General features: G+C 65.9%; 54 protein-coding genes, 1 tRNA gene and 2 pseudogenes (2 of these 57 cut by a window edge). 34 read left to right on the plus strand and 23 right to left on the minus strand.

The window, feature by feature from the left end:
• Together ACQY4T_RS06025 and ACQY4T_RS06030 are read left to right on the plus strand one after the other, a co-directional pair.
• Positions 1–50, plus strand: partial view of a hypothetical protein gene (locus tag ACQY4T_RS06025; RefSeq protein ID WP_428538907.1) — the end only. 142 nt of this gene lie to the left of the window's left edge; the window shows 50 of its 192 coding nt (coding positions 143–192); its start codon lies off the left edge, out of view; it ends in the stop codon at positions 48–50.
• Between the two features lie 485 nt (positions 51–535).
• Positions 536–1261, plus strand: a complete 726-nt coding sequence (locus tag ACQY4T_RS06030; protein WP_428538908.1) for a hypothetical protein — start codon at positions 536–538, stop codon at positions 1259–1261.
• Between the two features lie 107 nt (positions 1262–1368).
• Here ACQY4T_RS06030 and ACQY4T_RS06035 read toward each other — a convergent pair whose 3' ends face one another.
• The 3 genes from ACQY4T_RS06035 to secA all read right to left on the minus strand — a co-directional run bounded on the left by ACQY4T_RS06035 (position 1369) and on the right by secA (position 5844).
• Entirely contained in the window at positions 1369–2094 is a 726-nt protein-coding gene (locus tag ACQY4T_RS06035; protein ID WP_428538910.1) for a transporter substrate-binding domain-containing protein, read from the minus strand.
• A gap of 144 nt (positions 2095–2238) precedes the next feature.
• Entirely contained in the window at positions 2239–2907 is a 669-nt protein-coding gene (locus ACQY4T_RS06040; RefSeq protein ID WP_428538912.1) for a DsbA family oxidoreductase, read from the minus strand.
• Positions 2908–3114: 207 nt separating this feature from the next.
• Positions 3115–5844, minus strand: a complete 2730-nt coding sequence (gene secA, locus ACQY4T_RS06045) for a preprotein translocase subunit SecA (RefSeq protein ID WP_428538914.1) — start codon at positions 5842–5844, stop codon at positions 3115–3117.
• Between the two features lie 459 nt (positions 5845–6303).
• On the opposite strand from secA, the gene ACQY4T_RS06050 reads away from it, so the two are divergent.
• Positions 6304–6957, plus strand: a complete 654-nt coding sequence (locus ACQY4T_RS06050; protein WP_428538916.1) for an epoxyqueuosine reductase QueH — start codon at positions 6304–6306, stop codon at positions 6955–6957.
• Positions 6958–7057: 100 nt separating this feature from the next.
• Here ACQY4T_RS06050 and ACQY4T_RS06055 read toward each other — a convergent pair whose 3' ends face one another.
• Positions 7058–8050: an aldo/keto reductase gene (locus ACQY4T_RS06055; protein WP_428538918.1), complete on the minus strand. Its 993-nt coding sequence runs from the start codon at positions 8048–8050 to the stop codon at positions 7058–7060.
• Positions 8051–8196: 146 nt separating this feature from the next.
• Between ACQY4T_RS06055 and ACQY4T_RS06060 the strand changes: the two are divergent.
• The 3 genes and pseudogenes from ACQY4T_RS06060 to ACQY4T_RS06070 all read left to right on the plus strand — a co-directional run bounded on the left by ACQY4T_RS06060 (position 8197) and on the right by ACQY4T_RS06070 (position 10752).
• Positions 8197–9461: pseudogene (locus ACQY4T_RS06060) on the plus strand (Hsp70 family protein).
• A gap of 134 nt (positions 9462–9595) precedes the next feature.
• A complete protein-coding gene (locus ACQY4T_RS06065) occupies positions 9596–9922 on the plus strand; it encodes a hypothetical protein (protein WP_428538920.1) in 327 nt (108 codons plus the stop codon).
• A gap of 2 nt (positions 9923–9924) precedes the next feature.
• Positions 9925–10752 carry a class III extradiol dioxygenase family protein gene (locus ACQY4T_RS06070; RefSeq protein ID WP_428538922.1) on the plus strand — a complete coding sequence of 276 codons (828 nt, stop codon included), beginning with the start codon at positions 9925–9927 and terminating at the stop codon, positions 10750–10752.
• 150 nt (positions 10753–10902) lie between these two features.
• Here ACQY4T_RS06070 and ACQY4T_RS06075 read toward each other — a convergent pair whose 3' ends face one another.
• On the minus strand, positions 10903–12297 hold the full coding sequence (locus ACQY4T_RS06075; RefSeq protein ID WP_428538924.1) for an amidase: 1395 nt from the start codon (positions 12295–12297) through the stop codon (positions 10903–10905).
• Between the two features lie 67 nt (positions 12298–12364).
• Here ACQY4T_RS06075 and ACQY4T_RS06080 point away from each other — a divergent pair, with 67 nt between their 5' ends.
• Entirely contained in the window at positions 12365–13243 is an 879-nt protein-coding gene (locus ACQY4T_RS06080; RefSeq protein ID WP_428538926.1) for a polysaccharide deacetylase family protein, read from the plus strand.
• Positions 13244–13281: 38 nt separating this feature from the next.
• Here the strand turns inward: ACQY4T_RS06080 and ACQY4T_RS06085 are convergent, their stop codons facing one another.
• Entirely contained in the window at positions 13282–13743 is a 462-nt protein-coding gene (locus ACQY4T_RS06085; RefSeq protein ID WP_428538928.1) for a GNAT family N-acetyltransferase, read from the minus strand.
• 142 nt (positions 13744–13885) lie between these two features.
• A complete protein-coding gene (locus tag ACQY4T_RS06090) occupies positions 13886–14500 on the minus strand; it encodes a CGNR zinc finger domain-containing protein (RefSeq protein ID WP_428538930.1) in 615 nt (204 codons plus the stop codon).
• Positions 14501–14646: 146 nt separating this feature from the next.
• Here ACQY4T_RS06090 and ACQY4T_RS06095 point away from each other — a divergent pair, with 146 nt between their 5' ends.
• The 5 genes from ACQY4T_RS06095 (at position 14647) to ACQY4T_RS06115 (ending at position 18300) form a co-directional block, all read left to right on the plus strand.
• Positions 14647–15357 carry an alpha/beta fold hydrolase gene (locus ACQY4T_RS06095; protein ID WP_428538932.1) on the plus strand — a complete coding sequence of 237 codons (711 nt, stop codon included), beginning with the start codon at positions 14647–14649 and terminating at the stop codon, positions 15355–15357.
• A 47-nt stretch (positions 15358–15404) separates the two neighbouring features.
• A complete protein-coding gene (locus ACQY4T_RS06100; RefSeq protein WP_428538934.1) occupies positions 15405–16247 on the plus strand; it encodes an alpha/beta fold hydrolase in 843 nt (280 codons plus the stop codon).
• Positions 16248–16291: 44 nt separating this feature from the next.
• The gene (locus ACQY4T_RS06105; protein ID WP_428538936.1) at positions 16292–16636 is read left to right on the plus strand and encodes an FAD-dependent oxidoreductase; all 345 of its coding nucleotides are present in this window, start codon (positions 16292–16294) and stop codon (positions 16634–16636) included.
• Positions 16576–17613: a dihydrolipoyl dehydrogenase family protein gene (locus ACQY4T_RS06110; RefSeq protein WP_428538938.1), complete on the plus strand. Its 1038-nt coding sequence runs from the start codon at positions 16576–16578 to the stop codon at positions 17611–17613. Before ACQY4T_RS06105 ends, ACQY4T_RS06110 begins: the two co-directional genes overlap by 61 nt.
• 261 nt (positions 17614–17874) lie before the next feature.
• Complete coding sequence (locus ACQY4T_RS06115; protein WP_428538940.1) at positions 17875–18300, plus strand: organic hydroperoxide resistance protein; 426 nt, start codon at positions 17875–17877, stop codon at positions 18298–18300.
• 37 nt (positions 18301–18337) lie between these two features.
• Here the strand turns inward: ACQY4T_RS06115 and mbfA are convergent, their stop codons facing one another.
• The 3 genes from mbfA to ACQY4T_RS06130 all read right to left on the minus strand — a co-directional run bounded on the left by mbfA (position 18338) and on the right by ACQY4T_RS06130 (position 21801).
• Positions 18338–19294, minus strand: coding sequence for an iron exporter MbfA (mbfA, locus tag ACQY4T_RS06120; protein ID WP_428538942.1), 957 nt, complete (start codon positions 19292–19294; stop codon positions 18338–18340).
• Between the two features lie 78 nt (positions 19295–19372).
• Positions 19373–20701, minus strand: coding sequence for an aspartate aminotransferase family protein (locus tag ACQY4T_RS06125; protein ID WP_428538944.1), 1329 nt, complete (start codon positions 20699–20701; stop codon positions 19373–19375).
• A 14-nt stretch (positions 20702–20715) separates the two neighbouring features.
• Positions 20716–21801, minus strand: coding sequence for an LLM class flavin-dependent oxidoreductase (locus ACQY4T_RS06130; protein WP_428538946.1), 1086 nt, complete (start codon positions 21799–21801; stop codon positions 20716–20718).
• A gap of 210 nt (positions 21802–22011) precedes the next feature.
• On the opposite strand from ACQY4T_RS06130, the gene ACQY4T_RS06135 reads away from it, so the two are divergent.
• From ACQY4T_RS06135 to ACQY4T_RS06155, 5 genes are read left to right on the plus strand one after another with little or no spacing between them, the layout of a single operon-like run.
• Positions 22012–23127, plus strand: coding sequence for an ABC transporter substrate-binding protein (locus ACQY4T_RS06135; protein WP_428538948.1), 1116 nt, complete (start codon positions 22012–22014; stop codon positions 23125–23127).
• A gap of 13 nt (positions 23128–23140) precedes the next feature.
• Entirely contained in the window at positions 23141–24007 is an 867-nt protein-coding gene (locus ACQY4T_RS06140; protein WP_428538950.1) for a branched-chain amino acid ABC transporter permease, read from the plus strand.
• Between the two features lie 3 nt (positions 24008–24010).
• Positions 24011–24874 carry a branched-chain amino acid ABC transporter permease gene (locus ACQY4T_RS06145; protein WP_428538952.1) on the plus strand — a complete coding sequence of 288 codons (864 nt, stop codon included), beginning with the start codon at positions 24011–24013 and terminating at the stop codon, positions 24872–24874.
• On the plus strand, positions 24871–25635 hold the full coding sequence (locus tag ACQY4T_RS06150) for an ABC transporter ATP-binding protein (RefSeq protein WP_428538954.1): 765 nt from the start codon (positions 24871–24873) through the stop codon (positions 25633–25635). Before ACQY4T_RS06145 ends, ACQY4T_RS06150 begins: the two co-directional genes overlap by 4 nt.
• Positions 25635–26330: an ABC transporter ATP-binding protein gene (locus ACQY4T_RS06155; protein WP_428538956.1), complete on the plus strand. Its 696-nt coding sequence runs from the start codon at positions 25635–25637 to the stop codon at positions 26328–26330. The genes ACQY4T_RS06150 and ACQY4T_RS06155 overlap by 1 nt, the downstream gene beginning before the upstream one ends.
• A gap of 220 nt (positions 26331–26550) precedes the next feature.
• On the opposite strand, the gene ACQY4T_RS06160 is transcribed toward ACQY4T_RS06155, so the two are convergent.
• The 4 genes from ACQY4T_RS06160 to ACQY4T_RS06175 all read right to left on the minus strand — a co-directional run bounded on the left by ACQY4T_RS06160 (position 26551) and on the right by ACQY4T_RS06175 (position 29402).
• Positions 26551–27621 (minus strand): tartrate dehydrogenase, encoded by a 1071-nt coding sequence (locus ACQY4T_RS06160; protein WP_428538958.1) that lies wholly within the window; start codon positions 27619–27621, stop codon positions 26551–26553.
• Between the two features lie 282 nt (positions 27622–27903).
• Entirely contained in the window at positions 27904–28269 is a 366-nt protein-coding gene (locus ACQY4T_RS06165) for a type II toxin-antitoxin system RelE/ParE family toxin (RefSeq protein ID WP_428538960.1), read from the minus strand.
• Entirely contained in the window at positions 28269–28556 is a 288-nt protein-coding gene (locus ACQY4T_RS06170; RefSeq protein WP_428538962.1) for a ribbon-helix-helix domain-containing protein, read from the minus strand. Before ACQY4T_RS06170 ends, ACQY4T_RS06165 begins: the two co-directional genes overlap by 1 nt.
• Positions 28557–28682: 126 nt before the next feature.
• Positions 28683–29402, minus strand: coding sequence for a class I SAM-dependent methyltransferase (locus ACQY4T_RS06175; RefSeq protein WP_428538964.1), 720 nt, complete (start codon positions 29400–29402; stop codon positions 28683–28685).
• A 184-nt stretch (positions 29403–29586) separates the two neighbouring features.
• Between ACQY4T_RS06175 and ACQY4T_RS06180 the strand changes: the two genes are divergently transcribed.
• From ACQY4T_RS06180 to ACQY4T_RS06190, 3 genes and pseudogenes are all read left to right on the plus strand, one after another.
• Positions 29587–31017 carry a lactate utilization protein B gene (locus ACQY4T_RS06180; protein ID WP_428538966.1) on the plus strand — a complete coding sequence of 477 codons (1431 nt, stop codon included), beginning with the start codon at positions 29587–29589 and terminating at the stop codon, positions 31015–31017.
• Positions 31017–31691, plus strand: a complete 675-nt coding sequence (locus ACQY4T_RS06185; RefSeq protein ID WP_428538968.1) for a LutC/YkgG family protein — start codon at positions 31017–31019, stop codon at positions 31689–31691. The genes ACQY4T_RS06180 and ACQY4T_RS06185 overlap by 1 nt, the downstream gene beginning before the upstream one ends.
• A gap of 81 nt (positions 31692–31772) precedes the next feature.
• A pseudogene (locus ACQY4T_RS06190) lies at positions 31773–31892 on the plus strand (helix-turn-helix domain-containing protein); the annotation flags it as partial.
• Between the two features lie 72 nt (positions 31893–31964).
• Here the strand turns inward: ACQY4T_RS06190 and ACQY4T_RS06195 are convergent.
• The gene (locus ACQY4T_RS06195) at positions 31965–32348 is read right to left on the minus strand and encodes a DUF3658 domain-containing protein (RefSeq protein ID WP_428538970.1); all 384 of its coding nucleotides are present in this window, start codon (positions 32346–32348) and stop codon (positions 31965–31967) included.
• A 450-nt stretch (positions 32349–32798) separates the two neighbouring features.
• A complete protein-coding gene (locus tag ACQY4T_RS06200; protein WP_428538972.1) occupies positions 32799–33440 on the minus strand; it encodes a TetR/AcrR family transcriptional regulator in 642 nt (213 codons plus the stop codon).
• A gap of 84 nt (positions 33441–33524) precedes the next feature.
• Between ACQY4T_RS06200 and ACQY4T_RS06205 the strand changes: the two genes are divergently transcribed.
• The 3 genes from ACQY4T_RS06205 to ACQY4T_RS06215 are packed head-to-tail and all read left to right on the plus strand — an operon-like array spanning position 33525 to position 39538.
• Positions 33525–35093 (plus strand): efflux transporter outer membrane subunit, encoded by a 1569-nt coding sequence (locus ACQY4T_RS06205; protein ID WP_428538974.1) that lies wholly within the window; start codon positions 33525–33527, stop codon positions 35091–35093.
• Positions 35090–36469, plus strand: coding sequence for an efflux RND transporter periplasmic adaptor subunit (locus ACQY4T_RS06210; protein ID WP_428538976.1), 1380 nt, complete (start codon positions 35090–35092; stop codon positions 36467–36469). Before ACQY4T_RS06205 ends, ACQY4T_RS06210 begins: the two co-directional genes overlap by 4 nt.
• Positions 36470–39538 carry an efflux RND transporter permease subunit gene (locus ACQY4T_RS06215; RefSeq protein WP_428538978.1) on the plus strand — a complete coding sequence of 1023 codons (3069 nt, stop codon included), beginning with the start codon at positions 36470–36472 and terminating at the stop codon, positions 39536–39538. It begins immediately after the preceding gene.
• A gap of 377 nt (positions 39539–39915) precedes the next feature.
• Here the strand turns inward: ACQY4T_RS06215 and ACQY4T_RS06220 are convergent, their stop codons facing one another.
• Positions 39916–40497, minus strand: coding sequence for a TIGR00730 family Rossman fold protein (locus tag ACQY4T_RS06220; protein ID WP_428538980.1), 582 nt, complete (start codon positions 40495–40497; stop codon positions 39916–39918).
• A gap of 126 nt (positions 40498–40623) precedes the next feature.
• Here ACQY4T_RS06220 and ACQY4T_RS06225 point away from each other — a divergent pair, with 126 nt between their 5' ends.
• From ACQY4T_RS06225 to ACQY4T_RS06240, 4 genes are all read left to right on the plus strand, one after another.
• On the plus strand, positions 40624–41082 hold the full coding sequence (locus ACQY4T_RS06225) for a c-type cytochrome (RefSeq protein WP_428538982.1): 459 nt from the start codon (positions 40624–40626) through the stop codon (positions 41080–41082).
• 112 nt (positions 41083–41194) lie between these two features.
• Entirely contained in the window at positions 41195–41410 is a 216-nt protein-coding gene (locus tag ACQY4T_RS06230; protein WP_428538984.1) for a ribbon-helix-helix protein, CopG family, read from the plus strand.
• On the plus strand, positions 41404–41769 hold the full coding sequence (locus ACQY4T_RS06235) for a type II toxin-antitoxin system VapC family toxin (protein WP_428538986.1): 366 nt from the start codon (positions 41404–41406) through the stop codon (positions 41767–41769). The genes ACQY4T_RS06230 and ACQY4T_RS06235 overlap by 7 nt, the downstream gene beginning before the upstream one ends.
• A gap of 213 nt (positions 41770–41982) precedes the next feature.
• Positions 41983–42816 carry a TauD/TfdA dioxygenase family protein gene (locus ACQY4T_RS06240; protein WP_428538988.1) on the plus strand — a complete coding sequence of 278 codons (834 nt, stop codon included), beginning with the start codon at positions 41983–41985 and terminating at the stop codon, positions 42814–42816.
• 358 nt (positions 42817–43174) lie between these two features.
• On the opposite strand, the gene ACQY4T_RS06245 is transcribed toward ACQY4T_RS06240, so the two are convergent.
• Positions 43175–43657 carry a hypothetical protein gene (locus tag ACQY4T_RS06245; RefSeq protein WP_428538990.1) on the minus strand — a complete coding sequence of 161 codons (483 nt, stop codon included), beginning with the start codon at positions 43655–43657 and terminating at the stop codon, positions 43175–43177.
• Between the two features lie 70 nt (positions 43658–43727).
• Here ACQY4T_RS06245 and ACQY4T_RS06250 point away from each other — a divergent pair, with 70 nt between their 5' ends.
• Both ACQY4T_RS06250 and ACQY4T_RS06255 read left to right on the plus strand, forming a co-directional pair.
• Positions 43728–44189 (plus strand): ABC transporter permease, encoded by a 462-nt coding sequence (locus ACQY4T_RS06250; RefSeq protein WP_428538992.1) that lies wholly within the window; start codon positions 43728–43730, stop codon positions 44187–44189.
• A 16-nt stretch (positions 44190–44205) separates the two neighbouring features.
• The gene (locus ACQY4T_RS06255; protein WP_428538994.1) at positions 44206–44337 is read left to right on the plus strand and encodes a hypothetical protein; all 132 of its coding nucleotides are present in this window, start codon (positions 44206–44208) and stop codon (positions 44335–44337) included.
• 334 nt (positions 44338–44671) lie between these two features.
• On the opposite strand, the gene ACQY4T_RS06260 is transcribed toward ACQY4T_RS06255, so the two are convergent.
• On the minus strand, positions 44672–44956 hold the full coding sequence (locus ACQY4T_RS06260; protein WP_428542747.1) for an FAD-dependent monooxygenase: 285 nt from the start codon (positions 44954–44956) through the stop codon (positions 44672–44674).
• A 355-nt stretch (positions 44957–45311) separates the two neighbouring features.
• Positions 45312–45773, minus strand: a complete 462-nt coding sequence (locus ACQY4T_RS06265; protein WP_428538995.1) for an FAD-dependent monooxygenase — start codon at positions 45771–45773, stop codon at positions 45312–45314.
• A gap of 115 nt (positions 45774–45888) precedes the next feature.
• Between ACQY4T_RS06265 and ACQY4T_RS06270 the strand changes: the two genes are divergently transcribed.
• Positions 45889–46536: a TetR/AcrR family transcriptional regulator gene (locus tag ACQY4T_RS06270; protein WP_428538997.1), complete on the plus strand. Its 648-nt coding sequence runs from the start codon at positions 45889–45891 to the stop codon at positions 46534–46536.
• 300 nt (positions 46537–46836) lie between these two features.
• Positions 46837–47193, plus strand: coding sequence for a hypothetical protein (locus ACQY4T_RS06275; RefSeq protein WP_428538999.1), 357 nt, complete (start codon positions 46837–46839; stop codon positions 47191–47193).
• 454 nt (positions 47194–47647) lie between these two features.
• On the opposite strand, the gene ACQY4T_RS06280 is transcribed toward ACQY4T_RS06275, so the two are convergent.
• Together ACQY4T_RS06280 and ACQY4T_RS06285 are read right to left on the minus strand one after the other, a co-directional pair.
• The gene (locus tag ACQY4T_RS06280; protein WP_428539001.1) at positions 47648–48055 is read right to left on the minus strand and encodes a RidA family protein; all 408 of its coding nucleotides are present in this window, start codon (positions 48053–48055) and stop codon (positions 47648–47650) included.
• Positions 48056–48186: 131 nt separating this feature from the next.
• Positions 48187–48276: transfer RNA gene (locus ACQY4T_RS06285), tRNA-Ser, on the minus strand.
• Positions 48277–48414: 138 nt separating this feature from the next.
• Between ACQY4T_RS06285 and ACQY4T_RS06290 the strand changes: the two genes are divergently transcribed.
• Complete coding sequence (locus tag ACQY4T_RS06290) at positions 48415–49392, plus strand: lipid A deacylase LpxR family protein (RefSeq protein ID WP_428539003.1); 978 nt, start codon at positions 48415–48417, stop codon at positions 49390–49392.
• 118 nt (positions 49393–49510) lie between these two features.
• Here the strand turns inward: ACQY4T_RS06290 and ACQY4T_RS06295 are convergent, their stop codons facing one another.
• Positions 49511–50455, minus strand: coding sequence for an aldolase/citrate lyase family protein (locus ACQY4T_RS06295; RefSeq protein WP_428539005.1), 945 nt, complete (start codon positions 50453–50455; stop codon positions 49511–49513).
• 633 nt (positions 50456–51088) lie between these two features.
• On the opposite strand from ACQY4T_RS06295, the gene ACQY4T_RS06300 reads away from it, so the two are divergent.
• Both ACQY4T_RS06300 and ACQY4T_RS06305 read left to right on the plus strand, forming a co-directional pair.
• Entirely contained in the window at positions 51089–52573 is a 1485-nt protein-coding gene (locus ACQY4T_RS06300; RefSeq protein ID WP_428539007.1) for a purine-cytosine permease family protein, read from the plus strand.
• A gap of 148 nt (positions 52574–52721) precedes the next feature.
• Positions 52722–54325: the 5' portion of an ABC transporter ATP-binding protein gene (locus tag ACQY4T_RS06305; RefSeq protein ID WP_428539009.1), read on the plus strand. It continues 148 nt past the right edge of the window; 1604 of the gene's 1752 nt are visible here — the first part of the coding sequence; it begins with the start codon at positions 52722–52724; its stop codon lies beyond the right edge, outside the window.

Here is a 54325-nt window from a genome sequence, read left to right on the forward strand (position 1 = left end):
AACGCCAGGCCGGGGTCGAGCATCCGGTGCTGAAGCTGCCGACGGACTGATTGCGGCACCGGGCCGCACCTGATCGAACCTATCCGGAGCATTGCGTGAGGGATCGAAAGGTGAGCCGGTAAGCCGCAGAATTCTGCCTTCTGGCGAATGGGGTGTCCGAAGAACTAGAGCACTTCCACGGTGACTGGAAATAACCGGCATGGCGGAGGCAGTTGGCGCATTCCTGCGAAGTGAAGCATCCGGTCAGAGTTCCCAGAGCGTTCCACAGCGCCTCGACGGTTCGGATGGCCATGGCTCGCAGCCGGCCTTGAGTTTGGCGAACGTCTTTGCCGAGAACATCCGCAACCTGCCAATGCACTGCCCGGGTCGAGCATTACGCACCCGAAATGGGGCCCCGACCGCCACGCTCGCGACCCCAGATACCCCATCATTCCACCCCACCACGCCAGACCGACAAAGAAATAATTCTTGAATACTAAGGACAATTCGCCTACCTAGACCGACGAACAAACACCGAACCCAGCAGCAGGCCCCCATGTCCGTCACCATCAACTCCGCCACCACCAACTCCGCCACCACCAACTCCGCCACCACCAACTCCGCCACCACCAACCGCCTCCACACCAATCTCCCCCAAGCCGTCCTCGAAACCATCCTCACCCGCCTCGCTGCGCTGTTCCTCGCCGGTGCCGGCGGCGACCCAACCGCCGCCCGCCACGCCGCCGCCCAGATGCTCGCCGCCTACCACCCGGAAACCGAGGACGAACTCTACCTCGCCGCCAGCGTCGTCAGCTTCGGCTTCCAGTCACTCGAAGCGCTCAGCCAAGCCGCCACCCCGGACATGCCGTTGACCCGCATCCTCCGCCTCCGCGGCGGCGCCGTCACTCTCAGCCGCGAATCCGACAAAGCCCGCAAACGCCTCGACCAACTGCGGAACGCCCGGCAGCAAGCCGTCCCCGCCGAACCGCGGCCCGAACCGACCCAGCCTGAGCTAGCCCCGCCCGAACCAGCCCAGCCCGAACCAAAAGTCGCCAAAGCCCTCGACCTGATCCAGGACACCGCCCAGATTGCCGAAGCCGCCAAGACCAGCGGCCTGACCTGGGCCCAGTCGCACGAAAAGCGCCAGCAAGACGAGCGCATCGCCGCGAGCCTGAAGCGAGCCGAGGCGCGCATCGCCGCGCAGGCCAACGCCACCACGCTCGGCCATCACAGCCCAGTCCCGGCGGCGCAGTCATCCAGCCCGGGCAATTGCCTTCGCTGACCCGACCAGACGATGCTCACCGCAGCCAGCATCACCGCGGGGAATGTTCCTCTCCAAACACCCCGCTCACCGCCTCCAGCATAAAAACCTTCGCGCTAAAGTCGCCCTCACCCCGGCGGCGCCACCGACAACCCATTCACCTGGTGCTGTGCAATGAACCGCGCCACCAGCCCCGACGCCTTCGCCTCCTCGACGACCTCGCGCAGCCACGCCGCCGCCGCCGCGTTCGCCTTCGCCGTCCCAACCGCCTGCTGCACCGCGGTGAACTGCCCCGGCAGGATCACCGCGCCCGGCAGCTTCGCCACATCGCTCAGCAGCCGAGGCCGCAGTCCGGCCAGTGCCTCCAGCCGCTCGGACAGGAACTGATCCAGCGCACCGTCCAGGCTGTTCGACCGCACCAATGTCGCCCGGCTGATATTGCGCTCCAACCACAGGTCGTAGGCACTGCGGGCGGTCACCGCGATCCGCACGCCAGGCTGGTCCACGTCGGCGATCGCCTGCAGCGGCGACCCGGCGGGCACCAGATAGGTCGCCTCGATCTCGGCATAGGCAGCGGTGAAGGCGATCTTCTCGGCGCGCGCGGGTTCGGCGCCGATCAGCCCGATATCCCAAACGTCATTGCCGGCAACATCGGCCAGCTCGCCCGGCTTGGCGAACGGCACATGCTGGATCGGCACACCCAGCCGATCGGCGATCGCCCGCGCCATGCTGGGCGACACCCCCTCAGGCTCGCCGGCGGCGCTGCGCCCGGTGACCAGCAGGAAGTTGGACATGTTGATGCCGGCGCGCAGCACGCCATGCGGTGCCAGTTGGGCCTTGATTTCTGGGGTCATCGGTTCCGTTCTCGCATGGGGACGCCGCGGCCGCGCACCAAACCGGGGTTCGCCGGTTGTCGCGAACCGCAGACCCCCGACACTAGGCGGCGAAGCAGGGCTTCGGCAACCCGCGGCGGTCGGCCGGTTCCAGCCGGAGGCCGGTCAGATCCGCACCGTGCCCACGCTGGCGATGTCCAGCAGGCGTTCGATCACCTCGGGTTCCTGCGCGCCGGCGATCGCGTGCATGCCGTCCACGACGAAGCACGGCACGCCGTTGATGCCCAGCCGGTGCGCCCGCAGATTGTCGGCGTGGACCGCCTCGGCTTCCGCCTCCGAGGCCAGGAACCGTCGCACCGCGACCCGCTCCATGCCGCAGGCCGTGGCGATCGCCGCCAGCACGGCATGGTCGCCGATGTCGCAGCCATCGGTGAAGTGCGCCGCAAACAACGCCTCCACCAGCCCATCGGCTCGGCCGTAGCCGGCGGCGTAACGGACCAGGCGATGGGCATCCACCGAGGACGGCGTGCGGCGGATGCGCTCGAAGCGGAAATCCACGCCCTCGTTGCGGCCGGTCTCGCTGATCGTCGCGTAGAGCCGCCGAGCCCGGTCCTCGCCGCCGAATTTGCGCACCACGTAGTCCGGCCGCGCCATGCCGGTGCGCGGCATGTCGGGGTTGAGCAGGAACGGGCGCCAGATCAGTTCGAATGCCAGGTCGGGGCGGCGGCGCATCGTGCGCAATAACCGCCGCACCCCAAGATAGCACCACGGGCAGATCAGATCATGCACGATCTCGATCAGCAGCCGAGCCTTCGGGGGCGCCAGGACGTTCACGTCAGAAGTGTGACGCCTTCACCCGGCGTTGTCACGCCCCGATCGGGTTCGGTGCTTGCATTGTCGCGGTCGGCGTCAGGCAATTACCGAAAAACCGACCGCGGTTCGCCGCGGACCTGGTCGATCACCGCGGATCAGTTTCCGGCCTCGACCTGGCGGCGGGATAGTTCCGACTTAGCATTCATCGCCAGTCGGCGGCGGTTTGGGTCAGGCCAGTCTGCCATGGCAATGCTTGTACTTCTTGCCCGACCCGCACGGGCACGGCGCGTTGCGCGGTGTCGCCGCCCAGGTGCTCTGGTCGGCGGGATCGACGGCCGCCGTGCGGTTCGGTGCCGCCGTCACGACGCGCGGCGCGGCAACCGGTTCGGCCAGCGCGAGGTCCGACAGCATCGCCGATTCCGGTTCGGCGTGACTTTCCACCATCCGCATAATCGGCGGCGGCGCCAGCGGCTGGTCGGGGGCAAGTTCGACGCGGGCCAGCAGGCTGCTGACGCGTTCCTTCAGCTCGCCCAGCATGGCGTTGAACATGGCGAACGCCTCGGACTTGTATTCGTTCAGCGGGTCGCGCTGGCCATAGGCGCGCAGGCCGATGCCCTGGCGCAGGTGGTCGAGCGCATACAGGTGCTCCTTCCATACCGCGTCCAGGGTCTGGATCAGCAGGCTCTTTTCGATGAACCGCATCAGGTCGGGACCCATATTGGCGGCTTTCGCGGCCATCATCTGTTCCACTGCGGCATCGATCCGCTCGCGCAGGCCGGTTTCGTCGATGCCGTCTTCGCGGCCCCAATCCTCGATCGGCAGGGCCAGGTTGAACACCCGTTCCACGTCGGCGGTGAGTTCGGCCAACTGCCATTGTTCGGAGAAGGCTTTTTCCGGCACCCTGGCGGAGACCATCGGGGCGAGCACGTCCTGGCGCATGTCGGCGACGGTTTCGGTGACCTCGGTCAGCGTCATGAACTCCTTGCGCTGGGCGTACAGTTCCTTGCGCTGGGCGTTCATCACATCGTCGTATTTCAGCACGTTCTTGCGCGTGTCGAAGTTGCGCGCCTCGACCTTTTTCTGGGCCTTTTCCAGCGCCTTGTTGATCCACGGGTGGACGATCGCCTCGCCCTCCTTCAGCCCCAGGCGCTGCAGCATGCCGCCCATCCGGTCGGACCCGAAGATGCGCATCAGGTCGTCTTCCAGCGACAGGAAGAAGCGCGACCGGCCGGGGTCGCCCTGGCGGCCCGATCGGCCGCGCAACTGGTTGTCGATGCGCCGGCTTTCGTGGCGTTCGGTGCCGATGACGAACAGCCCGCCGGCGTCCTTCACCGCCTGGTGGGCGGCGGCGTTCTCCTCGCGGATCACCGCCTCGCGCCGAGCGCGGGCATCCGGGTCCTCGATGCCGGCAAGTTCGCGCAGCAGCCGGACATCGAGGTTGCCGCCGAGTTTGATGTCGGTGCCGCGGCCGGCCATGTTGGTGGCGATGGTGACCGCGCCGGGCGCGCCGGCCTGCGACACGATCCCGGCTTCCTGCTCGTGGAAGCGGGCGTTCAGCACCGCGTGCGGAACTTTCTTCTGCTTCAGCAGGTTGCTGATGGTCTCGCTTTTCTCGATCGAGGTGGTGCCGACCAGCACCGGCTGCCCCTTCTCCCGCGCCTCGGCGATCAGCGCGGCCACCGCCTCGTATTTCTCCGCCGCGCTGCGATAGACCTCGTCGTCCTCGTCCTTGCGGGTAACCGCCACATTGGTCGGGATCTCCAGCACGTCGAGCTTGTAGATTTCGGCGAACTCGTCGGCCTCGGTCAGCGCGGTGCCGGTCATGCCGGCGAGCTTCGGATAGAGGCGGAAGTAGTTCTGGAAGGTGATCGAGGCCAGGGTCTGGTTCTCGGCCTGCACGGTGACGTGTTCCTTGGCCTCCAGCGCCTGGTGCAGGCCTTCCGAGTAGCGCCGGCCCTGCATCATGCGGCCGGTGAACTCGTCGATGATGATCACCTGGTCGTCGCGCACGATGTAGTCGACATCACGGGCGAACAGGGTGTGGGCGCGGACCGACTGCTGGACGTGGTGCACCACCGAGACGTTGAAGATGTCGTAGAGGTTGCCCTCGGTCAGCACCTCGGCCTGCTTCAGCATTTCCTCGACCGTTTCGCTGCCGGGTTCGGTCAGCGAGACGGTCTTGAACTTTTCGTCCTTTTCGTAGGTCTCGGGGTCCTTGACCAGTTCCTTCACTACCAGATCGACCTGGCGATACAGGTCGGAACTGTCCTCGGCCGGGCCGGAGATGATCAGCGGGGTGCGCGCCTCGTCGATCAGGATCGAGTCGACCTCATCGACGATCGCGTAGCTGAACTCGCGCTGGACCATGTCTTCCAGGCGATATTTCATGTTGTCGCGCAGGTAGTCGAAGCCGAATTCGTTGTTGGTGCCGTAGGTGATGTCGGCGGCGTATTGGACGCGCTTGGAGTCCTCGTCCTGGCCGTGCACGATGACGCCATAGGTCAGTCCGAGGAAGTTGTAGATCTGGCCCATCCAGTCGGCGTCGCGGCGGGCCAGGTAGTCGTTGACGGTGACGACGTGGACGCCAAGGCCCGCCAGCGCGTTGAGGTAGACCGGCAGGGTGGCCACCAGGGTCTTGCCCTCGCCGGTCTTCATTTCCGAGATCTTGCCGTCATGCAGCACCATGCCGCCGACCAGTTGGACGTCGAAGTGGCGCTGCCCGAGGGTGCGGCGGCTGGCCTCGCGGACCACGGCGAAGGCTTCGGCCAGCAGGTCGTCGAGGGTGGCGCCGTTGGCCAGCCGGGCGCGGAATTCCAAGGTCTTGGCGGCGAGCGCCTCGTCCGACAGCGCCTTCATGCCGTCTTCCAGCGCGTTGATCGCCGGGACCCGCCGCTGGTACCCCTTCAGGAAGCGGTCGTTGGAGGAGCCGAAAATGGCGCGGGCGATGGAGGCGAGCATGCGGACCTTTCAGGCGCGGCCCGAGCGAGGCTCGGGCGTCCGGGGACGGAGATAAGGCCCGGACGGGTCAGGGTCAACGATTTGGGGAAAATCAGCAGGCTCGTGAACCGGTGGTCGCGGCTGGCCGGGGTGACGCGGGTCGGCGCGGCGGCCTTTTTGGCAGCGCGCGGCCGAATCGCTCAGCCGGTCATGATCACGCGTGGTCGCCTGGCGAGGACCCGAGAACCTGATCAGAGCTGTAGCCAAGCCGGTCTAGCGGCTTGCGCGGGGTTTCGCCATGCTCTGTTGGCACGACGGCCACGCTCCCACGTGCCCGTTCGGTCTGCGTTGCCACCACTTCATCCAGTTCGCCGCGAAGGCGGTATAGATCGGACGCAGCGGCGCAGTCCGAGGCATGTTGGGTTCTGGCTGAGGTGGGGAGAATTTTATTTCACGGCATTTCGTGCTATGAACGGCGCGATGAGCGATCGTACCCGCCCTATGCTGACCCCGCCCGGCGGGGAGACCAAGGTCCTGCTGCATTCGTGCTGCGCGCCGTGTTCGGGGGAGGTGATGGAGGCGATGCTGGCATCCGGCATCCGCTATACGATCTTCTTCTATAACCCCAACATTCATCCGAAGCGGGAATATTTGTTGCGCAAGGACGAAAATGTCCGCTTCGCCGAGAAGCACGGCGTGCCGTTCGTCGACGCCGACTACGACAAGGACAACTGGCTGGCGCGGGCCAAGGGCATGGAGTGGGAGCCGGAACGCGGGGCGCGCTGCACCATGTGCTTTGACATGCGGTTCGAGCGCACCGCGCTGTATGCCCACGAGCACGGTTTCCCGGTGATGACCAGCTCGCTGGGAATCTCCCGCTGGAAGAACATGGCGCAGATCAACGACTGTGGGATGCGGGCGGCGGCGCCGTACCAGGATCTGAACTATTGGGAGTACAACTGGCGCAAGGGTGGCGGCGCGGATCGCATGATCGCCATCAGCAAGCGCGAGGAATTCTACCAGCAGGAATACTGCGGCTGCGTCTATTCACTGCGTGACACCAACAAGCACCGCCACGACACCGGCCGGCAGCCGATCGCCTTCGGCACGCAGTTCTATCGCGCGACGAAATGAGGGCTCGATCTCCGGTGACCTGACCGCCCTTTACGGGCCGATCGCCAGCGGTGCCGCATGACGAGCCACGCGGCGAGGCAGGCGCGGGGCCCGGGGTTGGTCAGATGAACACGCCGGCCATACCGCCGGCCGGGTAGCGGGTGCCGGCCGCGGCGCCGACCGGGACGGCCTCGGACATGCGCGCGACCTCCTGCGGCGACAGCTTGACGTTCAAAGCGCCGACGTTCTCGTCCAGCCGCTTGGCGTGGCGGGTTCCGGGAATGGCAACGACGTCCGGCCCCTGGGCCAGCAGCCAGGCCAGGGTGACCTGCGCGGGGGTGCAGGATTTTTCTCCGGCGATGGCCTCGATCTTCGCCACCAGGGCGCGGTTCTGGTCGAAGTTCTGCTGCTGGAACCGCGGATGGGCGGAACGGCGGCCGTCGACATCGGAGAAGCTCTTGATCGCCCCCGTCAGGAAGCCGCGGCCCAGCGGCGCGTAGGCGACGAAGCCGATGCCGAGTTCGGTGGTCAGCTTGCGGGTCGCCTCGGCCTCTTCGCGATACAGCAACGAATACTCGGTCTGCACGGCGGCGATCGGATGCACCTGATGGGCGCGGCGGATGCGGTCGGGGGCGGCCTCGGACATGCCGAGGAAGCGCACCTTGCCCTGCTGGACGAGCTTGGCCATGGCGCCGATGGTGTCCTCGACCGGGACGGCGGGATCGACGCGGTGCTGGTAATACAGGTCGATGACGTCGACGCCGAGGCGCTGCAAGCTGGCCTCGCAGGCCTGGACAACGTATTCGGGACGTCCGTTGACCCCATTGGACTGCCCGGGGCGCTGGATCTGGCCGAACTTGGTGGCGAGCACGACGTTGTCGCGGCGGCCCTTCAGGGCCCGGCCGAGCACTTGTTCGTTATGCCCCCAGCCGTACATGTCGGAGGAGTCGAGGTGGTCGACGCCGCTGTCGATGGCGTGGCGGATCAGGTCTTCCGAGACCGCGTCGTCGGCCTCGCCATAAATGCCTGACAGCGACATGCAGCCGAGGCCGATGGCGGAGACCGATAGGCCCTTGCCGAGCGAGCGATGTTCGAGCTTTGGCGCTGTTGCCATAGGATGTGCCTCCTGGGTTGCGATGGAGTATGGCCGACGCAGGCGTGGCGCGCCAGGGAACCCGAAGACCGGAACCCGACGCTTCGTGCTTGCGCGCCGCCAGCGACTGTGGTCGGAAGCGGCCGTTTTCGCGGTGGGCCACGGACATGACGGTGATCGGCGTTGATTTCGGCACGACCAACAGTGTCGTCACCGCATTGCGCGCCGACGGGTCGGTCGAGACGGTGCGGCACGCATTCTGCACCGCCGAACTGGACGTCATCCGCTCGGTGCTGTGCTTCTGGAACGACGGCGCGCGGGACCGCATCGTGCTGCGCCACGCCATCGGGCCGGCGGCGATCGAGGCGTATCTGGACGATCCGCTGGACAGCCGGCTGATGATGTCGCTGAAGAGCTACCTGGCGCAGCGCAGCTTCAGCGAGACCAGGGTGTTCGGCCGCCCGTTCGCCCTTGACGGGCTGATCGGCCTGTTCCTAACGGCGATCCTGCCCAAGCCGCACGACGCAATGCTGGTCGCCGGGCGCCCGGTGCGGTTCGCCGGTGAGGCGCCGGACGATGCGTTCGGCGAGCAGCGGCTGCGTGCGTGCTATGCCGCCGCCGGCTGGCCGCGGGTGTGCACCGCCTGGAGCCGGAGGCCGCGGGCTATCGTTTCGCTCGTGGCCTGAGCGCGCCGGCCACCGTGCTGGTCGGTGATTTCGGCGGCGGCACCAGCGACTTTTCGGTGCTGCGTTTCGAGCCCGGCAGCAACCGCCGGGTGACCGCGCTGGGCCGTGCCGGCATCGGCATCGCCGGGGATACGTTCGACTACCGGATCATGGATCAGGTGGTGTCGCCGCGGCTCGGCAAGGGCACGACGTATCGGCCCGGGGGCACCGATCTGCCGGTGCCGCCGGAGTATTACTCCAGCTTCGCGCGCTGGCACCGGCTGTCGCTGATGCGGGCGCCGAAGACGTTGCGCGACATCGAGGCGGTGGCCAGGACGGCGCGGCATCCAGACCGGCTGGGCGCACTGCTGCGGCTGATCCGCGATGAGCTGGGCTATGAGCTGTATCGCGCCGTGTCGGGGGTGAAGGCGGAGCTGTCGCGCGCCGAGAAGGCGGTGCTGCGGTTCCGTCACGCCGATTTCGCCATCGAGCAGACGATCGCGAGGGCGGATTTCGAGCACTGGATCGCGCCCGACATCGCCCGCATCGCGGCCACGGTGGATCTTGCGCTGGCCGAGGCCGGGCTGCGCCAGGATGCGATCGACCGGGTGTTCCTGACCGGCGGCACGTCGTTGGTGCCGGCGGTGCGCGGGCTGTTCACCTCGCGGTTCGGGGCCGCGCGGGTGACCGGGGGCGACGAGTTCGTTTCGGTGGCCGAGGGGCTGGCGCTGATCGGGCGCGACCGGGCGGGCGGGGCGGTCGAGTAGGAATCCAGGGGCCCCGTCTGGGCGGCAGCAGGACCGGTGCGGCGGCTGCGACCCGCGGTCCCGCCCCGGTGGGTGGTTTGCCGCGGCGTCGTAGGCACTGTACAACGCAGAGAATAAAAGATCGGGAGGCCGCTTTGGACGACGTCATAGCCGGCTGTCATGTCTTCACCGGCGAGCGATCGGCGAACAGCTACCAGCTCAACAAGATGGCCAACAGTCTGCGTTCGGACGCGGCACGCGCCAGCTTCATTGCCGATGAGGCCGGGTATATGCGGGCGATGGGCTGCGCCGAACGGGAGATCGAGTTGGTCGGCCAGCGCAACTGGAAAGCGCTGATGGAGCATGGCGCGAGCATCTACCTGCTGCTGAAGATCGGCGCCGCGGTGGGTCACTCGTTGCAGCAGATCGGCGCCCATACCGGGGGGATGACGTTGGCGGAATTCCAGGTGAAGGAGCACTGACCATGGCAACGGTGATCGGCGGCATCGGCACCTCGCACGCTCCGACGATCGGGGTGGCCTGGGACAAGGGCCAACAGCGGGAACCGATGTGGGCGCCGCTGTTCGACGGCTACGTTCCGGCGCGACGCTGGCTGGACGAAGTGAAGCCCGACCTGTTCCTGATCGTTTACAACGACCACGTGAACCAGTTCTTCTTCGACGCCTATCCGACCTTCGCGCTGGGAGTCGGGGCGGTGCATGCGCAGGCGGACGAGGGCTGGGGCAAGCGGGCGCTGGCCGACTTGCCGGGCGACCCGGATTTTGCCTGGCATCTGGCTCGATCGCTGGTGGAAGACGAGTTCGATCCGACGATCTGCCAGGAGATGGCACTGGATCACGGCATCCTGTCGTTCCTGCCGTTGCTGACCGATACCGACTGGAAAGTGCCGGTGGTGCCGCTGGCGGTGAACGTGATCCAGCACCCGATCCCGACGGCGCGGCGGCTGTTCCGGCTGGGCGCTGCGTTGCGGCGGGCGATCGAATCGTATCCGGGTGGACGGCGCATCGTGGTGGTCGGCACCGGCGGGCTGACGCATCAGTTGCACGGCGCGGCCTATGGTCGGCACAACGAGGCGTGGGACCATGAATTCATGGACCGGCTGGAGAGCGATCCGGCCGGACTTTCGGCGCTGTCGATCCAGGAGTACATGGAACGCGGCGGCACCGAGGGCGTCGAGATGATCATGTGGCTGGCGATGCGCGGCGCGCTCGGTGATCGGGTGAGGCGGGTGCATCGCAACTATACCGCTCCGCTGACCACCGGCTATGGGTTGCTGGTGTTGGAGAGCTGACCGCTTAGGTGCGCGGTGCGAGATTTCAGTGGCGGCTTGGACGTTTCTCTTAAGTTTCGATCATGGCGATCCCGGGGTGGGGGCGCCAACACGTTGCGGCTAAGTTCCGATGGTGGGCGCCGGAACGTTGCGATTAAGTTACGGCCGTCATCAGTCCAGATCGGCGACCCCGAAGGGCTGCGCCAGTTCGATCAAGCGTGCCGCGCGCAGCACCAGGTCGTCGCGGAACTGCGCCGCCGCGATCTGCACCGAGTTCGGCAGGCCGTCGCCGCGCGGTCCCATCGGCACCGAGATCGCCGGCTGGCGCGTCAGGTTGAAGGCGAAGGTCCACGGCGCCCATTCGGTCCACAGCGCGCGCACCGGATCGGTGGTCGGCGCGTCGGCCAGCGGCGGCCCGGCCGGAACGGTGGGGCACAGCACCAGGTCGTAGCGCTGGTGCAGCCTGGCCATGGCGTGGCCGGCGGCGGCGCGGGTGGCCTCGGCGTCCATGAACTCGATCGCGGTCATGCCGCCGAGCGTTTCGGCGACCTCACGGATACCGGGATCGAGCAGGCCGGCCAACTGCGACGGCAGACCCGCCACCAGGCGCGACAGCGCCGCGCCCCAGACGCGTGCGAACACGGCGCTGGTGTCGGGCAGGCCGGCGTCGGCCGGTTCGACATAGGCGCCGGCGTCGGCCAGCAATTGCGCCGCCCGCTCCACTGCAGCGATGCCATCGGCATCGACCGGAGCGTCGAAGCCGGGATTGTTCAGCACGCCCACGGTGAGGCCGGAGACGCCGGCCTCGATGCCATCCAGCCAGTCGCGCGGATCATCCGGCAGGCAGAACGGATCGCGCAGGTCGGCACGTGCCATCGCCCCGAACATCAGCGCGGCGTCGCGCACGCTGCGGGTGATCGGGCCGGCGACGGCGACGCTGGCGAAGGCGCTGGCCGGCCATTGCGGGATGCGGCCGTAGGTCGGCTTCAGCCCGACCAGGCCGCACCAGGCCGCCGGGATGCGCACCGATCCGCCGGCGTCGGTGCCGATGTGCAGCGGGCCGAACCCGGCGGCCGCGGCCGCGGCGGCGCCCGAGGACGAGCCTCCGGTGGTGTGGGCCGGGTTCCAGGGATTGCGGGTGATGCCGTGCAGCGGACAGTCGCCGGGCGACTTCCAGCCGAACTCGGTGGTGGTGGTCTTGCCCAGGATCACCGCGCCCGCCGCCTTCAGTCCCAGCACCATCGGGGCGTCGTCGGGCACCGGTTCGGGGCTGGTGGTGCGGCTGCCGCGCCGGGTCGGGAAGCCGGCCAGGTCCACCAGGTCCTTCACCGTGCACGGCACGCCGTCCAGGATGCCGAGCGGGCGGCCGGCGCGCCAGCGTGACGCGCTGTCGGCGGCCGCCTGCAGCGCGGCAGGGTTCATCACGGCGAAGGCGTTCAGCCCCGGGTTCAGCCGAGCCACGCGTTCGGTGATGGCCTGCAGCACGTCGACCGGGCTGAGCTGCTGTCGGGCGTAGGCGGCGAGCATGTCCTCGGCGGTCAGCAGGGCGGGATCGAGGTCGGGCATGGGGCTCTTTTCCAAAGCGGCGGTCTGGGTGCAGCATGGCGGTCGCAGCGCATTGAGGGAACCCCGCATGAGCACCGAACCGTGGCAATGGCCGGAACAGACCTGGCGGACGATGGTGGGGCGGGCTCGCGCCGGGCGCAGCTTGAAGCCGGCGGCTTGGCCGCAGGGTGCGCGCTGCGCGGTGGCGATCAGCTTCGACGCCGATCACGAGACCATCCCGCTGCGCGACAACGACCCTAGCCCGATGCGGATCAGCCAGGGCCAGTACGGTGCCAGGCAGGCGACGCCCAGGATCCGCAAGCTGCTGGAGCGGGAGTCGGTGCCGGCGACTTTCTTCTATCCCGCGGTGTCGGCCTTGCTGCACCCGGATGAGGTGCGCGCGGTGGCGGGCGATGGGCACGAGATCGGCATTCATTCGTGGATACACGAGGTCAATACGTCACTGCCTCGGGAGGCGGAGCGCGAACTGACGCTGCGAGCGCGGGAGACGCTGGCCAAGGTCAGCGGTGTCGAGCCGGTGGGCATCCGCACCGCGAGCTGGGACTTCTCGGTCAACACGCTGGATATCATCCGGGAGATGAAGCTGTTGTACGACAGCAGCCTGATGGCGGATGACGATCCTTATGAACTGGAGGACCAGGGCGAGCCGACCGGCATTGTCGAACTGCCTCCGGAATGGATTCGCGACGATGCGGTTTATTTCAACATGCTTCGGTTCTCTGGACTGCGTCCGTATACGCCGCCCTCGGCGGTGGAGGAGATCTTCACCGCGGAGTTTGATGGGGCTTGGGACGAGGGCGGAATGTTCCTGCTGACCATGCATCCGCACATCACCGGCCACCGTTCGCGGCTGCCGCTGCTGGGGCGGTTGATCGGGCACATGAAGGCGAAGGGTGGGTGCTGGTTCGCGACCCATGCGCAGATTGCTGGGTGGTGCCGGGGGTAGGACGCGGTTTCCGCATGACAAAGGCCGAAGCTGTCCGATCATGCTTGAACAGATTTGCTCATGTAGACGGCGATGCCGAGGTTGGACGCCTGCTCACGATCGATGCGATAGCCCAGCTTCAGGTAGAGCGCCACATTCCCGGCGAACAGTTTGTTGGTGTAAAGTCTGAGTTCAGGGCAGCGCAACGACGCGGCCACCTTTTCGGCGTGCGCCAGTAGCCGTCGACCGAGACCCTTGCCCTGAGACGCCGGGGAAACCGCGACATTCTCGATCAGCAGATGGTCGATCCCGGGGATCATCTCGATGAGCGCCGCCAGGTGGCCGTCGAGATACAGCAGGTCGATACGGTGTTTGGCCACTGCTTCCGCGTAGTCGGCCTGCATTGGCTTGGGCTCACGTCCAATGATCGGTATCCATTTGGCGTACGCTTCCCGGGTCAGCGAACGGATCGCGTCGACATCGGCGGGGGTAGCGGGCAGCAACGACAGGGCTTGGCTCATTGGCGTCCTGATGCGTTCGTGTCGGGGGCAGAACCAGGGCCTTGGTCGGAGCCGAGGTGGGGCGTGGTTGCTCTTTCTCGCCGAGCGCGTGACGGTTTGACAGTATTGTCGCCGGTCTGGTGGCGGCGGGCAAGCCAAGCTCTCATTGCGTATGTCGGTGGCGATGAGCCGCCTGTTTGGCGCGATTGCCGCAGATTCCCATGCTGCACCATTTGCGGGCTCGACCGCGGGTGTGGTCGGCGAAGAGCAGCGTGCAGTAATGGCCCTCGCAGGCCTTGATGTTGGCAAAGTCCTCTTCGCAGACCAATCTTGCCAGCGCCTCGCCGATCGGCAGCAGCAGCGATTCGGGTGAGCGCCAGCGCCGCGTCGGCTGCAGCCGCATGGCATCGCCCTGGGCGTGGGCGACGATCTGGCTGAACACCTCGTCGCGTCCGAGCAGCCGATTGAGCGGCGCGAGCGCCCCGAGGTCGGCGGCGACGAGGGATCGTCCCATGCGCTCGCGCACGAAGCTCCTGAACCACTCGCGCAAGGCCCGAGCCTGCGCGGCGACGGTGTCGAATTCTCCCGGCATTGCTCGCGCCCGCAGGCGCTTGATTTCCTGCGGCGGCACGAGGTGGGCTTGGTCCAGCCATGCCAGCAGGCCTTCCCCATCGTCGATCCAGTCGATCGGTGTGCTGGTTGGCGTGGCGATCGAGTTCAGAAAGTCGAGGGCGGGTGCGTCGGCGACGAATACGGCGGGGGCGCGGCTTGTAGCCATCCAGGCTCCTGGCGGGACACGATCATCTCTATACTGCAAGTAATTGGTCGGCGGGCGATTGACAAGCCGCGGGCTGTTTTGTAACCTGTTCAAGCGCTTTAGAGCGGTTATTCTTGGTCGCGGCTAGACGATGGGGGAGGGGGAAGATGGCGGACGGGAACGGGACGGTCGTGCTTGCCCATGGCGCTTGGGCTGATGGGTCGAGCTGGGGCAAGGTCATCGGCTTGTTGCGGGCCAGAGGTGTCCGAGCGGTCGCGGCCGCGTTGCCGCTGAGTTCGCTGGCCGACGACGTGGCGGCGCTCGACCGCTGCCTGGAGCGTGTCGAGGGTCCGGTCGTATTGGCCGGTCATGCCTATGCTGGCGCGGTGATCGCGGAAAGCCGGTGCGAGAAGGTCGGATCACTCGTCTACATCGCGGCGCTGGCGCTTGATCAGGGCGAGACGGTCGCGGATGTGTTCTATCGCGCCGCGCCGCATCCCAAGGCGCCGAAGCTTGCGCCCGATGCGCATGGGATGATCTGGCTTCCGGCGCAGGCGTTTTCCGAAGCCTTCGCACCGCGCGCCTCGGCCGAGGAGCAGGCGGTGTTGGCCGCGGTGCAACGGCCGATCGCTGCCGCCTGCATCGGCGTCAAGGTGGGTTTGCCGCGGTGGCGGGACCTGCCGAGCTGGTTCCTGCTGGCTGGGGAGGATCGCATGATCGCGGGTGAGACGCAGCGGTTCATGGCGAACCGGATGCGGGCGACTTTGGAGACACACCCGGTTGATCACATGCCGCTGGTGACCGCGCCCGACGTTGTGGCCGGTATCATTCTGAGGGCCGCGGCGGAAACCATCAGCCGCCAAGGGCGCACCGGGTAGCGACCGTCTGATGGGTTTCAGTCCGGTTATGGATGGAGGGAAGCTGCATGATCGGTATCAAGTATCATTCCGCTGATGTGGACGGGGTGAAGGTGTTCTACCGGCAGGCCGGGGCGGCGGATGCACCGGTGCTGCTGTTGCTGCATGGTTTTCCCAGTTCGGGACACATGTTTCGTGATCTTATCCCGCTGCTGGCTGAACAGTTTCATCTGGTGGCGCCCGATCTGCCTGGTTTTGGCCAGTCCGGCATGCCCGTCCGCGCTACGTTCGACCATATCGCCGACGTCATCGACCGCTTTACCGAGGTCATCGGCATCCGGTGCTTTGCGCTCTATGTGTTCGATTACGGCGCGCCGACGGGCTTCCGCATCGCGGTCAAGCATCCGGATCGAATTACCGCGATCATCTCGCAGAACGGCAATGCCTACGCTGACGGCCTGAGCGATGCCTGGACGCCAATTCGGGCCTACTGGCAGGACCCATCACCAGCCAACCGCGCCGCGTTGCGTGCGTTGCTCGAGCCTGAAGCGACCCGTTGGCAGTATAGCCACGGGGTGAGCGATGCGGCGGCGATTTCACCGGACGGTTGGTCGCTGGACAATTTCTACCTCGGCCGGCCGGGCGCCGACGAGGTGCAACTGGATTTACTCGGCGACTACAAGAGCAACGTGGCGCTCTACCCGAGTTTCCAGAATTACTTTCGGGCGCATCAACCGAAGCTGCTGGCGGTGTGGGGCAAAAACGATCCGTTCTTCCTGCCGGCCGGCGCGGAGGCTTTCAAACGCGATATTCCGGCCGCGGTCGTCCGCTTGCTCGACACCGGTCACTTCGCGCTGGAGACGCATGCGCCCGAGATCGCCACGGCGATACGCGCGTTCCTTGGCGGTTGACGCGCCGCGGCAGATTGGAAACCAGAAACGTGGAGGGATGACGAATGGCCGAGCCGGAGCACTTTGACATTCTGATCCTGGGCAGCGGACAGGGCGGCAAGCTGCTCGCCTGGCACATGGGCCGCGCGGGAAAACGGGTTGCCGTGGTCGAGCGCCGGTGGGTGGGTGGGTCTTGTCCCGCGGTCGCCTGCTTGCCTTCGAAGAACGAACTATGGAGCGCGAGGGTTGCTCATCTGGTGGCGAGTGCGGATCAGTTTGGTATAGTAACGGATAGGCCGCGGACCGACATGAGCAAGGTGCGTCGGCGCAAGCAGGGCGCAAGCAGGACATGGTCGACCGCGAGAACGCATTTCACCTCAATGCCTACAAGGAAAGCGGCGCGGAGCTGATCATGGGCAGCGGGCACTTCGTCGCCCCGAGGACGATCGAGGTCGCGCTGAACGACGCCGGCGTTCGCCTGCTGAGCGGCGAACAGGTGGTGGTCAATGTCGGCTCCCATGCGGCGATGCCCGATATAGCCGGTCTCGCGGCGGCGCGGCCGATCAGCCACATTGAAGCGCTGGAGCTCGACAACCTGCCGCCGCACCTGATCGTGTTCGGCGGGGGCTATACCGGAATTGAAATGGCGCAGGCCTATCGCCGCTTCGGCAGCCGGGTGACGATCATCGAACCGGGGCGCCAGCTCATGGGCCGTGAAGACGCGGACGTGGCGGGCGAAACGCAGTCCATCCTGGCGGACGAGGGCGTCGATGTCGTGTTGAATGCGGAACCGCTTTCCGTGCGCGGTGTTTCGGGCGATGCGGTGGCGGTGACCATTCGCACGGGCGGGTCCGAAGGCATGGTCGAAGGCAGCGATCTTCTGGTGGCGACCGGGCGGCTTGCCAACACCGCCGATATCGGTGCCCGCGAAGCCGGCATTGCGCTGGATGCGCGGGGCTTCATCCGTGTCAACACACGGCTGGAGACCAGCGCCGCCGGCGTGTGGGCGATCGGCGAATGCGCCGGCAGTCCGCAGTTCACGCATGTCTCGGTCGATGATTTCAGGATCGTCAGGGACAACATGGCGGGCGGCAACCGAAGCACCGACGACCGGATCATTCCGCATGTGATGTTCACCGATCCGCCGCTGGCGCGGGTCGGCCTGTCGGAACAAGAGGCGCGGCGGCGGGGCATCGCGGCGCGGGTAGCGACGCTGCCGACGCGGAATGTGCTGCGCACCGAGGCGACCGACGAGACCCGGGGCTTCGTGAAGGTTCTGGTAAGTGCCGATGACGACAGCATCCTTGGCTTCACGATGATCGGTTCGGAAGCCGGCGAGGTGATGGCCCGGTGCAGACCGCGATGCTGGCCGGGCTGTCTTACATGAGGCTGCGCGATGCGGTGATCGCGCATCTGACGATGGCCGAGGGCCTTGGCCCGCTGCTTGGCGGCGTTCCGGCCAGGACGGCGTCGCGCAGTTAGTATCCGATCGCAGAGAGGCGCGAGACGCGAGCGTCCGCGATTCGACGCGTGTAGGGCGGCGGCGAACGCCTCGCAGCCAACGGGCGCCACGAGTGCGATCGGACGATTTGCCTCGGTTGGAGAATGCCGCTTAGCTGGCTGCCTGGTCAGTTCGGAGGACATCATCATGCCGGTCGACGTCAAGTATCGCACGACTGCCACTGCCATCGGGGGCCGTGATGGCGAGGCCAGCTCGGCCGACGGCAGCTTCGCTGTTAAATTATCGACACCGCGAGAGCTGGGCGGCGGCGGTGGGACTGGCGCCAACCCGGAGCAGTTGTTCGCGGCGGGTTACTCGGCGTGCTTTATCGGCGCGCTGAAAGCGGCCGGCCAGCAGCTCAAGCTTGCGGTTCCCGCCGAGGCGAAGGTGACCGCGACGGTTGGCATAGGCCCTCGGTCGGAGGGAGGCTTCGGCATCACCGCCGACCTGCGGGTGGAGCTGCCCGGGGTCGACCGCGCCGCCGCGCAGAAGCTGGTCGAGACCGCTCATCAGATTTGCCCCTATTCGAATGCGACGCGCGGCAACGTCGATGTCGGGCTGAGCGTCGTGTAGCCGAACCGCGCTGGTGTTCGTTGCGTATCCGGATTTTTCAACCGCTGCCGATCAGGATGCCGACGCCAAACACCAGCGCGCCGCCGAAGGCGATCTGCAGCGTTGCCGACAATGGCGGGGTGTCCATGTATTTCCAGCGCACCCAGGAGATCACCGCCAGCTCGACGATAACCACCGCGATCGCGACCGCCATCGCGGTCCAGAAATACGGGATCAGGAACGGCAGGGTGTGACCGATGCCGCCCGCCGTCGTCATCAGGCCGCAGATGCCGCCGCGGATCAGCGGGGCGCCGCGCCCGGTCAGGCTGCCGTTGTCCGACAGCGCCTCGGCGAAGCCCATCGAGATCCCGGCCCCGACCGAGGCGGCCAGGCCGACCAGGAAGGTCTCCCAGGTCTTGCCCGAGGCGAAGGCAGCGGCGAACACCGGCGCCAGGGTTGAAACCGATCCGTCCATCAGGCCGGCGAGGCCGGGCTGGATCACCCGCAGCACGAACGACTGGCGGGCGCGCAGGTCCTCGGCGCGGCGCACGTTGGCGGGCAGGTTTTCCTCCACCAACTGGTCGGCGCGGTGCTCGTGCTCGACCTCGGCGTCGGCCAGGTCGCCCAGCAGCTTGCGGATGGTGACGTCCTCGCTGCGCGCCGAGGCGCGGCGGTAGAAGCCCTGGGTCTCGGTCTCCATGCTTTCGGCCAGGTTGCGCACCGCCTTGAGGTTCATCGGATACATCTGCCAGACCGGCTTGTGGTGGACGAAGCCGCGCACGTCGTGGCGGCGGATCAGCGGGATGTGTTCGCCGAATTTCGCTCGGTAGACTTCCAGCAGGCGGTGGCGGTGATCACCTTCCTCGGCCGCCATCTCGGTGAACACGTTGGCGCTGCCGGGATAGTCGGCGCGCAGGCCCTCGGCGATGTCGAGATAGATGCGGCCATCCTCTTCCTCGTTGGCGATGGCGAGGGCGAGGATTTCGCGTTCGGTCAACTCTGAGAAGTTGCGCATGACGCCGGCAATGTGGCCGAGATCGCAGTATCGTCAAGTGGCGAGCGTAATGATGCGAATGCTTCTCAGAGGCGTCGATCAGAGGCGATCCAGCGCCGCGTCCACCGCATCGCCCAGGCGCTGCACAATGGTGTCGATATCGCCGGCGTTGGCGATGTAGGGGGGCGCCAGGATGACGTGGTCGCCCTGCCTGCCGTCGATCGTGCCGCCCATCGGATAGGTGGCGAGGTGGCGGGCCATCGCCTCGGCCTTGACCCGTTCGTGCAGCTTCAGTGTCGGGTCGAACGGCGCCTTGGTGGCGCGGTCGGTGACGAACTCCAGCGCCCGGAACAGGCCACGGCCGCGGATGTCGCCGACATGGCGGTGGTTGCCGAAGCGGTCGTGCAGCGCGGCTTCCAGGCGTTGCCCCATGGCCTGGACGTTGGCGATGAGATCGTCTTCGTGGATGATGCGCTGCACCTCCAGCGCGGCGGCGCAGGCGACGGGATGGGCCTGGTAGGTCTGGCCGTGCAGGAAGCCGCCGGAGCCGTCGGCCAGGGCGCGCACGATGCGATCGGCGATCAGGATGCCGCCGATCGGCTGGTAGCCGCCGCCGAGGCCCTTGGCGATGACCTCAATGTCGGGGGTGACCGATTCCTGTTCCCAGGCGTGCATCGAGCCGGTGCGGCCCATGCCGCACATCACCTCATCCAGGATCAGCAGCGCGCCGTGGCGGTCGCAGATGCTTCGTATGCGCTGGAAGTAGCCGGGCAACGCGGTGACGCAGCCGGTGGTGGCGCCGACCACCGGTTCGGCGAGGAATGCCATCACGGTGTCCGGGCCGACGCGCTGGAATTCGGCCTCCAGTTCGTGGGCCAGCCTGTCGAGGTATTGCGCGTCGGTCTCGTCGTCGTTTTTGAACCGATATGAGAAACAGGGCGAGACCAGGCTGTGGGTCTGGCCGAGCATCGGTTCGTAGTGGCTGCGGCGCATCATGTTGCCGCCGGCGGCGAGCGCGCCCAGCGTGGTGCCGTGGTAGGACTGGCGGCGGGCGATGGTGCGCACGCGGCTTGGCTGGCCGATTTCCAGGAAGTATTGCCGCGCCAGTTTGATTGCCGCCTCGTTGGCCTCGGAGCCGGAGGAGCAGAACCAGGCGCGGGTCAGGCCGCCCGGTTCGTCGTGGAGGATGATGTCGGCGAGGTCCTCGGCTGGCTGGTTGGTGAAGCTGCCGGTGTGGGCGTAGGCCATGGTGGCGGCTTGGCGCCCGATGGCGTCGGCGACGCGGCGGTTGCCGTGCCCCAGGCAGGCGACGGCTGCGCCGCCGGACGCATCGAGCACGCGGCGGCCGTCGGCGGTGTGGATGAACAGGCCGTCGCCGCCGACGGCGAGCGGCGGGATGGCGCCGGAGCGGTGCAGCACATGGGTCATGCGGCGAAGCCGGTTTAGCGCGGGGTCAGGTGTTCCACCCGCGGCGCCACCTCTTGCGCCAGCAGCCGCAGCGAATTGTGCCAGGCCTCGGGCTGGTCGGCGTAGTCGAAGCCGAACACCAGCAGGCTGCCGAAGCCGCCGACGTCGCGATAGACGCGTTCCAGCCTTTCCGCGACCGTGGCGGGCGAACCGACCAACCAGTTATACCGGGCACAATATTCCGGAGTGACATCGGAATCGGGGACCGATGGATCGTGCTTGAGGTATTCGAGGAAACCGAACTGGGCCAGCAGGGGCAGGAAATACTCCCGCATCATGCGGCCCATCATGCCGCCGACCGCCAGGCGCATCGCCTCGGCGTCGGTGTCGGCGACGAACACCTCGCGCACCATGCGCCAGTCGCGCCGGTGCGGGGTGCGACCGGTGCGTTTCGCGCCTTCCTCGACCGCCGCCCAATGGGTGGCGACGTAGGACGGGTTGAGGTTCAGGCTGAGCGGCAGGAAGCCGTGTTCGCCGGCCATCTTCAGCGTGTCGGAGTTCTTCGACAGGCCGGCTACGCCGATCGGCGGATGCGGCCGCTGCAGCGGCTTCAGGTGGGGCTTGAGGGTGCCGAACATCGGTTCGGGTTTGTCAACGTTCCAAAATTTGCCGCGGTACTGGAACGACGGCTCGTCGCTCCACATCCGCAGGATGATATCGAGCGCCTCGCGCGTCATCTCGCGGTTGGTGCCGGACATGCCATCGACATTGAACATCGCCCAGTCGCTGGGCAGGCCGGAGGCGGCGACGCCGAACATCAGCCGGCCGTCCGACATGTGATCCAGCATCGCCACCCGGTTGGCCAGTTCGGCCGGGTGGTGATAGGGCAGCAGGAAACCGCCCGGGCCGATGCGCAGCCGCTTGGTCTGCAGCAGCGCCTGGGCGATCAGCAGGTCGGGGGACGGGTTCGGCTCCCACGGCGCGGTGTGGTGCTCGCCGATCCAGGCTTCGCTGTAGCCCAGTTCATCGAGCCAGCGCAGGGTTTGCAGGTCCCAGTCCAGGCCGGCCTTCAGGGCGCGTTCCGGCGGATGTGACGGCATCGAGAAATACCCGAATTCCACGGCGATCCTCCTGTGCTGGCTAGGTTCTTGACGTCCTGCCGGCACAGCAGATCAGAACCCGGCGAACGTCAAGGCCGGACGGAGCTCTCCGGCGCGGCGAACTTGACCGCGCGGGGTGGCGCGCATAAGCCTGCCGCGACAAGCATCCCCGGGTCGGAGGGTCGCCCTCGCGACCGAGGTTGGGGCAGCACACCAGCGGGGAAAACGTCCATGCGCTCCATCACCAGAAGCGGGGTTGTGATCCTCGCCGCCTTTTTGCTTGCGACCGGCCTGGTCGCAACCGGCGCGCGCGCCGAGACCATCCGGTTCGGCGCCATCCTGCCGCTGACCGGGCCGGGGGCGATGATCGGCACCCAGCAGATGCGCGGCATCCAGTTCGCCATCGATAAGGCCAATGCTGCCGGCGGCGTGCACGGCAACAAGATCGAGGTGCTGTTCGAGGACAACCAGGCGAAGCCCGATCAGTCCATCCTGAGCTTCAACAAGCTGGTCGATCTGCAGAAGGTGCCGCTGATCTTTACCGCCTATTCCGGCCCGTCGCTGGCAATGGCGCCGTTGGCGACGCGCAAGAAGATCCTGCTGATCAACGCCGGTGCACAGGCCGACAAGCTGGCCACTGCGTCGCCCTATCTGGTCAATACGCTTCCCACCATCGGCGACGAGATCAAGGTGCTGTCGCGCTATCTGGTCGGCGAAGGCAAGAAACAGGGCGCGATCCTGTATGAGAACGACGCCGCCGGGATTTCCGGGCGCGATGACTTCGAAAAATACTTCCCCCAGGCCGGCGGCACCATCCTGTCGCAGGAACCGGCGCAGTTCGGCCAGACCGACTACCGCCCGGCGCTGTTGAAACTGGCCGACGCCAAGCCGCAGGTGATGCTGGTCTCGATCACCGCCGGCCTGCTGCAGATGGCGCAGCAATACAGGCAGCTCGGGCTGAAGTTCACCGTCGCCGGGACCACCTTCTTCGCCGATCCCGTCACCATCGCCGACCCGACTTCGGAAGGTTTCGTGCACACTCAGGTGCGGATCGACGCACCGCCCGACCTGGCGGCGGCGTTCCGAGCCAAGTTCGGCGTCGATATGGAGTTCTTCGTCCGCCAATACTACAACGCGACGCAGATCGTGCTGGCGGTGACCGACAAGCTGCTGTCCGAGGGCAAACCGCTGACCGGGCAGAACATGCACGACGCGCTGTTTGCCATCCGCAAGTTCCAGGGCCTGATCCCGCTGCAGTTCAACAGCAACACCGCGACGGTGCCGCTGGACATCGACATGATGCAGGGCGGCAAGGACGTCACCATCAAGCAGACCAGCACCGACTGACCGGATCGCCGCGATGCTGGCGCTGCAACTGCTGTGCAATGGGATCGTGACCGGCTGCGCGCTGGGCATTGTCGCGGTGAGTTTCTCGCTGGTCTACGCCACCACCAAGATCTTCCATGTCGCCCATGCCGGCGTCTATACGATGGCCGGCTACATCGCCTGGTCGATGCTGCGGTTCGGCTTGCCGGCACCGCTGGCGTTCCTGGTCGCGCTGGTCGCGTGCACCGTGGTGGGCGCCCTGATCCAGGCGTTGCTGTATGCCAGGCTGGAGCGCAGCAGGGCGACCCATCTGGTGGTGCTGATCGCATCGCTGGGGCTGCTGGCGGTGATCCAGAACATCCTGGCGGCCGTCTATACAGCCAACATCCTGCAGTTCGACCTGCCGTGGGGATCGCGCGTGTTTACCGTGGCCGGCAACGTCCGGTTGACGGTGACGCAACTGCTGACCGTGGCGCTGAGCCTGGTGGCCTATGTCGGAGTGATGCTGTTTGCCCATCGCAGCATCCAGGGCAAGCAGATCAGGGCGGTGGCGTCCAATCCGTTGCTGGCCGAGATCACTCGGCTGCGGCCGCATCGGGTGCATGTCTATGTGATGGCGATCGCCTCGGCGCTGGTCTGCCTTCCGGGCGTGCTGGTGCCGCTGGATTTCGGGCTGCAACCCTATGGCGGGGTGACGCCGCTGCTGACCGCCACCATCGCGATGATCGCCGGCGGCGTCGGCAGCATCACCGGCGCCTTCGTGCTGTCGATCGTCATCGCCGGGCTGCAGAACATGTCGTTGCTGTTCATCCCCGGCGAGTGGAGCATCGGCATCACCTTCTTCATCTTCGTCATCTTCATGCTGTTCCGCCCCACCGGGCTGTTCGCGGCGGCGCGCTGAGCGATGGATTTCTGGCTTAGCTACCTCACTTTGGCCTCGATCTACGTGCTGCTTGGGCTGTCCACCAACCTGCTGGTCGGCATCGCCGGCATCTTTTCGGTTTCGCAGGCGGCGGTGTTCGGGGTGGGCGCCTATATCGTCGCCTATTTGTTGATGAACGACCTGGCCTCGTTCCTGCCGGCGCTGGCGATCGCGGCGCTGGGCTGCATCGTGCTGAACATACTGGTGACGCTGCCGGCGTTGCGGGTAGCCGGCGATTACTTCGTTGTAACGTCTTTCGGCATCCAGTTGCTGGCGACCGCGGTGTTCACCAACTGGACCGCCGGCACCGGGGGCGCCAACGGGCTGCCCGGCATCCCAGCCCCCGACCTTGCCGGCAAGGCGCTGGACTCCACGTCCTCGGTCGCCGCACTTTGCCTCGGCGCCATGCTGGTCGGCTGCCTGGTTTTCTGGCTGGTGATGCGCGCCCCGTTCGGGCGGCTGCTGCGGGCGATCCGCGAGGACGAGCTTGCGGTCGCCGCGTCGGGCAAGAGCGTGCTGCGGGCGAAGGTATCGGCCGCCGCACTGGCCGGCGCGTTCGCCGGGACAGCCGGTGGCCTGTATGCGACGTTCCTGAGCTTCATCGATCCATCGTCGTTCGACCTCGACGCCTCGATCCTGCTGCTGACCATGGTGGTGGTGGGCGGTGCGCGCACCCTGGCGGGCTCGATCCTGGGCCCGTTCCTGCTGCTGGCGCTGCCGCAGGTGCTGACCTTGGTGGCGATCCCGACAACCGTCGCCGCCGCCGCCAGGCAGTTGCTCTATGGCGTGCTGCTGATCGCCTTCATGCTGTTCCGTCCGCAGGGGCTGGCGGGGGAAAAGCTATGACCGCGTATCTACAGGCGAGCGGTCTTGAGGTCAGCTTCGGCGGCCTGAAGGCGCTGAACGATTGCAGCCTGAGCGTCGAGCAGGGTCGCGTCACCTGCCTGGTGGGCCCGAACGGCGCCGGCAAGACCACGATCTTCAACGTCATCACCGGCTTTCTGCGCCCCGATGCCGGGTCGGTGCGGTTCAAGGGCCAGGCGCTGGACGGTTGGAAGCCACAGGCCATCGTCGCCGCCGGCATCGCGCGGACGTTTCAGAACCTGCGCCTGTTCACCGACCTGACGGTGCTCGACAACGTGCTGGCCGGGCTTCCGGCCCAGGTCGGCGAGGAGCCGATCGCGGCGATCTTCCGCCCGTTCCACGTCGCCGTCGCGCAACGCGGGCGGCGCGACCAGGCGCGCGCCATGCTGGATCGTGTCGGCCTGTCGGAGCGGGCCGATAGTATTGTTCGCAACCTTTCCTATGGTGAGCAGAAGCTGCTGATCATCGCCCGCGTGCTGGCGACGGGCGCCGAGTTGCTGCTGCTGGACGAGCCTGCGTCCGGCCTGTCCGCCGGCGCGCTGGAGCGGGTGATGACGCTGCTGCACCGGCTGCGTGACGACGGCAAGACCCTGCTGGTGGTGGAGCACAACACGCGCGTGGTGCAGCAGATCGCCGACGACGTGCTGTTCCTGCATCAGGGCCATCTGATGGCCCAAGGGTCGCCCGACAGCATCGTCAACGATCCGGCGCTGGCGGAGATCTATTTCGGCGGTGCGATCTGATGGTGTTGTCGTTGCGCCGGCTTAGCGCCGGTTATGGCGCGAAGACGGTGATTTCGGAGGTGTCGTTGGCGTTGGATCCGGGACAGATCCTGGCCTTGCTGGGTCATAACGGAGCCGGCAAGACCACCACGCTGAAGGCGATCATGGGTCTGCTGCGGCCAAGCGCCGGGGAGACGCTGTTCGACGGCAAGCGGATCGATCGGCTTGGCGTTGCCGAACGGGTGGCGCTGGGGCTGCGGCTGCTGCCGGAGGGGCGGGGGATCTTTCCCGATCTGAGTGTGGCCGAGAACCTCGACGTGGTGGGTGCGCGCAATGTCGGTCCGGGTGCGATGTTCGACACGGCGGCGGTCTATCAATTGTTCCCGGTGCTGCGCGAACGCCAGGGCACTCGGGCGGGCAGCATGAGCGGAGGACAGCAGCAGATGCTGGCGCTGTCGCTGGCGATCCTGGGGACACCGCGCTGCCTGATGCTGGACGAACCCTCGATCGGGCTGGCCCCGAACCTTGTTTCGCGGATGTTCCAGCAGGTGCGCGAGGTGTGCAAGTCGCACGCCATGACGGCGGTGCTGGTGGAGCAGAACGTCGCCGCGGCGATGCAGATTGCCGATCGGGTGGTGATCATGAACAACGGACAGATCGTGTTCGACGGCGATCCGGAGCGGGCGCGGGCGTCGAATTTCTGGCATTATTTTTGATCGGGCGGTGCGGGATGGAGGTCGATCGGGGCCGGCGGGGGGTTGAAGCGGTGCTGTAGAAGTATTGAGCCGCAGATGCACGCCGATAAACGCAGATCATTACATCGTAGTAAGATTAACGCGGGCGACGCAAAGCGCGCCCGGCACTGGGCAGCCGACAGGTGGCACGGTTATTGGTCGTGACGTCAGACCGGTCCGGGCATCGACCGCGACGCGCGAACTACCGTTCAGCCACCAGTTCGGCGATCGCCGTCCCGACATCGCCGGTGCCGGCCTGGCCGCCCATGTCGCGGGTCTTCGGGCCGCTCTCGCGCAGCAAGGTCTCGATCGCATCGACGATGGCGCGGCCGGCGTCGGCCTCGCCCAGGTGCTGCAGCATCAGCGCGGCCGACCAGATCTGACCGATCGGGTTGCAGATGAACTTGCCGGCGATGTCGGGCGCCGACCCATGCACCGGCTCGAACATCGAGGGGAACTTGTGTTCGGGATTGATGTTGGCGCTGGCGGCAATGCCGATCGAGCCGGCGACCGCCGGGCCTAGATCGGACAGGATGTCGCCGAACAGGTTGGACCCCACCACGACGTCGAACCAGTCCGGATGCTGCACGAAATGCGCGCACAGGATGTCGATGTGATACTGGTCGGTGCGGATGTCAGGATACTGCTTGCCCATCGCGGCGAAGCGCTCGTCCCAGTATGGCATGGTGTGGATGATGCCGTTCGATTTTGTCGCCGACGTCACGTGCCGCTTCGGTCGGGTCATCGCCAGCTCGAAGGCATATTTCAGGATCCGGTCCACCCCTTGGCGGCTGAAGATGCTCTGCTGCGAGACGAACTCGCGGTCGCTGTCGGGGAACATGCGGCCGCCGACGGAAGAGTATTCGCCTTCGGTGTTCTCGCGCACCACGTAGAAGTCGATGTCGGCCTCGGTGCGTCCGGCCAATGGCGTGCGCACGCCGGGAAGCAGCTTGCAGGGGCGCACATTGGCATACTGGTCGAAGCCGCGCCGGATCGGGATCAGCAGGCCCCACAGCGACACGTGATCGGGCACGCCCGGCCAGCCCACCGCTCCCAGCAGGATCGAGTCCGACTTCGCCAACTGGTCCAGCCCGTGGCTGGGCATCATCAGTCCGGTGTCCTTGTAGGTCTCGCACGACCAGTCGTAATGCGTGAGGTTCAGGTCGAAGCCAAACCGCCGAGCCGCGGCGTCCAGCACCTTCAGCGATTCGGGCACGGTTTCCTTGCCGATGCCGTCGCCGGGCAGCACCGCGATGTTGTGCGTGCGCGTCATGATCCGCTGTCCTCCGCTTGTCGCCGGACAACGGATAACGGAGCCAGCCTCCGAGGCCAAGACCCAGCCCCGGCCATGCGGCCCGCATGGGCGCGCCGGCGGCACGACCTCAATGCCGCGCCGGACGCGCCGGCGCGGCATCAACCGCTGGTGATGCGCACCGCGACCTGCTGGTGGACGCTGACAAAGGAGATCTATCGTGGCTCGTTCAAGGCGCGGGAATCATGCGACAAAACAAAGAGCTAGACCATGTTCGGCATGCACAGTCATGCTAAATATGCTCTAGCCACCAGCCTCGCGCTGCGCGCGCCGGGCCGCCCTTGGGAGCTGCTGCCGGTAATGTACCACGCCGAGGATCTCAACGGCGCCTTCCGGCGCGATGCGGTAGAGCACCAGGTGCCGGGGCTGGCCAACCCGATGCTCGGGAGCTACGAAACGGCGCGCCGAGTAGTGATGGAGCGACCGCACTCCGCGCACGAGAGTTACGGGACGTGACCCCGGGAGGGCCGGAGACTCTCCGATCGCAGTCATAGCCGCCAGAATCAGACGGCCGTAACGATAGGCTCCCTCAAGCCCCCAGTTCGCTTCGCTTCCCTGAAGGATCTTGTCGATCTGGTCGTCCGCGACACCGACGAGGCGGAAGGGCACTATTTATCTGGGGTTGGCCGCTCGCGCAGCTTCGCCATCTTCCGCTCGAGCCAAGCCGTCCCTTCGTCGGAGCTGGCGATCGTCGTGTAATGACCGGCTTCTGCTTCCGCGATGCCTGCCTCAGCGACGTCCACCAGCTCGTCTTCAAGCTCCTGGCTCTCGAAGTATTTCCTAGCGGCCTCAATGAGGAATTCGGCCTCGCTCGTCGCCTTGCCCTCCGCTACCTCGCGCTCGATGAGCTTCTTGAGCTCGTCGGGCAAGCTGATTTGTATGACACCCATGGTCAAATTCTCTCCTGCGAGAGAACCTTATGCCGGCTCTGACGCGCTCGCACTCGAAATTCCGTTGACCAGCGCGGCCCATAGGATCGCCGCGCTATCCCCGGTGCAAGCCTTTGATTGCGACCGCTGGCATCAGCCGCTGGTGATGCGCACCGCGACCTGCTGGTGGACGCTGACCATGGAGATGTATTCGTAGCTCTGGCCGGACCAGGCGAGGAACTCCTGGAACGCCTTGAATTCGCCCTGCCGCCAGCCGGGGTAGTTCAGGTACTCATCGAACAGGATGATGCTGCCGGTGACCAGGCGGTGCCCGAGGTAGCGAAAAATCGTCTTGGTCGCGGAATACAGATCGCAGTCGACGTGCAGTAGCGAAATCGGGCCGGGATGGGTGTCGACAAAGCCGGGCAGGCTGTCCTGGAACAGGCCGACGATCAGCTCGACGTTCTCGCGCACCGGCGGCAGCGCCGGCTGGCGAAACGATCCGGCGGGAAAGCCGGGGCGCCAATCCTCGGGCAGGCCGGTAAAGACGTAGAAGCCGTAGACCGTCTGGCGCGGCAGCGCGGCGGCGATGTGGTTGATGGTCTGGCCGGTGGCGACGCCGAACTCCAGCAGCAGGCCGTCAACCGACCGGGCGGCGAGGGCGTGGTCGATGTAGTCGGGCTTGCGGATGAAGCGGGCGGCGTTTTGCATGTTGGCGACGAAATACTGCGCGGCGCTGATGCTCTCGGCGAGCGCGGCGATATGGGGCAGCGAATGGGTGTCGGTGAAGCGCCCCAGCAGGTCGCGGGCGGCGATGTCGCGCAGCATGGTGCGCAACGCGTCCGGATCGGCGCCGGCGACGAGATCATTCATCCGGGGTTCCCTTGTTTCTGCCCCTAAACCGGGGACAGCGGGACGCGATCAGAGCGGCATATGGTTGATTTTCGGTTAACGGCGCGCGCCGACCGCCGGAAGGCGTGCCTCGGGCAGGCCTTGTCGGCTATAGGATCGCGGCGTTCCCCGGGCTATCCTGAAGCACCTGTAAACGAGACCCGGAATGCACATCGCCACCTCTCCCGCCTTCAAGCGGAACGCAAAGGCCGCGCTGGGCGATGCCGGCCTGCAGAAGGCGCTGGCCCGCAGCGGCCCGAGCTTTATCGCCCGCCGCGCCGCCGCGGTCGCCGCGCTGCCGGAATTCGACCGGTTGCGTGATACCGCCCGCGACATCAAGAACCATACCCTGGCCAACCTCGACTTCTACCTGGAAGCCTATGAGGCCAAGGTGCTGGAATCGGGCGGCAAGGTGCACTGGTGCGCCGATGCCGACGCGGCGCGCGACGCGGTGCTGCGGATCTGCCAGGCGGCCAACGCCCGCACCGTCACCAAGGGCAAGTCGATGATCGGCGAGGAGATCGCGATCAACGACCACCTGGAACGCCACGGCATCACTCCGGTCGAGACCGATCTTGGCGAGTACATCATCCAGCTTCGCCACGAACTGCCCAGCCACATCATCGCCCCGGCGTTCCATCTGAACATGGAAGACTGGGAGACCGCGTTCCGCGCCGCCCACACCGACCTGCCGGCCGACCGCACGTTCACCGAACGGCGCGACGTGCTGGTCGAGGCGCGGCAGAAATTGCGCTCCAAGTTCCTCGCCGCCGATGTTGGCATCACCGGGGCGAACTTCCTCATTGCCGAGACCGGCAGCAGCGTGATCGTCACCAACGAGGGCAACGGCGACCTGACGCAGACCCTGCCACGGGTCCACATCGTGCTGGCCAGCATCGAGAAATGCGTCCCAACGCTGGAGGATGCGACGTCGCTACTGCGGGTGCTGGCGCGGTCCGCCACCGGCCAGGATTGCTCGGTCTACACCACGTTCTCGACCGGCGCGCGGCGGCCGGACGACCTCGACGGGCCGGCGGAATACCACGTGGTGCTGATCGACAACGGCCGTTCGGCGATGCTGGGGACCGAGTTCCAGGACATGCTGCGCTGCATCCGCTGTGCCGCCTGCATGAACCATTGCCCGGTGTATTCGGCGGTCGGCGGCCACGCCTATGGCTGGGTCTATCCCGGCCCGATGGGCGCGGTGCTGACCCCCAGCCTGATCGGGGTGGACAAGGCGGGGCATTTGCCGAACGCCTCCACCTTCTGCGGCAAATGCGAAAGCGTCTGCCCGGTGCGGATTCCGCTGCCGAAGCTGATGCGGCACTGGCGTGAACGCGAGTTCGAGCGTCACCTGACCCCGGCGGCGACCCGGACCAACCTGGCGGTATGGGGATTCTTCGCCAGGCGGCCATCGCTTTATCGCCTGGCGACCCGAGCGGCGGCGGTCGGATTGGGGCTGCTGGGACGCCGCAAGGGGCGGTTTGCCGCGATGCCGCTGGCGCGCGGGTGGACCGCCGAACGCGACCTGCCGGCGCCCGAGGGCGACACCTTCTTCGCCCGCTACGCCAAGGCGCAACGCGCCGGATGGGTTTGATGGGGCGCCAGGAGATCCTGACCTCGATCCGGCGCGGCCTGAAGCGCGGCGCGCTGCCGCCGGATCAGACCGCGATGCTGCGCGGCCGCCTGGCGTCGCATCCGCGCCACCTGATCCCGGCGCGCTCGCGTCTGCCGCACGCCGAACAGGTGGATCTCTTCGTGCGCAATGTCGAGCGCGAGTTTGGTTCGGTGACCAGGGTCGCCGACATGGATGCGGTGCCGGGCGCGGTGGTGGACTACCTGTCGGCGCAGAACCTGCCCGGCCGTGTGGTGATGGCGCCGCATCCCGAGTTGCGGGCGATCCCCTGGTCGGCGCGCCCGCTGCTGGAGATCCGCGAGGGACGCGCCGAAGACTCCGATATGGTCAGCGTGCAGCACGGCTTCGCCGGCATCGCCGAAACCGGCACGCTGATGCTGCCCAGCGCGCCGGACCGGCCGGTGACCTTGAACCTGCTGGCCGATACCGAGATCGCGGTGCTGCGCGCCGAGGCCATCGTCGGCGCCTATGAGGACGGCTGGGACCGGCTGCGCGCCGTGGCCGGCGGCATGCCGCGCAACGTGATGTTCGTCACCGGGCCGTCGCGTTCGGCCGATATCGAGCAGACCCTGGAACTTGGCGCGCATGGCCCGCGGCGGCTGCACATCGTGCTGGTGGAGGACGCGGCGGACTGACGGCGGCGGCACGATCGCCCAGGGGAAGCTGATTGGGAAAATGATTTGGGACCCGATTTCGGAACTGATTTTTCGGACCCGATGTACGACAGCGGCGACTACTCGATCAGCGATCTCGCCGAGCTGTTCTCCATCTCGCGGCCGCCCGTATACCGCACTTTCGGCCGCCAGCCTGGCGCACCTGCTGCCAAGGCACCCTGATCGGTGGGAGCCGATCCCGTTCTCCGAGAATGGGAATTGACCCTTATGCGGTTATAGCTTTGCAACGGTGGCTCAGTGGGGGACGGCTGGCAGGCGCAATTCGCAGTGCCGCATGTGAGCGAGATCGCCTCGCCATTCTAAACATCCTGTCTCAGCAAGGACGGCAAGGCGCGCGGCTAAAACCAGGTCGCAGGTTTGATAGACGCCAGCATCGTAAAATTCCGCGAAGGTGTCACCGACAATCTGTACCATTTTCTTCCAGTCACGAGTCGCATGGCGGAGAAGGATAGTATCAAAATAGTCGAACTGCGCGGAAACCAGAGCTTCACCCTGTATTACGCGGAGCGGGGCGTTTTCCGTTCTCAGCGTCTGCCACCGGGCTTGGTGGGCCGTGCGTTCCTCGGTCGAAAGCGGCACTGCTTGATCAAGCAGGTCTATCAGGTCCTCCGTGGTCATGAGTGGTAACTCCGCTCGTTCGACGATCAAGATCGGCGCGTCTTTGGCGTGCGATAACCACCACAAAAAACACGGCATAGCTGTACGTGTCCCGGCGGGATATCCACGTCGTTACAGGATCGGTCCGAGCTTCAAAAGCTGCGAGGAAGGCTTTGGTAGCATCCGTGAGATGCTGCCATTGGGCGCATCCCAGTTCTTGTTCTACCCATCGAACTCGGGCCTCGGCGTCCTCTGTGCATCTCCTTCCTCGCCGACGTTCGTTGCTACCGGAGCCTGCTCGTTTTTGCCATGTCACGTCCGATCAAGTGAGGCCGCTGCCAGAAGCGGACGGTTGCGAACCCACCGCTCTCGGGCATTCCGGCGTGCCACTTGGTGCTGACACAACCGTGCCAATCAGCGCTGAAGTCTACAGATTGCGGACCCGGTTCGGAACTGGATTGCGGACCTGGTTCAGGCCCGATAGGCGCGCAGGAATACCTCGGTGCCGCGCAGCGCTCGGCGCCGGATTTCCTCATGTGTGCTGAGTTCGGCCAGGCCGAAGGCGATCCGCGCCGGCAGGCTGCCTTCCCACAGGCTGACCAGATCATCCGCCGCGCGGTCGGCGTCATCCACCGCCAACTCGCCGCGCCGCGCCGCGGCCGCGATCATTGCAGCGAGCGCCCGGCGCACCCGCCCGGGGCCGGCGGCGTAGAACCGCTCCGCCAGTTCACGGTTGGCGCGCAGCGCGCCGGGCAGGGTGTGCGACATGTTGCAGATGTCCGATCCCAGGATCACGTCGAGGAAGCCGGTGCCGACCGCCAGCAGACGGTCGCGCAACGCGCCATGTTCGGGTGCCGAGAGCGCGGCGATCATCTGCTGGGCGGTGGCTGCGACGATGGTCTCGAACAGTGTTTCCTTATCTTGGAAGTGGCTGTAGACGGTCATCTTCGACACGCCTGCCAGACCCGCCACCGCCTCCATGGTCACCAGGTCGAACGGCTGACTGGCAAACAGGCGTCGCGCTGCCGTGATGATGGCCGAACGCTTGGCGGTGTCCTTGGGCCGCCCGGATCGTGTAGTGGCCCGGGGAGCAAGCACGGTAGCAGGCACCATCGCTGTCCTCTCGATTTAGATACTAGACCGATGGGTCCAGCATGGCACATACTGGACCCGCTGGTATAGGAATATGATCGACTTATGGCTTCCGCTGCAACCGTTTGGCCGGTCAGTCGCCCCGCTGTCGCGGCCAGGGCCGCGCTTGGGGTCGTCGCGGCCAGGGCCGCGCTTGGACTCGGGGTGGCGGTGCTGGCGACGGTGCTGGCCGGCTGCGCCGTGGGACCCGATTTCCATCCGCCGCAGCCGCCGCCCAGCACCCGCTTCACCGAGGCGGCGCTGCCCGACCGCACTGTGGCGGCCGCCACCGCGGGCGGTTCGGCACAGCGGCTGGCGTTGGACCGCGACATTCAGGGCGCGTGGTGGGACCTGTTCCATTCGCCCGAGATCAGCGCCTTGGTGGTTCAGGCGCTGAGAGCCAATCCCGATGTCGCCGCCGCCCAGGCGACGCTGCGCCAGGCGCGCGAAAACACCCGAGCCGAACAGGGGGCACTGGTGCCGCAGGTGAGCGCCAGCGCGGAATTTCAACGCCAGCGCGAATCGCTGGCCGGGTTTGGCTTCGGCAGCGGATCTTCGACCTTCTCGCTGTATACCGGGGCGCTTGACGTGTCCTACACGCTGGACGCCTTCGGCGGCATCCGCCGCCAGATCGAGCAGTTGAACGCCGAGGCCGAGTACCAGCGCTTCGAGCTGGAGGCGACCGACCTGACCTTGGTCGCCAACGTGATCAACGCCGCGATCACCGAAGCATCATTACAGGAACAGATCGACACTACGCACGACATCATCCGCGCCGACACCGACGGATTGAACCTGACGCGGCAGCGGTTCCAGTTGGGCGGGGTCAGCCAGGTGGACGTGCTGCAGCAGCAATCGCTGCTCAACACCCAGGTCGCGACCTTGCCCGGGTTGCGCAAGCAATTGCAGCAGACCCGCAACCAACTGGCGGTGTATCTCGGCGGCCGTCCCGACCAATATGCCAGGCTGACGCTGGATCTTGCCGGGCTGACGCTGCCGAACCAGCTGCCGGTTTCGCTGCCGTCGCGGCTGGTGGAGCAGCGGCCGGACATCCGAGCCTATGGCGCGCTGCTGCACTCGGCGACGGCGGCGGTGGGGGTGGCGACGGCCAACATGCTGCCGCAGATCTCGCTGACCGGCAGCTATGGCCGCACCGGCATCGACCCATCCAGCCTGTTCACCCCGGCCGGCATCGTCTGGAGCATCGCTACCAGCATCACCCAGCCGATTTTCGAGGGCGGCACGCTGACTGCGCGCCGGCGTGCCGCGCAGGCCGCGCTGCAGGTTGCCGCGGCGCAGTACAGCAGCACGGTGAACACCGCGTTCCAGAATGTCGCCAACGCCCTGGTGGCGATCGAGCGTGACGCGGAGACCCTGCAAGCCTCGCTGGCGGCACAGAAAACCTCGGCCAACAGCCTGGCCGTGGCGCGCTCGCAATACGCCGCCGGCGCGGGGACCTATCTGAACGTGCTGACGGCTGAACAAACCGATTTCTCCTCGCGACTGAACCTGATCGTCGCCCGTGCCGCCCGCTTCACCGACACCGTCGCCTTGTTCCAGGCGCTGGGCGGCGGCTGGTGGCACCGGAGCGACGTCGATCCGGCGGTCGCAAAGTGCTGCGGAGTGCTGCCATGAACGACACCACCACACTGCCGCGCACCACCCAGCGCCGGCCCAGGACCTGGCTGCGGATGAGCGTGATGCTGCTGCTGGTGGCGTTGCTGGCGGCCGGGCTGATCTGGTTCCAGCAGTTCAAGGCCGGCATCATCAAGCACGTGGTGACGACGATCCGATCGCAGGTTTCCACCGTCGCCACCGCCAAGGCCTCGATGCAGCTTTGGCAGCCGAGGCAGACCGCGGTGGGTTCGGCGCGCGCCTCCAACGGCGCCGACCTCGCGGCCGAGGTCGCCGGGGTGGTGGACCGGATCGATTTCCAGTCCGGCCAGACGGTGGCCGCCGGCACCGAGTTGCTGCGGCTGCGGCCGAACGACGACGACGCCAAGCTGGCGCAGTTGCAGGCCAATGCCGAGCTTGCCGCGATCAACTTGCAGCGGGATCAGCGGCAGTTGGCGGCGCATGGCGTGGCGCAGGCCACGGTGGACAGTGATGCCGCAAACCTGAAGGTGGCGCGCGGGCAGGTTGCCGCGCAGCAGGCGCTGATGGCGGAAAAGCTGGTGCGCGCACCGTTTGCCGGACGGCTGGGGCTGCGCCAGGTGGACAAAGGGCAGTATATCGCCGCCGGAACGGCGATCGTGACGTTGCAGCAGCTCGATCCGATGTATGTCGATTTCTATCTGCCGCAGCAGGTGTTGGGACAAATAGAGGTCGGCCAGAAGGTCGAGATCAGCGCCGATGCCTATCCAAAGCGGACCTTCGAGGGAACGATTTCGTCGCTGAATTCCAAGGTCGATTCCAGCAGCCGGATGCTGCAGGTGCGGGCAACCGTGGCGAACCCGGACGGGGCGCTGCTGCCCGGGATGTATTTGAGCGTCTCGGTCGCCACCGGCCAACCGCAATCGCTGGTGACCATCCCGTCCACCGCGGTGGCGTTCAATCCGTACGGGTCGCTGGTCTATGTGCTGCACGATGCGAAAGACGCGCAGGGGCGCGATGCAAAGGACGCGCAGGGGCACGATGCGAAAGACGCGCAGGGGCACGATGCGAAAGACGCGCAGGGGCGCGATGCAAAGGACGCGCAGGGGCACGATGCGAAAGACGCGCAGGGGCGCGATGCGAAAGACGCGCAGGGGCGCGATGCGAAGGACACGCAGGGGCACGATGCAAAGGACGCCGCAGGGAGCGCGGAGGGGACGGATCAGCAGGTCGTCAATCAGCAGTTCGTCACCACCGGCGCTGCGCGGGGCGATCAGATCAGCATCTTGAAGGGTGTCACCGCGAACGACGTGGTGGTCACCGCCGGGCAGTTGAAGCTGCATAACGGATCGCCGGTGAAGATCGACAACTCGGTGCAGCCCACGGACAACCCCGCGCCAGTGCCACGGGATCAGTAGATGAAATTCACCGACATCTTCATCCGCCGCCCGGTGCTGGCCTCGGTGGTCAGCCTGATGCTGCTGGTGATCGGGCTGAAGGCGTTCCAGGCGCTGCCGATCCTGGAATACCCGAAGACCGAGAACGCGGTGGTCACCATCACCACGGTCTATTACGGTGCCGATCCGGAAACCGTGGCCGGGTTCGTCACCACGCCGCTGGAGAACGCTATCGCCCAGGCCAACGGCATCGACTACATGGCCTCGAACAGCGTGTCCGGCACCAGCACGATCACCGCGAACCTGGTGCTGAATTTCGACCCCGACAAGGCGATCACCGAGATCACCTCGAAGATCAACTCGGTGATCAACCAGCTCCCGACCGGGGTGCAGCAGCCGACGCTGTCCGTGGCGATCGGGCAATCGCTGGATGCGCTGATCATCGGGTTTTCCAGCAAGGACCTGTCGCCGAACCAGATCACCGATTATCTGGTGCGCAACGTGCAGCCTCGGCTGCAGGCGGTTCCGGGGGTGCAGACCGCGGAACTGCTGGGCGGGCAGAACTTCGCGCTGCGGGCGTGGCTGGATCCGGCGAAGCTGGCGGCCTATGGGCTGACCGCGACGGATGTGACCGCGGCGCTGGCCGGCAACAACGTGGTCGCCGGGATCGGCACCACCAAGGGCCAGATGGTGCAGTTGAACCTGACCGCCTCGACCACGCTGCATTCGGCGCAGCAGTTTCGCAACCTGGTGGTCAAGCAGGTCAACGGCGGCATCATCCGGCTGGGTGACCTGGCCACCGTGACGCTGGGGTCCGACGACTACGAATCGAGTGTCGAATACAATGGCCAGAAGGGCGTCTATCTGGGCATCCAGACGGTGCCCTCGGCCAGCCTGCTGGCGGTGGTCAACGGCGTCAAGGCGGTGCTGCCCCAGGTCCAGCAGCAGCTTCCGGCCGGGCTTTCGGGTGACGTGATCTATGATTCCACGATCTTCGTGAACAGCTCGATCCATGAGGTCGAGCGATCGTTGGCGGAGACCGTGCTGATCGTCACGCTGGTGATCTTCGCTTTCCTGGGTTCGCCGCGTTCGGTGATCATTCCGGTGGTGACGATTCCGCTGTCGCTGATCGGCACCTTCGCGGTGATGCTGGCGCTGAATTTCTCCATCAACCTGCTGACCTTGCTGGCGTTGGTGCTGGCCATCGGGCTGGTGGTGGACGATGCCATCATCGTGGTGGAAAGCGTCAACCGCCATCTCGAGGAGGGCATGCGCCCGAGGGACGCGGCGATGCGGGCGGCGCGCGACCTGGCCAACCCGATCATTGCAATGACCGTGGTGCTGGTCGCGGTGTATGTGCCGATCGGGTTTCAGGCCGGGCTGACCGGAGCGCTGTTCAGCGAGTTCGCCTTCACCGTGGTCGGCGCGGTGACGATGTCGGCGGTGGTGGCGTTGACGCTGTCGCCGATGATGTGCGGCTTGCTGCTGCGGCCGCACGCGCAAGGTCAGGCGGGCGGATGGTCGGATCGGCTGACCAACCTGATCGATCGCGGCTTCACCCGGCTGCAGAACGGCTACCAGCGGCGGTTGCGCGGCAGCTTGCGCACCTTGCCGGTGACCTTGCTGTTCGCCGCGCTGGTGATCGGCAGTATCTACTTCCTTTATGGCAGCGCCAGCAGCGAACTGGCGCCGCAGGACGACCAAGGGGTCGTCATCCTGCTGCCGACCTCGGCGCCCGACGCCACGCTGCAGCAGAAGCAACTGTTCGGCGACCAGGTGCAGGGCATCATGGAGAAGATACCGGAGGCGGATCAGACCTTCCAGGTGATCAGCCCGATCATGTCGATCTCGGGGGTGACGCTGAAACCGTGGGACCAGCGCCGCCGCGGCGCCACCGCGATCCAGCAGGAGCTGCAGAACCAGCTCAGCGCGGTGGCCGGTCAGCGGATCGTCGCGTTCCAGCCGCCGGCTCTGCCGGGCGCCGAGGGATTGCCGATCCAGTTCGTGCTGAAGTCCACCCAGCCGATCGGCACGCTGTATCCCGAGGCGCAGAAATTCCTGGCCGATGCCACCGCCAGCGGATTGTTCCTGTTCGTCGACAGCGACCTGAAGGTGGATGCGCCGCAGCAGGTCCTGGAGATCGATCGCGACAAGGCGGCCGGACTTGGACTGTCGATGGCCGATGTCGGCAATGCCCTGGGCGGCCTGCTGGGGGGCGCCTACACCAACTACTTCAGCCTGGGGTCGCGGTCCTACAAGGTGATCTCGCAGGTGCAACAACGCCATCGGCTGACCATCGATCAGGTGATGCGCTATCAGGTCGCCACGGTGAACGGCGCGCCGATCCCGATCTCGGCGATCGCGCGGGTGCGCCAGGAGACGGTGCCGCAGACCGTGACGCACTTCCAGCAGCAGAACTCGGCGACGATCCAGGGCGTGCCGTCGCCGGGGGTGTCGCAGGCCGATGCGCTGCACGCGCTGCAGCGGATTGCCGCGCAGGACCTGCCGCCCGACGTGCTGATCGACTATGCTGGCCCGTTGCGCCAGTTCGTGCAGGAATCGAGCGGCTTCGTCGCCACTTTCGGGCTAGCCCTGATCATCATCTTCCTGGCGCTGGCGGCACTGTTCGAAAGCTTTCGCGATCCGCTGGTGATCCTGGTGTCGATCCCGATGTCGATCGCCGGGGCGCTGGTTTTCATCAGCCTCGGGTTCGGGGGCGCCTCGCTCAATATCTATACCGAGGTCGGCCTGGTGACGCTGATGGGCCTGATCAGCAAGCATGGCATCCTGATCGTGGAGGTCGCCAACGAAGCGCAGCGGGCCGGCATGACCAAGCTGGATGCGATCATCCATGCCGCCGGATTGCGGCTGCGCCCGATCCTGATGACCACGGCGGCGATGGTGCTGGGCGTGGTGCCGCTGATCACCGCCTCGGGCGCTGGCGCGGCGTCACGCTTCAACATGGGGCTGGTGATCGCCAGCGGGCTGTCGATCGGCACGCTGTTCACGCTGTTCGTGCTGCCGGCGGTGTATCTGGTGGTCGCGGCGCGCCATCGCACCGAGGAGGCGATGGCGTTGAGCCCGGCGTGAGGGCTTTGGGCGGGTTGCAGGCAGATGGGTGACAGGAGGGTCGCCTGGGGGGAGAGCCGGGATCGGGATTGTGCCACCCGGGCAGTCCGCGGTTGGTCGGGGCGGCGGACCTCGCTAGGTTGGGTGCCTTAAGCTTCAACGCGTCAGTCATCGCCGGCGACCTGAACGCGCCCGTCTACGGCTTACCGGCTCCCGCCCATTGGAACAGTTCGACCCATGCCGCACCGGTAAAGGACATGACCGGCGCTGGATTCGGCGTCGTCGGCAATCCGCCGGTCGTCCAGCGGATGTCGGAGGTCGCGGCACCCGGTCGGAGAGTGCCGTCGGGGGGCCGCTCGTTGGAATGCAGGTGCCAACGCCGGGGCGGACGTCGCCGGCTACAGCCGCTCCGGATGTCCGCCTGTTCCGGCCGGCAGCGCGTTCAGCCGTTGCAGCACCGCCGGGACACCCTCGATCACCTCGAACAGCTTGCGGCTTCCGGGATCGGCGAAGCCTTGCTCGATCGCGTGATCGATGGTGGCGACCAGCGGGTTGGCCGACCCGGCCACATTGCACAACAGGATCGGCTTGTCGTGCAGCCGGAGCTGGCGCCAGGTGATGATCTCGAACGCTTCGTCGAACGTGCCGAGGCCGCCGGGCATGATCAGGAACGCATCCGATTCCTCATACAAACGGCGCTTGCGGCTGTGCATGCTGTCGGTGACCACCATCTGCGTGACGCTCTCGTGCGCGACTTCCCATTGCGTCAGGAACTCCGGGATCACCCCGAGCGCTCGGCCGCCGGCGGCCAGTACTGCGTCGGCGACCACGCCCATGATGCCGATCCGGCCGCCGCCGAACACCAGCCGGATGCCGGCCGCGGCCAGGCCGCGACCCAACGCCCGTCCGGCTTCGGCATAGGCGGGGTTGATGCCCACGCGGGAGCCGCAAAACACGGCGAGGGACTGGATGGCCGTCATGAATATCCTTCTGGTCAAGTTCGGCCAGTCTGTCCGCTGCGCCATAAACCTGCTAGCGAATCATCGTGGCGGCACAGGTTCGTTACGACATTATGAGAGATTAATCGAGCAGGAAGGTCCTACCGGATGACAAAACCTATCGCTTTATGTGCCGCCGCCGTCATGCTCGCCGCGCTGGGTGTCGCCCGGGCCGACAGCCCCAGTGGCGCCAGCGGCATCGACCCGATCGCCGTGCGCCAGGCCGGTTATGCGCTGCAAGGCGGCGATTTCGCCTATATCCGCTCGGTCGTGGAGGCCAAGGGCGATGTCAAGCCGCTGGAGGTCCCGGCCAAGGCAATCAGCAAATGGGGCCGGGTGATCCCGACGCTGTTCCCGAAGGGCTCCGAGACCGGCGAAAACACCAAGGCGCTACCGAAGATCTGGTCCGACCCGGACGGCTTCCAGAAGATCGCGGTGGCGCTGGTGCAGGCCTCGGACAAGCTGGCCACCGATGCCAAGGCCGGCGCGACCGACCTGGTGGCCGCCGATACCAAGGAATTGGGCAAGCAGTGCGGCGCCTGCCACAAGGCCTACCGCGCCAAGTGACGCGCAAACCACTCGCCGGCTCGCCGATCGACCTGCGTCCGTAGCGGAAACCAATTGAACTTTGATCCGCTAGATGATATATGATGTCGATATCAGATATGGACCCCGGCAGATGCGTACTCTCATCGACCTCCCCGACACCCAGATCCAGGCTCTGGCCGCGCTGTGCGAACGGGTCAGGCAGCCCCGTGCCGCGGTCATCCGGGAAGCGGTTGCCGAATACCTGGAACGCCGTGCCAGCAAGTCGGCCGACGCCGCCTATGGGCTGTGGGACGCCGACGCCATGGACGGGCTGGCGTATCAGCGCAAGGCCCGCGCCGAGTGGTGAAGGCGCTGTTCGACACCAACATCCTGATCGACTTCCTGCGCGGGGTGCCCGCCGCCCGCGACGAATTGAACCGCTTCCCGGACAAGGCCATCAGCATCATCACCTGGATGGAGGTGATGATCGGGGCACCGGAACTCACCGAACCGGGAACCCGGGGCTTCCTCGGTGGGTTCGCCCTGGTGGACCTCGACCAGGCGGTCGCCGAACGCGCGGTGACGTTGCGCCGCCAGCATCGGCTGAAACTGCCCGATGCCATCGTCTTGGCATCGGCTCAGGTCCGCGCCATGCTGTTGGTGACACGGGACTCCAAAGGCTTTCCGCCCGACGACCCCGGCGTGAGGATGCCGTATCGGATCTGACATCTGTCGATATCTGACACCTGTCGATCTCGCGGTGGCCGGGTGATCCGGCGTTGGCCTGACGGGGCGCCGGCGCGGACCCAGGGACTTTGACGATCCGCCGCCGCTTGACGATCAGCAGGCGCTTGACGATCCGCCGCCGCCTGACGATCAGCAGGCGCTTGACGATCCGCCGCCCAAGGCATTCCCTCTCCCCCGCAGGAGGCACCGCCAATGGTCCAGATACGTCCGCTTGCGCCCGAGGTCGGTGTCGAAGTTTCCGGCGTGGACCTGCGGACCCTGGATGACGCCGGATTCGCACCGATCTACCAGGCCTGGCTCGACCGCAACGTGCTGGTGGTCAAGGCCCAGCACCTGACGATCGACGACTTCCTGGCCTATAGCCGCCGCTTCGGCATCGTCTCGCCGCACCCGTCGAAAACCACGCGCCATCCCGACCGGCCCGAGATCACCGTGCTGGGCACCGGCAAATTCAACCCCGACGGATCGTTGAACCAGGCGATCTACCGCCGCGGCGCCGAAGGTTGGCACACCGACGGCGCCTATGACGCGATCCCCTTCAAGGCGACACAACTCTACGCCCTGGCGATCCCCGACAGCGGCGGCGACACGCTGTTCGCCAGCGGCTACGCCGCTTACCAGGCGATGCCGGAACGCTTGCGCCGCCGCCTGGACGGGGTGAGCGGCGCCTTTACCTATGGCGGCCGCCGCAAGGCCCAGGCGCTGCTCAACCCCGAGGACCGCGACCGCGCGCCGGTGTTCCACCCGATCATCCGCACCCACGGCGAGACCGGCCGCCGCTCGCTTTATTTCGACCCCGGCAAGATCGTGTCTATACAAGGCGCCGAGGCCGAGGAAAGCGACGGTCTGATCGAGGAGCTCACCGCGCTGATGATCCAGCCCGAGGCCCGGTACCGGCATAAATGGCAGGTCGGCGACGTGGTGATCTGGGACAATCGCTGTTCATACCACAAGGCTGCCGGCGACTACCCGCCGGAGCAGGATCACATCCACTGGCGCACCTCGATCAAGCAGCCGGCAGCCTGACCCGCGCTAGCTAGGCAGGACTTCGGCACCGCCGCTGGCGGAGTGGGGGGCCAATGCTGAACACGCTGTGACCGGCGATCTATGTCCAGCCGCTGGTCACCGTGCTGCCTGGCTTCTGCATTTTCATCACGAGTTTCCGCTTCAACATGGTCGGCGACGGCCTGCGCGCGGCGATGGACGTCCGCGGCTGATCGGTGGGGCGTCATGGTGAGCGACGCACGGATACGACGATGCACGCCCTTGGCTATGACTATGCGCCAGGTGTTGCAAATCGGAAGACAGGCCCCAGTATTGCTCAAATGGTTTCATACCAGGCGGCCGGTGTAGACTTCGTGGTTACTCATACCGGTCGCTCGGGCTATTCGACGCCGATCCGGTCACGCAGCTCCAGCCACCATCCGTACGACGGCGGCCAGTGTTCCCACTTCGGGTCTGTCCCCAGCGCCTGGGCGGCGTGCAGGGCCCAATGCGGGTCCATCAGCGCCTCCCGCCCGATGGCGATCAGGTCGGCCTGTCCGGATTGCAGGATCGTCTCGGCCTGCGGGCCATCCAGGATAACGCCGACCGCCATGGTGGGGATAAGGCTGTCGCGGCGGATCACCTCGGCATAGGGAACCTGGTGGCCGCGCTTCAGCTTCACCCGGCGCTTGGCGAAATCCATCATCGAGTTCTCGGCACGAATCCCGCCTGACGAACAGTCGATCAGGTCCACGCCGCGTGCCGCCAGTTCACGCGCCAAGGTGCAGCTATCGCCAATCGTCCAGTTCACGACAACGCAGGACATCGGCTTCGCCGCCGCGATGGGCAACATCCTGATGTTGGTCGCCGTTCTTTGCTTCATCCTGCAATACGCGCTGTTGCGGCGCCGGAGCGGAACGTGACCTGGCGTGGGGCATGAATCGGAGGGCGGCATGAGGCGGTTCCGCCGGCTGCTCCGAAGCGGCAACGGCGCGACGATGCTGCTCGGCCTTTATGTTGTTCTGTTCCTGATCTTCATCCTTCTGCCGATCGCCGCGGTGATCGTCGTCTCGTTCTCTGACGCCTCGTTCATCGCCTTTCCGCTGCGCGGGTTCAGCTTGCGCTGGTATGCGAAGATGATCGCTTACCAGCCGTTCATCGCTGCGCTGACCACCTCGATCGAGTTGGCGCTGGCCTCCGCCTTCATCGGTGCCATCCGGGGCTGTCCCGCCGCGCTCGCCCTCGCTCGGACGCGCAGCCTAGCGGCGGGGTTGCTGGCCAATCTGCTGCTGGCGCCGATCAGCGTGCCGGCGATCGTGCTTGGATTCTCGCTGCTGTATTTTCTTTCGGCGCTGTCCTTTGGCCTGTCCTTCGCGGCGCTGCTGGTGGCGCATTCGGTCGTGGCGGTTCCCTAACATAGTGCCTGTGGTCATGCTCAGCTACATGCAGAACAACTTCGATCCCTCGATCGCCGCGATCAGCGTCGTGCAGATGTTGATCGCGGTGGCAACCCTGCTGGTGCTCGACCGGGTTTACGGCATCGAGCGCCTGACAGCCGTATAGCACCTGATGTGGACACTGCCTGGGAAGCGATCTCCGCGCCGCTCGAACGGGTCAGCAGCGATCCGCAGCTGCCGGCGCATGCCGACGCGGTGGTGGTCGGCGGCGGCATCGGCGGGGGGTGTGGGGGATCACTTGGTCGGACGGGAACGATAGCGCCGGGATGCCATCATCCGGGGCTGGATGGGAAAGCCATGGAAAACCCAGCTTGCTGGCGGGCCGTGCAGGATCAAGCTGGGTACTACGCCGACGCCATCGCACTCCGGTGTCGGTGGTGATGGCCTGCTGCGCCCGAGGGCGATCAAGACTATCGCCGCTAGCCGGCGCTCCTTTCCATCTATCGGGCAGCCGCCATCAACCGAGTCAGCGCCGACGGCGGCTTGCGCGACTGCGTCTGGATGCGCGCCGTCACCGACGCTCGTGCAGCCTGATATTCGGCCAAGGCGCCCGGCAGATCGTTACGGTGTTGTCCGACCATCGCCGCTGCGAGAGCCCCGGCGTCCTGTATAGCCTGGTTGGCGCCCTGACCGTTCATCGGCGACATCGGATGGGCCGCGTCGCCCAACAGCACGACGCGACGGTCGGCCCAATTTCGCGATCGGTTCCTTGTCGTAGATCGGATGGGTCGTCACATCCGCGGTCCGACCCTCAATCAGGCGAACTATCAGCGGGTCAGCGTCGGCGAAGGCAGATAATAGTTCGTCGGCGGACGTCGCACTCCATGATGTCTCCGGCGGCGTCTGAGCGGGGATGCCTGCGCTGACCCAGACTTCCGCCCCGCCTCGGATCGGGAGAAGCAGAAACGTCAGCTTTCCGACGAGCCAAGTGCGAAGGCGATCGTTGGGCATGTCGGCAGGCTGAAGGGATGCGGGCGCGATAGTCCGGTTCGTCACCAGCTTGAGGAAAGTCATCGGCGTCGAGTCGAGAAGGATGCGAGCGATCGAACGAAGTCCGTCCGCCCCGACGATAAGCTTTGCTTAAATATGGCGGCCGTTTTGGAAAGTCGCCTCCGCATGGTCGGGCGCATTCTCGATCGAAGCGAGGCGATGACCGAGATGGACCCGGGTGCGTTGCATCTTCGAGGCCAAGGCGTAATGCAGATCGGCGCGATGCACGCTGTATGCGCTTTTCGCCTCGCCCTCCTCGACGGCGGTCGGCGTGGAGCCGAAGATCGATCCTCGGCCGTCGCGGACTTCCACCTCGCTCACCTCGACCATCTTGGGCCGCAGGTCGTCGAGCACGCCCCATCGGCCAAGCAGCGCCATGCTGGGTTCGCGGATCACGACGGCGCCCCCGGCTTCGCGCAACTCGGACGCTTGCTCGAAACCGTCGACAGTGAACCCGGCTTCGCCAAGCGCCACCGCGGTGGCCGTCCCGCCAATGCCCGCGCCGATGATCGCGATGCCGAGGGACTGGTTTTGTGAGGTGGAACCAACCATGGCTTGCTCCCTTGGGGAACCGGTGCAAGTGGAGACTTCGTTTCCACTTATCCCTTTTAGCGTTAAGCGGAGAAACTGTCTCCACAAAAGATCTGAGATCGAAGAGGGAGCGAATATGACGGTCGAAGCCAGCGCGAAACGCCCGCTCAGGGCGGACGCCGCGCGCAATCAGGCGCGCATTCTCGCGGCCGCGCGATCGGTTTTCAGCGCCCGGACGCTGGACGTCTCGTTGGACGACATCGCCCGCCATGCCGGCGTCGGCGTGGCCACGCTCTACCGACGGTATCCCGACCGCGAGAGCCTTGTGGCGGCGCTGTTCGAGATCGAAATGCAGGGAATGGTCGAGATCGCAAGCCACGCCCTGGCGGCGCCCGATCCGTGGGAGGGATTTACGACGTTGCTGTGCTCGATGTTCCGGTCCGTCGCTGAGGACAGGGGCCTGCGTCAATCCTTGCTCAGCTCGCGCCAAGGGCAAGGTGTCATCTTCTCCAGCAGGCTCGAATTGATCAGGCTCCTAACCTTAGTCGTCAAAAGAACGCAGGACGATGGCAGACTGCGCAGTGAAATAACCGCGCAGGATATCCCTCCCATGATCCTGATGGTCGGTGTCGTGGCGGACTTTTCATCCAGGGTAAATTCCAAATTATGGAAACGCTACGGTGCGCTCTTGATCGATGCCCTGTCCGCACGTGGTGAACAGGCAAGCCTGAAGCCGAAGGCTTTGACCCCGAGCGAATTGTTGCAAGCGTCCGAGTTATGGTGAAGGTGATTGAGACGACCGTTATGGTCCGGGTGGCTCAGGTCCGGTGACTCGGCGAAAGTGAGAAGGGGATGCCGCCATCTTCTCGTTACGGCTCTGTCGAAGCAGCAGCGAGCACAAGAGCTGAAACCCGCGGATACTGTGGCTCGCCCCGGCGTAGCTTGGCGGGCCGTGCAGGACGAAGGTGGGCACTATGTCTACGCCATAGCGCTATGAGCGCCCCCGACAATGGCTCAGGCTGATCAACACGCTCATGAATTGGCATGAGCCACCGCATTCAACCGCGTCAGATGGAGAGACGCCGTGATCGTTCGTAAATTCACAATCGCCGACGCTTCGTTCGAACGCTCGCCCGGGCAGCACGGCGACGTGTTCGCGGGCAATTTGATCGACGAGCGGCACGGCGGGCCGATCACTATCGGCTACGGACGCTACGCGCCCGGCCAGAGCATCGACGTGACGCTCGCAGTCGACGATGTCATGGTGGTCCTGGAAGGACGGCTATCGGTCTCGACCGACGCAGGGACGCTCACCGCCGGTCCGGGCGAAATCGTCCATATGCCTAAAGGCGAGGCGGTCACCATCCGCTCGCATGAGGAGGGCGCGGTGACGGCTTATGTCACTTATCCGCACTGGCGGGAGCCGTCGAGCGCGGCGTAACCAGGGCACGGCTTCGCGCGCTCAAGGTGGCGGTTCGCGGCGTCATCGATCGCACCGACGCCGGTGGTTTGCGCTGGCAGCCAGCTTTCGGCGCTTCTTGTCGGTCTTACGTTTCAGACGCCACCTCCTGTCATCGGCGGCGACGTCGCATAACGTCGCGCAATTGGCGCCCATTGGCGGCCCATGCTCGATGAAGATGGGCAATATGTCTCGCTATCGCGCTACGATAGGTGGGCGCCTTCGGCACGCTTCAAACGCAGGGCTGGGCCCGTACAGGTCACACGGAGGTCGCGATGGCTCGAACTGGCCGTTAGGTGCCCGGCAGCTTTCGGGAGGCGGACTCGCAATAGTTGCGGTTTGCGGACGGCGCCGATCATACACCGGCGCGAGCGGCGACTAATATGCCATGCGGATTTCCACGCGGCATATCGCGCGCCCGCGCCGTTTCAGAATTCTAAGCGGGTAATATTCGGCCGGGGATACGGGCGATGACCTTGATCTCGAAGTCGAACCCCGCGAGCCAGTTGACGCCGATCGCCGTCCAGTTCGGATAAGGCGCTTCCGGGGAAGACTTCGCTTTAACGGTCATGATCGTGCCGAACTGATTTTCGGGATCGGTATGAAAGGTCGTCACGTCGACGATATCGTCAAGCCCGCATCCGCCCGCTTGCAGGGTCGCCTCGAGATTGGCGAATGCCAGACGGACCTGAGCCTCAAAGTCCGGCTCGGGCGAGCCATCGCTGCGACTGCCGACCTGACCGGACACGAAAAGGAGATCATTTGATCTGATCGCTGCGGAATAGGTCTGTGACGTGTAGAGGTCATGCCGACCGGCGGGGAAAACGGCGTCACGCTGGGCCATAGGGAATTCTCCTGTTGTGGGTCGCTGGAACGCGGTGCTTTGTCCCACAGGCCGTCAGTCAGGCAACCTGCGGGGACCCAGCGGCGTAGCGACTGCGGCTTTAGAGTGGCAAACGGCGGGAAACGGCGGCATGGCGGATGGGGTGGGATTCGAACCCACGGTACGCTTGCACGCACGGCGGTTTTCAAGACCGCTGCCTTCAACCGCTCGGCCACCCATCCCGTTCGATTGAAGTTACGCAATCGTTCGGTGCATCTCAAGTGTTGACGAAATGGTGTCTAGCCTATCATGTCTGGCTGATGTTTTGCCTCCTCGCTGCCCCTCACACCAAAAGCCCCTGTTAGATGAAATTTCGGACTATGACGGCCGTCGTGGCGGTGCTGACGCTTCCAGCGATCGCGGCGAGGGCGCAGCCTGCGCCGGATACAGCCGGTATCTGGACGTTGCAGGGTGAGAATGCCTCGATTTCGGCCGGGACTCCGACGGACCGGCTTTATGTGAACGGTCTGCGGCTTGGCTGGACCTCACCCACCACGGTGGTTCCCGATTTCCTGGCGGATCTTGGCCGCACGCTTTGGGGCAACGGGCAGCAACGCGTAGCGGTCGATCTGATGCAGCAGATCTACACGCCGACCGATACCTCGCTTTCGGTACCGAACCGGTTCGATCGGCCTTATGCCGGGGTTCTGCTGGGCAATTTCTCGCTGATGAGCGACTCGGCGGACACCAGAAGCGTGCTGACGCTTAGCCTGGGTGTGGTCGGACCCGGGTCGGGGGCGGAGAATGTGCAGAACGGTTTTCACGATCTGATCGGGCAGAACCAGACCAATGGCTGGGGTGGCCAGATCCAGAATACTCCGGCGATCGAGCTGTCGCACGACCGCACCTGGCGCATGCCGCTTGGCACCGTGGCCGGGCTGGAGACCGACGCGCTGCCGGCGCTGACGGTCGGGGTCGGCGACCTGCGGGATTATCTGCAGGCCGGGGTCACGTTCCGCTTCGGGCAGGGGCTGAACTCCGACTTCGGCGTGCCTCGGGTGCGTCCGGGACTGAGCGGGGGCGATGCGTTCACCCCGACGCGGCCGTTCGCGTGGTACGTGTTCGGTGGTGTCGATGGCCAGGCGGTGGCCTACGACCTGCTGCTGCAATCCTCGCCGTTCCGCGGCGGGCCGCATGTTTCGACGGTGTGGGACGTGGGGGAGATGCAGGGCGGGTTTGCGGTGATGGCGTACGGCATGCGGCTGACGTTTGCCTATGTCGCGCAGACGCAGGAGTTCCAGGGCCAGACCGGCGGGCTGCACCAGTTTGGTTCAGCCTCGATTTCGTTTCGGTTCTAGCATCCGATCTTGGAGACGCGCGAGATGCCAGACGTCCGCGATTCGGTGCGTCGATCGGATAGTCAAACAAGTGGCGACGTATCGCGCTTTACTTAGGCGTGATGCCAGGGCTGGTCGCCTAGACCGGCATCGCCCGGGCCTGGTGGCGGCGGCCGATCGCGGCCATTTCCGGGCTGTGTCCGGAGATCACCCGCACGCCTTCATCCAGGCGCGCGGTGATGTTGCCGGGGTGGCAGCCTTCCAGGAACGCGATGTTGTTGCGCCGGCAGGCGGCGAACACCTTGTCCCGGGCTGCCTGCATCAGCGGCGGGTAGGGGTCGCGCAGCAGCTTCACTGAACCAAGCGAGAGGCTGAGGTCGCCGGGTCCCATTTCGGCGAAGCCTAGTCCGGGGACGGCGCAGATCGCCTCGGCGTTGGCGATGCCTTCGGGGCTTTCCAGCTTGACCCCGAGTAGCAGCTCGCCGTTCGGATTCAGCGGCCAGGGGTCGCAGCGGTCCATGTAGGCCTCGGGCGGCAGGCCCCAGACCGGGGCGGCGGTGGTCTCCGATCCGCGACCGCGGGTGCCGATGCCGAGCAGGCCATCGTTGGCCCGCGGCCGGGGGGTGCCGTGCAGGCGCGCCTCGGGCGACGGCAGCGCCGGGTCGACGGCTTCGGTGTGATGAGGGTAGCGGCAGGCCTCGACAAAGGCGCGGACGGCGTCGGCGGTCTCGGCCTGGCACAGCAGGATGCCGTGCACGCCGCGGCCCAGGATCTGGCGGAACTGCCAGGCGTTGAAGCGAACGTTGGCTTCATCGGTGCCGTTCAGCGGGGCCTCCACGATGACCGCCGGGGTGCGGTGACCGGACCGGGTCGGGCCGGCGTCGATCATGCCGCGGAGGTATTCGGCGAGGCCGGTCATGTCGAACGCGCCATGCTCCATGCCGACGTTGATGTAGTCGGCCCAGGTTGCGGCGTCGGCGCGGCCCTGCTCGTAGGTCAGGACGTGGCCGCTGTGGGCGCCGTCGTAGTAGATCGCCTGATCCTGCTGCAGCAGTTCGATGGCGCGGTTGATCCGGCTTGGCATTTGGGCTGCTCCTTGGATCGGGTAGTTTGCAACCATGGTCGGGAGACCCGTCAAGCCGGGCGCGCCCGACGAACGCCGCAGTCTGGCTGGATTGGCCTGTTCCGGCGTGGCAGCGGGATATCATGATCGGCAGGTGTGACCTTGGCACAATAGATTTGTTACGCAACGATCTTTCGGGCCGGGTGAAAATCGGTTGGCACGGTTGGGTTGCATGGCGAAAATACATGCACGTTGCATCCGAGAGGTCGTTTACCGCCCATCATGAAGGCAAGATGCAGTGACTCCCTGTTGGGCCGGTTATCTTGTGGACGCGGGATTGTTTGATCCAGGCTTGATGGAATCAAAACAGGCTGGATCGCTGAAGTGGCGGCTTCGGATTAATCCGTTACGGAGTCGTGGCTAATGTACGGGACTGCCGGCCTGCGCGGCGCCCGGCATCGTCAGATCCATCCCCGTCGGATCTCCGCGCTCTGTATAGGCATCGGTCGGGACGCCGACGCGTGAGGGCCGCTTGAAGCCAGGTACGCTTCGTGCATCGCGACTGCTCGGCGAGTCGCATTTCCATTGCACGATTTCGTAACGATTTGACGCCGTGCGTGGGAAGGTTCCGCCCTTCAGCTCGGGGATGCCACGATGGACGACGCCATCACCGCTGCCAAACCGCGACACACTGAACGGGAACTGGAAGAGCGGGTGCGCCATCGCTACCGCCAGCCGAGAGGCGTGGAGCAGTTCGGTATCGAACCAATACCGCATGAAAAGCGGACGGTGCGCTGGTTCGACGTTTTCGCGATCATCTTCGGTTTCGCGCTTAATCCTGGGTCGATCATGACAGGTGGATTGGCGGTGGTTGCTGGCCTGTCCTTCAAAGGGGCGGTGGTCACCCTGACCGGGGGAACGATGCTGGCGATGGTGTTCTACGTCGTGATGGCGACCATTGGCTCCGATTATGGCATTCCTGGCCAGGTCGCCACCCGGATGACGTATGGCATACGCGGCGCCAAATACGTGCCATCTTTTCTGCGCACCATCGCGTCCACCTACTGGTTTGCGTTTCAGACCGTGGCCGGGTCGATGGCCGTGGTGGCGGTGCTGCGGCATTGGACTGGTGTCAGCTACTCGCTGGTCAGCGTCAGTCTGATCTTCGGGGTGCTGCAGGCCGTAGTGGCGATCGTCGGCTACGACAGCCTGAAATATCTGTCGCGCGTTGCGCTGCCGTTCAAGGTGCTGGTTTTGGGCTACATCATGGTCGTGCTGATGACCAACGGCGATCCGCACTTCGCACCGTCGGCGGTGTTGGCTTATCCCGGTTTGCCGAAGTCCAACTGGATCCTATTCGTGACCTGGGGCAATGCGGTCGCCGCCGGTTCGATCACCATGGTGACCGACGCGGCCGACTTCTGTCGCTACACGCGCTCACGCTCCGACATGTGGTGGGGTACGCTGCTCGGGAAATTCATCGGCGAGGGGTTTGCCTGCATCCTGGGGGCCTATGGCGCGGCGGCCACCATGGGAAAGGTGGCAAACGTGTTCGACGTCGCTTCGGGTCTGGCGGATGCCTGGCCGGCGTACCTGGCGTTCCTGATCGTCATCGGCCTGGACAACTGGACCATCAATGTCCTGAACCTTTACACCGGGGGTCTGTCGCTTTCCAACATGCTGCAACGGCTTGGCCGGTTCTGGACCACGTTGATCATCAGCGTGCTGGGTGTCTCGCTGTCCGCGTTGCCTGGCGTGGTCAGCGGCTACACCGCTTATGTCGGCCTACTGGGCAATTTTTTCTCGCCGATCACCGGTGTGCTGATCGCCGATTACATCGTGATGAAGCGCTGCCGTATCGACCTGGCGGCACTGTTCCAGGAAAATGGCATCTACTGGTATTGGCGCGGGTTCAATCCGATCGCGATCGCTTGGACCGTTCTGGGTTTCCTGATCTACATGTATGTCGTTCCGACGGCGATGATGAAAACCATCTCCACGGTATTGATCTGCGGGGTCGGCTATTGCCTGACCACGGTGCTGGTCGCCACCTATTGGTCGGCGCTGGGGCGCGCTTCGCGGCCGAGCGAGCAGCACGGTTCGGCCGAGGAGTTGGCGTGGCAGTTGGCTGAACGCTAGGGCCGCGGCGCAAACTTTCCAGACGGCGTGGCCACTTGGTAACGTGGGGCGATGCTGAAACGAGGATCCGGATGGGGCCGCTGAACGCTGCTGCCAGCGGATGGCACGCCATGGCGGAATAGCGCGTCTGCTGATAGATGGCCCTGCCATGATCGCTGCTCGCTCCGACCGCACCACCGGGTTGCTCGGCCGTCTTTGGCGCGAGCACCTGATCAACCACAAGCCGCGGCTCGCCCTGGTGCTGGTGCTGACGCTGGTGATGGCCGGGGCGACGGCGCTGTATCCGGTGGTGATCAATCACGCGTTCGATATGTTCACTCATCACGACCGGCGCATCCTTTACCAGATCCCAGCCCTGGTGGTCGTGGTGACCGGCTTCAAGGCGGTGGCGCAGTATTTCCAGAACGTGCAGGTGCAGCAGATCGTGCTGATGGTGATCCGCGAGCTGCAGGGTCGCATGTTCAGCCACCTGACGCGGGCCGACTTGGCCAGGCTGGAGCGTGATGCGCCGGCTCAGCTCGCCGCCCATTTCACCACCGATGCGGCGACCATCCGCGAGGCGTTGACCCGCGCGGTGAACGGCGTTGCCGACCTGATCACGGTGATCGGGCTGATCGGCAGCATGATCTATCTGAACTGGCTGCTGTCGTTGATCGCGGCGGCGCTGTATCCGCTGGCGGTGGTGCCGATCGAGCGGATCGGCAAGCGGGTGCGCAAAGCCTCGGGCGGGATGCAGGAACGGGTCGGCGAGACCGCCGCGCTGCTGAACGAGAGTTTCGCCCAGGCGCGCACGGTGCGGGCGTATCGGCTGGAGGCGAGCGAGACTCGCCGGGCCGAGGCGGCGTTCCAGCAACTGTACAAATCGCTGCTGCGGATGACCAAGAGCCGGGCGCGGGTCGAGCCGGTGCTGGAGGTGCTGGGCGGCGCGGCGGTGGCGGCGGTGATCGGTTTCGAGGGCTGGCGCGCCGCGGTCAGCGACCACGCACTGGGCGACTTCACCGGGTTCGTCGCGGCGCTGCTGATCGCGGCCAGGCCGCTGCGCGCGCTGGGGTCGCTGAACGCGGCGCTGCAGGAGGGCCTGGCCGGAATGGTGCGGGTGTTCGCCGTGGTGGACGAGCCGGCGGCGATCAAGGATGCGGCGGATACGGTGGCGCTGCCGGCGGGCAGCGGGCACGTGGTGTTCGAGGACGTCCGCTTTGTTTATCCCGATGGCCGCAGCGGGCTGGCCGGGCTGAGCTTCGAGGCGTTGCCTGGGACCACGGTGGCGCTGGTGGGTCCGTCGGGCGGTGGCAAGTCGACCGCGCTGGCGCTGATCCCCAGGTTGCAGGACGTTACCGGCGGGTCGGTTCGCATCGATGGCGCTGACGTGCGGGCGGTGACGCTGGCCAGCCTGCGCGATGCCATCGCCTATGTCGGGCAGGACGCGCTGCTGTTCGACGACACGGTGGCGGCCAATATCGCGATGGGGCGGCCGGGTGCGGGGCAGCCGGAGATCGAGGCCGCCGCCGAGGCTGCCGCGGCCGCGGGATTCATCGCGACGCTGCCGGCCGGCTATGACACCGTTGTCGGTCCGGGCGGGCAGCGGCTGTCCGGCGGCCAGCGTCAGCGGGTGGCGCTGGCGCGGGCGTTGCTGCGCAATCCGCGCATCCTGCTGCTGGACGAGGCGACCAGCGCGCTGGATACCGAAAGCGAGGCGGCGGTGCAGACGGCGCTGGCCGCGTTGCGCCGCGGCCGCACGACGATCGTGATCGC

The sequence above is a fragment of the Rhodopila sp. genome, from assembly GCF_965277825.1.
Taxonomy (GTDB): Bacteria; Pseudomonadota; Alphaproteobacteria; order Acetobacterales; family Acetobacteraceae; genus Rhodopila.

What these genes read in the sequence shown, in the direction of transcription:
- secA (WP_428538914.1), bottom strand. Translation starts at nt 5,844, where the DNA reads ATGCTCGCCTCCATCGCCCGCGCCATTTTCGGCTCCTCCAACGACCGC.
- ACQY4T_RS06220 (WP_428538980.1), bottom strand. Translation starts at nt 40,497, where the DNA reads ATGACGGCCATCCAGTCCCTCGCCGTGTTTTGCGGCTCCCGCGTGGGC.
- ACQY4T_RS06115 (WP_428538940.1), top strand. Translation starts at nt 17,875, where the DNA reads ATGCCGGTCGACGTCAAGTATCGCACGACTGCCACTGCCATCGGGGGC.
- ACQY4T_RS06240 (WP_428538988.1), top strand. Translation starts at nt 41,983, where the DNA reads ATGGTCCAGATACGTCCGCTTGCGCCCGAGGTCGGTGTCGAAGTTTCC.
- ACQY4T_RS06195 (WP_428538970.1), bottom strand. Translation starts at nt 32,348, where the DNA reads ATGACCACGGAGGACCTGATAGACCTGCTTGATCAAGCAGTGCCGCTT.
- ACQY4T_RS06200 (WP_428538972.1), bottom strand. Translation starts at nt 33,440, where the DNA reads ATGGTGCCTGCTACCGTGCTTGCTCCCCGGGCCACTACACGATCCGGG.
- mbfA (WP_428538942.1), bottom strand. Translation starts at nt 19,294, where the DNA reads ATGCGCAACTTCTCAGAGTTGACCGAACGCGAAATCCTCGCCCTCGCC.
- ACQY4T_RS06075 (WP_428538924.1), bottom strand. Translation starts at nt 12,297, where the DNA reads ATGCCCGACCTCGATCCCGCCCTGCTGACCGCCGAGGACATGCTCGCC.
- ACQY4T_RS06145 (WP_428538952.1), top strand. Translation starts at nt 24,011, where the DNA reads ATGGATTTCTGGCTTAGCTACCTCACTTTGGCCTCGATCTACGTGCTG.
- ACQY4T_RS06290 (WP_428539003.1), top strand. Translation starts at nt 48,415, where the DNA reads ATGACGGCCGTCGTGGCGGTGCTGACGCTTCCAGCGATCGCGGCGAGG.
- ACQY4T_RS06250 (WP_428538992.1), top strand. Translation starts at nt 43,728, where the DNA reads ATGAGGCGGTTCCGCCGGCTGCTCCGAAGCGGCAACGGCGCGACGATG.
- ACQY4T_RS06175 (WP_428538964.1), bottom strand. Translation starts at nt 29,402, where the DNA reads ATGAATGATCTCGTCGCCGGCGCCGATCCGGACGCGTTGCGCACCATG.
- ACQY4T_RS06055 (WP_428538918.1), bottom strand. Translation starts at nt 8,050, where the DNA reads ATGGCAACAGCGCCAAAGCTCGAACATCGCTCGCTCGGCAAGGGCCTA.
- ACQY4T_RS06210 (WP_428538976.1), top strand. Translation starts at nt 35,090, where the DNA reads ATGAACGACACCACCACACTGCCGCGCACCACCCAGCGCCGGCCCAGG.
- ACQY4T_RS06150 (WP_428538954.1), top strand. Translation starts at nt 24,871, where the DNA reads ATGACCGCGTATCTACAGGCGAGCGGTCTTGAGGTCAGCTTCGGCGGC.
- ACQY4T_RS06070 (WP_428538922.1), top strand. Translation starts at nt 9,925, where the DNA reads ATGGCAACGGTGATCGGCGGCATCGGCACCTCGCACGCTCCGACGATC.
- ACQY4T_RS06090 (WP_428538930.1), bottom strand. Translation starts at nt 14,500, where the DNA reads ATGGCTACAAGCCGCGCCCCCGCCGTATTCGTCGCCGACGCACCCGCC.
- ACQY4T_RS06085 (WP_428538928.1), bottom strand. Translation starts at nt 13,743, where the DNA reads ATGAGCCAAGCCCTGTCGTTGCTGCCCGCTACCCCCGCCGATGTCGAC.
- ACQY4T_RS06050 (WP_428538916.1), top strand. Translation starts at nt 6,304, where the DNA reads ATGAGCGATCGTACCCGCCCTATGCTGACCCCGCCCGGCGGGGAGACC.
- ACQY4T_RS06230 (WP_428538984.1), top strand. Translation starts at nt 41,195, where the DNA reads ATGCGTACTCTCATCGACCTCCCCGACACCCAGATCCAGGCTCTGGCC.
- ACQY4T_RS06125 (WP_428538944.1), bottom strand. Translation starts at nt 20,701, where the DNA reads ATGACCCATGTGCTGCACCGCTCCGGCGCCATCCCGCCGCTCGCCGTC.
- ACQY4T_RS06140 (WP_428538950.1), top strand. Translation starts at nt 23,141, where the DNA reads ATGCTGGCGCTGCAACTGCTGTGCAATGGGATCGTGACCGGCTGCGCG.
- ACQY4T_RS06270 (WP_428538997.1), top strand. Translation starts at nt 45,889, where the DNA reads ATGACGGTCGAAGCCAGCGCGAAACGCCCGCTCAGGGCGGACGCCGCG.
- ACQY4T_RS06110 (WP_428538938.1), top strand. Translation starts at nt 16,576, where the DNA reads ATGGTCGACCGCGAGAACGCATTTCACCTCAATGCCTACAAGGAAAGC.
- ACQY4T_RS06100 (WP_428538934.1), top strand. Translation starts at nt 15,405, where the DNA reads ATGATCGGTATCAAGTATCATTCCGCTGATGTGGACGGGGTGAAGGTG.
- ACQY4T_RS06225 (WP_428538982.1), top strand. Translation starts at nt 40,624, where the DNA reads ATGACAAAACCTATCGCTTTATGTGCCGCCGCCGTCATGCTCGCCGCG.
- ACQY4T_RS06160 (WP_428538958.1), bottom strand. Translation starts at nt 27,621, where the DNA reads ATGACGCGCACGCACAACATCGCGGTGCTGCCCGGCGACGGCATCGGC.
- ACQY4T_RS06185 (WP_428538968.1), top strand. Translation starts at nt 31,017, where the DNA reads ATGGGGCGCCAGGAGATCCTGACCTCGATCCGGCGCGGCCTGAAGCGC.
- ACQY4T_RS06035 (WP_428538910.1), bottom strand. Translation starts at nt 2,094, where the DNA reads ATGACCCCAGAAATCAAGGCCCAACTGGCACCGCATGGCGTGCTGCGC.
- ACQY4T_RS06295 (WP_428539005.1), bottom strand. Translation starts at nt 50,455, where the DNA reads ATGCCAAGCCGGATCAACCGCGCCATCGAACTGCTGCAGCAGGATCAG.
- ACQY4T_RS06215 (WP_428538978.1), top strand. Translation starts at nt 36,470, where the DNA reads ATGAAATTCACCGACATCTTCATCCGCCGCCCGGTGCTGGCCTCGGTG.
- ACQY4T_RS06105 (WP_428538936.1), top strand. Translation starts at nt 16,292, where the DNA reads ATGGCCGAGCCGGAGCACTTTGACATTCTGATCCTGGGCAGCGGACAG.
- ACQY4T_RS06265 (WP_428538995.1), bottom strand. Translation starts at nt 45,773, where the DNA reads ATGGTTGGTTCCACCTCACAAAACCAGTCCCTCGGCATCGCGATCATC.
- ACQY4T_RS06155 (WP_428538956.1), top strand. Translation starts at nt 25,635, where the DNA reads ATGGTGTTGTCGTTGCGCCGGCTTAGCGCCGGTTATGGCGCGAAGACG.
- ACQY4T_RS06255 (WP_428538994.1), top strand. Translation starts at nt 44,206, where the DNA reads ATGCTCAGCTACATGCAGAACAACTTCGATCCCTCGATCGCCGCGATC.
- ACQY4T_RS06280 (WP_428539001.1), bottom strand. Translation starts at nt 48,055, where the DNA reads ATGGCCCAGCGTGACGCCGTTTTCCCCGCCGGTCGGCATGACCTCTAC.
- ACQY4T_RS06245 (WP_428538990.1), bottom strand. Translation starts at nt 43,657, where the DNA reads ATGAAGCAAAGAACGGCGACCAACATCAGGATGTTGCCCATCGCGGCG.
- ACQY4T_RS06080 (WP_428538926.1), top strand. Translation starts at nt 12,365, where the DNA reads ATGAGCACCGAACCGTGGCAATGGCCGGAACAGACCTGGCGGACGATG.
- ACQY4T_RS06030 (WP_428538908.1), top strand. Translation starts at nt 536, where the DNA reads ATGTCCGTCACCATCAACTCCGCCACCACCAACTCCGCCACCACCAAC.
- ACQY4T_RS06180 (WP_428538966.1), top strand. Translation starts at nt 29,587, where the DNA reads ATGCACATCGCCACCTCTCCCGCCTTCAAGCGGAACGCAAAGGCCGCG.
- ACQY4T_RS06205 (WP_428538974.1), top strand. Translation starts at nt 33,525, where the DNA reads ATGGCTTCCGCTGCAACCGTTTGGCCGGTCAGTCGCCCCGCTGTCGCG.
- ACQY4T_RS06095 (WP_428538932.1), top strand. Translation starts at nt 14,647, where the DNA reads ATGGCGGACGGGAACGGGACGGTCGTGCTTGCCCATGGCGCTTGGGCT.
- ACQY4T_RS06135 (WP_428538948.1), top strand. Translation starts at nt 22,012, where the DNA reads ATGCGCTCCATCACCAGAAGCGGGGTTGTGATCCTCGCCGCCTTTTTG.
- ACQY4T_RS06300 (WP_428539007.1), top strand. Translation starts at nt 51,089, where the DNA reads ATGGACGACGCCATCACCGCTGCCAAACCGCGACACACTGAACGGGAA.